We start from the raw sequence: 41,052 nt of genomic DNA, 5'->3' as shown, positions 1-41,052 counted from the left end.
CGACGATTAGCATCGCCTCGGACATTTCGCTGCTGAGATCTTAAATGTTCTGCATCACGTAGTTGCCGCTGGTGAAGATCGGTTCGAACACGAACGAATGACCGCTCTTGCCGTCATGCTCGTCCATCGGTTTGGTGTCGAACGTCTTGTTCATGTACGAGTGCTGCTGGGCCAGACCAAATTCCGAGGCCATGCCGGAACCGGTACCGCCGCCGGCACTGAAAATCGAGAAATACAGACGTGACTGGTTGGCCTTGATGCCGCAGCTGTCGATCAGGTACGAGTGGATCATTTTCCAGTCAGGGCTGGAGAAACGCTGGGTGTCCTTGTTGAGGATGATCTTCGCCAAGTATTGGCCGAGGATCGGCGCGTTACCGGCGCCACCGGCGTGGACTTCGGACAAGTCCATGATCTTCATTTTGCTGTAGTCGCGCAGGAAACCGCTTTTTTCGCCCTTGCGCGAGAAGCGAATGCGCCCGGCGATGTCCTTGTCGAGGTCGCCGAGCATTACCAGCGGCTCGACCAGAAACACCGGTTTGCTCGCTTTGCTGTTGCCGATGCGCAGGTTGTTCTTGATCCACTGCGCCGGGCTGTAGCCTTTTTCGGTGGCGCGTCGGTCATTCGACGGGCGATCTTCGTTGTTGAATTCGTTGAGGTAAAACTTGCGCGCGTTGTACACCAGCTCCGCCACGTCGAGGGCGATGTTCGAGCCGCAGCGACCGAGGCCGATCAGGCACACCGACGGGAATTCCTGATCGTTGTGCTGTTCGTTATCGCCTTCCAGGTGCGGCGGGCGCGGGAACACCATGTCGCGCAGGCCGTCGAGGTTGTCGAGGATGCGGTCGGTATTGGTTTCGGTGAAGTACAGGTATTGCTGGGTCGACAGCGGACGCGAGGGAACCAGCGGTTTGGGCGATGACGGGCTGTTGGCGGCGGGGCTCGGATTCAAATCGGAGACCGCGGTGGCGGTATTGTTTTTAGAAGTCATTGGGCGCCATTTACCTGGTACTGGGTTGGTTCGCAGACCAATGTCAGCGAACCTCACGGAATAAGAGCTCGCGTCTTGTTTGCGCGAATTTGGCCCGGGCGTCAGGGACTTGGCCTGACGGTCGCTCGGGGGAATCCTTTCCTGATCGCTGATGAATCGGCCATTATTCGGCGATCTTTAATCAAAAGGAGGCTAAATGATGTCAACGCTACCTTCGTTGGGGTTCGCCGGAATCGGTCTGATGGGCTTGCCGATGTGCCGCCGCTTGCTGGCCGCCGGTTACCCGCTGAGCGTGTGGAACCGCAACCCGGACAAGTGCGCGCCACTGGTTGAGGCCGGCGCCCGGCAAGTGGCGACCCCGGCTGAACTGTGCGCACACGCCGATGTGGTGATGCTGTGCCTGGCCGATACGGCGGTGGTGCGTGAGGTGGTTTTTGGCGCGGGCGGTGTCGCTGAGGGTGGCAAGAGCGGTCAGTTGCTGGTGGATTTTTCCAGCCTGGAACCGACCGCGACGCGCGAGATGGCCGCTGAATTGGCGCAGAAAACCGGCATGTCCTGGCTGGACTCACCGGTGTCAGGAGGCGTGGTCGGCGCCGAGGCAGGCAGCCTGGCAATCATGGTCGGTGGTGAGGCAGTGGATCTTCAGCGAGTGCGCCCGGTGCTACTAAACCTCGGTCAGCGCGTCACGCACATGGGCGGCGTGGGCGCCGGTCAGGTGACCAAGGCCTGCAATCAGATGATCGTCGCCTGCAACGCGCTGGTGATTGCCGAAGTGGTGGCGCTGGCGGAAAAAGCCGGGGTCGATGCCAGCCTGATCGCCGAGGCATTGGCCGGCGGTTTTGCCGATTCGAAACCGTTGCAGATCCTCGCCCCGCAAATGGCCGAAAGCCGTTTCGAGCCGATCAAATGGCACGTGCGCACGCTGCTCAAAGATCTCGACACCGCGGTTAAATTCTCTCGCGAGCAGGGCTCGGCCACGCCGATCAGCGGATTGGCCGCACAATTGATGCGCCTGCATGGGGCGCAGGGCTTTTTGGCGAAGGATCCAGCAACGCTGGTGCAAATGTACCGCGCGCCAGAATCAACGGATTGACCGCATGGGACTGTTTGCGCTGATTGATTTCTTCCAGCACCGGGCGTAATTCGTCGAGCGGCACCGGGCGGCTGAGCAGGTAACCCTGAATGAAATCGCAGCCCGAGCGTTCGAGAAATTCGTACTGCTCCAGGGTTTCCACGCCTTCGGTGACCACCTGCAAATGCAGGGTGTGCGCCATGACGATGATCGCCTGGACAATCTCCATGTCCGCGGTGGCATTGGGGATGTCGATGATGAACGAACGGTCGATCTTCAGCGTATTCAGCGGCAGACGCTTGAGATAGGCCAGCGACGAATAGCCGGTGCCGAAGTCATCGATCGACAGCGACACGCCGAGGGCGCGGATCTGTCGCAGCAGCACCAGGGTGTTGGCGATATTGCCCATCAGCGCATTCTCGGTGACTTCCAGCTCCAGCCGTTCCGGCGCGACACCGGCAGTGCGTAAGGCGTTTTCGATTTCGTCAGCCAGTTCTTCGCGGCCAAGGTTCAGCGGCGAGCAGTTCCAGGCGATTTTCAATTCGTCGCAGCCGTGGCGCGACAGTTCGCCCAAATCCTTGCAGGCCCGACGCAGCACCCAGTTGTCCAGTTCGGCGATCAGGCCATTGTTTTCGGCGATGCTGATGAAGCGATCCGGCGTCAGCAGACCGTTGACCGGGTGCTGCCAGCGGATCAGCGCTTCAAGCTTGGTGACCTTGCCGGTTTTCAGTTCGAAGATCGGCTGGTAATACAGCATCAAACCGTTTTCTTCGCGCAAGGCATGACGCAGTTCTTCTTCGAGCTGCAACTCCATAGTCGCGCGGTTTTTCAGGTTGGAATTGAAAAAGTGCAGGCCGTTGCGCCCGGCGCCCTTGGATTGATAAAGGGCCAGATCCGCGTGTTTGAGCAGTTCTTCGCAGGTGGTGCCGTCATCCGGAAACAGGCTGATACCGATGCTGGTGGTCATCACCATGCGCCGGCCGGCCAGCTCAATCGGCTCCTTCATTTTTTGCATGATGCGCTGGGCCATGCTGCGCGCTTCTTCGCGGTCATGCAGGCCGATGAGGATGCAGAACTCGTCGCCACCGAACCGCGCGACCACGTCTTCATGGCTGCGCACCGAGCCTTTGATGTGGTCAGCGATGACTTTCAACAGCGCGTCGCCGGCGTCATGGCCGAGGCTGTCGTTGATGCGTTTGAAGTGGTCGATGTCGAGAAACATCACCGCGAGCATGCCGCCCTCGATGGCTTTCTGATTGAGCTTCTCGGCGAAGATCTGGTTGAAGCCACGGCGGTTGATCAGGTTGGTCAATGCGTCGTAATTGGCCACTTGCTGCAGCGACATGCGCGCCTGGTCGAGTTGGCTGAGCAGGGCGTTGACCCGGCGCAGGTCATGCTCCTTGTGTTGCAGTTTTTTATCGGCGAGTGCGGCGCTGATCGCACTGCCGAGAATCAGCAAGGTGATCAGGGCCACGGTCAGGCCCAATTGCAAATGGCTGGTTTCGGCGGTCAGTGTCGGCGTGCTGGCCTCGGGCAAAATCAGCTTGAGGGCGGCCATCCCGGTGAAATGCATGCTGAAAATGCCGGCGCCGAGAATCAGCGCGGCGCTGTATTTGAGTACCTGATGAAGTAAACCGCTGCCTTCGCGCAGATAGCCTGCCACCCACAGAGCGGCGAAACTGGCGCCGATGGCGATCACCACTGACAGGGTGAACAGTCCAGGATCGTAGTACGCGGTGGCGGCCGATTGCATCGCCGCCATGCCGACGTAATGCATGCCGGCAATGCCCAGGCCGATGACGAGCGCGGTTTTCAGGTAGAGCACCAGACTGGGCTGGGATTCGCTCAGGGTGTGCATGGCCAGCCACGAGGCGAGCAGGGCGATCAGCAGGGAAAACAGGGTGATGGGCAGGTCGTACTGGATGTCGATCGGTGCCTGAAACGCAAGCATGCCGATGAAGTGCATGGCCCAGATGCCGCCGGCCAGGCAGGTCGCGCCGATCCAGCGCCATAGTCGCTGTGAGCGCGGGTCTTCCGCGTGACCGATGCGTTCGGCCATGTCGAGGGTGGCAAAACTTGCTGCGCACGCGACCAGATAGGCCACCAGCACCAGCAGCGGGTTATGGCTGCAATTAAGAATGACCTGCCCGCTCTCCGGCAGCTCGGTAACAAACTGCAAACCAAGCCACTCCATAGCATGCCCCGTCTCTGAGTCGTCCTTACTGCGCGGCTAGCGCAGGCGAATGACTGGAGTATAGAGGCGGTTTTCGCAGAGCAAGTGGTAGTGGCACATTGGCGCTAATGATTTCGGCATTAGCGTCATAGCGATTGGCGCTAAAGGCCTAAGCGATCTGTTCGAATGGGATTTGCGCCCAGTCCGGTTGCAGCGGCGGCAGGCCAAAACGTGCGCGGGCCTTGTCGCAATCGATGTTCTGCTCGCCATTTTCCCACGACGATTCGAACTCGCGGCAGGGGCTGGAGCGCAATTCATAAATCGAGCACTTCACTTCGCTACCGACTTCGCCTTCCAGCGCCGTGCAGCGTGGCGATTTGCAGTCGGTGCCGTTCATCGCCACCCGGCTCGGGCTAATCTGCGTGACCAGTTCATCGGGCACGGTGCCGCCGGAGGAAGCGCACTCACCCCAGAAAAAAGACACACGGAAATGGGAACAACAGGCACCGCAATTCAGACACGGACTGACTTCGGACATGGACGGGGGTATCAAAGGGATTGATCGGGAGATCCGGACGGATCCGGCGGCTATTCTAGGCTTCGCCACGGCGTTGGGAAGGGGGGCGTGAAACTATTTTTTTGTGGCAAGGTTTTGCCGCAAAAGCCCCGGTTTTCGGGGGATTCAAGCGTTATCAAGGGCTTACGTTTCGTTACAGTGCCATGGCCCGATATCAGGCAGACGAATGATCACAGACAGCCCCCCTCAGGCTGACTAGATTGCAGGTTCCGGGCTCGGATGCGTTGGCAGTGAAGCCCTATAACAATAAAGAGACGGACCCATGCAGAACTCGACCCAAGCGGCGAATGCCTGGCGCATTCTGTTCCTGCTGTTCCTTGCCAACCTGTTCAACTTCTTCGACCGCACCATTCCGGCGATCATCATCGAGCCAATCCGCATGGAATGGCACCTCAGCGACTTTCAACTGGGCATCGTCGGTACCGCTTTCACCCTTGTTTACGCGATTGCCGGCCTGCCGTTGGGGCGCATGGCCGACACCGGCTCACGGCGCAAACTGATGGGCTGGGGCCTGGCGACGTGGAGCGCGCTGACCGCAGTCAACGGGCTGGTCGGCAGCTTCTGGAGCTTTTTGATCGTGCGCATGGGCATCGGCATCGGTGAGGCCAGTTATGCACCGGCAGCCAACTCGCTGATCGGTGACCTGTTCCCGGCGCACCGTCGGGCGCGGGCGATGGGCATTTTCATGCTCGGTCTGCCGCTGGGTTTGTTGCTGGCGTTCTTCACCATCGGCGCGATGGTCAAGGCATTCGACAGCTGGCGCGCGCCGTTTTTTATCGCGGCGGTGCCGGGTCTGATCCTGGCGATCTTCATGTTCTTCATTAAAGAGCCGAAGCGCGGCGCGGCGGAAACCGTGCAGGTTTCGCAGGAACGCGTCGACAAGCCGATCCGGCGGATTCTGGCCGTGCCGACCTTTCTCTGGCTGGTGATGGCCGGGTTGTGCTTCAACTTCGCGACCTATGCCTGCAACTCGTTTCTGGTGCCGATGCTGCAGCGCTATTTCCTCATGCCGCTGCAGGAAGCGGCCGTGGCGACTGGCGTGATCGTCGGCGTGACCGGACTGATCGGTTTGACGCTGGGCGGCTGGATTGCGGACAAGATTCACCAGCGCGTGGCCAACGGGCGGCTGTTGTTCGCGGCGTTCAGTCTGATTATTTCGACCCTGTGCACGGCGTGGGCATTGCATTCCGGGCGCATCGAGATTGGTGTGTTTGTCGCGGTATTCAGTGTCGGCTGGCTGTTTGCCTACAACTTCTACACCTGCGTTTACACCGCGATTCAAGACGTGGTCGAACCGCGTCTGCGGGCGACGGCGATGGCGTTGTTCTTTGCCGGGTTGTATCTGCTGGGCGGTGGCTTGGGGCCGGTGGTGGTCGGTGGTTTGTCCGATTACTTTGCGCACACGGCGATGCTGGCGGCGGGGGCTGAGCAGATGAGCGAGGCGTTCAAGGCAGTCGGGCTGCATGACGCGATGTATTTGATTCCGGTGGCGCTGTTTCTGACGATGGTGTTTCTGTTTCTCGCGGCGCGGTGTTTTGTGCGCGATGCGCAGCGGATGAAGGAAGGTTTGGTTGCGGTGGTTGAGCCAGAGGTTGCAGTGGCGACGGCTTAAGATCAAAAGATCGCAGCCTTCGGCAGCTCCTACTTGGGAATGCGGTTCCTGTAGGAGCTGCCGAAGGCTGCGATCTTTGCTTGATCGTGCCCACGCGGAGCGTGGGAACGATCGGCCCGCATCGCTGCGGGCCTTGTTGTTTCAGCAGGGGAGCAGGGCGGTTAACCCGCCACCAACACCCGAATCGCTTCCAAACGCAACGCCGCTTTGTCCAGCATCGACAGACCTTGCTCGCGCTGTTCACGCAACGCCACCAGTTCGCTGTCACGTACGGTCGGGTTGACCGCTTGCAACGCGGTCAGGCGCGCCAGTTCTTCGTCGGTGTCGGCCGCCAGACGGCGACGGGCCTCGGCCACGCGCTCGGCGTGACGCGGGGTGATCTTGTCTTCACCGGCGTTGATCCGTGGCGTCAGCTGATCGCGCTGAGCCTGGATAAACTTGTTGGCGCTGGCGCGCGGCACGCTTTCCAGCTGATCGTTCAGGGTTTCAAACGAGACGCGAGCCGACAAGTCGTTGCCATTGGCATCGAGCAGGCAGCGCAGGGCGGCCGGCGGCAGGTAACGGCCCAATTGGAGTGCGCGCGGGGCCACCACTTCGCTGACATAGAGCAATTCCAGCAACACAGTGCCCGGCTTCAGCGCCTTGTTTTTGATCAGCGCGACGGCGGTGTTGCCCATCGAACCGGACAGCACCAGATCCATGCCGCCCTGCACCATCGGGTGTTCCCAGGTGATGAACTGCATGTCTTCGCGCGACAGCGCCTGGTTAGGGTCGTTAGTGATGGTCACGCCTTCGTCGTCGCCCAGCGGGAAGCTGGCGTCGAGCATCTTCTCGCTTGGCTTGAGGATCAGGGCGTTTTCCGAATGGTCTTCGCTGTCGATGCCGAACGCGTCGAACAGGGTTTCCATGTAGATCGGCAGGGCGAACTGATCGTCTTGCTCAAGGATGTCCTCGACCAGTGCTTCACCTTCGCCAGCGCCGCCGGAGTTGAGCTCCAGCAAACGGTCGCGACCGGTGTGCAGCTCGGCTTCGAGACGTTCGCGCTCGCTGCGCGCTTCGTCGATCAGCGCTTGCCACTCGCTGTCGTCGGCTTCTTCGAGCAGCGGCAGCAGGCGCGGGCCGAACTGATGCTGCAAGGCGTTGCCGGTCGGGCAGGTGTTGAGGAACGCGTTCAGCGCTTCGTGGTACAACTGGAACAGGCGCTCTTGCGGGCTGGTTTCCAGGTACGGCACGTGCAGTTCGATGATGTGCTTCTGGCCGATCCGGTCGAGACGACCGATACGCTGCTCAAGCAGATCCGGGTGCGACGGCAGATCGAACAGCACCAGGTGGTGAGCGAACTGGAAGTTGCGACCTTCACTGCCGATTTCCGAGCAGATCAGCACTTGCGCGCCGAACTCTTCATCGGCGAAGTACGCGGCGGCGCGGTCACGCTCAAGGATGTTCATGCCTTCGTGGAACACCGTGGCCGGGATGCCGGAACGCACGCGCAGGGCGTCTTCCAGATCCATCGCGGTTTCAGCGTGGGCGCAGATCACCAGCACTTTGGTGCGCTTGAGCATTTTCAGCTGATCGATCAGCCATTCGACGCGCGGGTCGAATTTCCACCAGCGCTCTTCTTCGCTGGCGTCCGGCTGCGACTGGAAGCTGACTTCCGGGTACAGCTCGGCGTGATCGCCCAACGGCAGTTCGAGGTATTCGTCCGGGCACGGCAGCGGGTACGGGTGCAGCTTGCGCTCCGGGAAACCCTGCACGGCGGCGCGGGTGTTACGAAACAGCACGCGGCCAGTGCCGTGGCGGTCAAGCAGTTCGCGCACGAGGCGGGCGCTGGCTTCGGTGTCGCCATCGTTGACCGCGGTCAGCAGGGCTTCGCCTTCGTTGCCGAGGAAACCCTGAATGGTTTTGTGCGCTTTGGCCGAGAGACGGCCCTTGTCGAGCAGTTCCTGAACGGCTTCAGCCACCGGGCGATAGTTGTCGCTCTCGGCACGGAACGCGGCCAGGTCGTGGAAACGGTTTGGATCGAGCAGGCGCAGACGGGCGAAGTGGCTGTCCTGACCAAGTTGTTCCGGAGTCGCGGTGAGCAGCAGCACGCCCGGGATGACTTCGGCGAGTTGCTCGACCAGCGAGTATTCGGCACTGGCCTTTTCTTCGTGCCAGACCAAGTGGTGCGCTTCGTCGACCACCAGCAAATCCCAACCGGCGGCGAACAGAGCGTCCTGCGCCTTCTCATCGTCGACCAGCCATTCCAGCGCGACCAGCGCCAGTTGGGTGTCTTCGAACGGGTTGGTGGCATCGCTTTCGATAAAGCGTTCTTCGTCGAACAGCGCAACCTGCAGGTTGAAGCGGCGGCGCATCTCCACCAGCCACTGGTGCTGGAGGTTTTCCGGGACGAGGATCAGCACGCGGTTGGCGCGGCCCGAGAGCAGTTGGCGATGAATCACCAGACCGGCTTCGATGGTTTTACCCAGACCTACTTCGTCCGCCAGCAATACGCGCGGCGCAATGCGGTCGGCGACTTCACGGGCGATGTGCAATTGGTGCGCGATCGGTTGCGCACGCACGCCACCCAGGCCCCAGAGCGAAGATTGCAGCTGGCGGCTAGTGTGTTCGAGGGTGTTGTAACGCAGCGAGAACCACGACAGCGGGTCGATCTGCCCAGCGAACAGACGGTCGCTGGCCAGACGGAACTGAATGAAGTTCGACAGCTGGGTTTCTGGCAGGGTAACGGCTTCGTTCTGCCCGTTGAGGCCGTGATAAACCATCAGCCCGTCGACATCGTCGACTTGCTGCACGGTCATCTTCCAGCCTTCGAAGTGGGTAATGGTGTCACCCGGCGAGAATCGCACGCGGGTGAGGGGCGCATTCCGTAGCGCGTACTGGCGGGTTTCGCCAGTGGCCGGATAGAGCACGGTCAACAAGCGGCCGTCCTGTGCCAGAACGGTGCCTAAACCCAGCTCGGCTTCGCTGTCACTGATCCAGCGTTGCCCCGGTTGATACTGCTGCGCCATGCTGCCTGACTCCCACCTTGAAAAAGCGGGCTATCTTAACGGAATGAGGGCTTCAGGGCCAAAGATTACTGGCGTAGGAGCTGTCGAAGGCTGCGATCTTTTGATCTTTGGAAACACTTGAGTTCTGCGCTGTCCGATGAAAGATCGCAGCCTGCGGCAGCTCCTACAGGTGCCAAGTGCGTCACAGAATTGCGACGGGTGGCTCAAGGCGTGTTTGTCTTAGCCGATAGCCTGCTGACAGGAGAACCCCTATATGTTGCCACCGATGCTCCCCTTGAGCGCTGTGCCGATCACTTCGCAGCAGGATCCGATCCGCCAGCGGCCGGATATTCCGCCGGTGGTGCCGGTGCAGGAAAGCTCCAACGAAAGTACGATCGATCTGCAAAAACGTGATCCGGAAGAGGATCGACTGCTGGCGCGCGAAGAACAGCGCCGTCAGCAGGAGCGTGATCGTCGCCGTCGCGAGGCCGATGAAGACCCGGAAGAGCATCTGGCCGTGCCGGGTACGGTGCTCAACGCCGACAATACCGTGCCGGTGGTGCCGCTGATTGAAGATCAACCGCGTCAGGGCTTGTGGGTCGATATCGAGATTTGAGCGGCTCTGGCTAGATGACTGGTTTGATCGTGTTTGGCTGGGTGGCTGGTCAGCGCTGACGGCAGGCGGCATTATTGGCGCAGTCCTGCCGGTGATGTGGCAGTTGTGATTCTTTGAAGCGATGTTCTGAACGCCATGAGCCAAGACGACAAACTGATCGACCTCAGCACTGAACGCGCCAAGCGGGTGCATGACATTAAAGAGAAGCGGCTGAACGAAGTGCGTCAGGCGTTTGAGCAGGCGATGCCGTTGGGCAAGCCGAAGAAAAAGTCGAAGAACAAGCCGAAAAAACGTTGATCTCCCCCTGCATCTGTTGATGCAGGTCAGTTATTTCCCCTCCTTTCTCTTCCTTCGTTGTGGTTATTGATCCCGGTCAATTTGTGCGCCTGTGTGTTTGGTAATTTAGTCCCATCGCAGCAAAGCAGGGGCCAGGAGGCCAGTCATGTTTTTCGATAACGTGGTGTTTGCCGGGGTTCTGACTGTAGGGCTGATGGTTCTGTTTTTTGCAGGGTTTGGATTTTTTATCTGGAAGGATGCGCATAAGCGTAAGAAGTGATTCTTCTGGATTGATGGGCACGCAAGGCATTTTGGGGCGACTTCGGTTGCCCCTTTTTTTTTGCCTTGGCGGCCTTGGCGGCCTTTGGGCCGACCAGGCTGGGGGGGGGGGTTGTGAATATCCGTTGCTGCGGTAACGGCTGCTTAGGGTTTCGCCCTTACGGCGAGTCACCTTTTCCAGACGCCGAAAAGGTAACCGAAAAGGCTTTGCCCTGACGTTCGGCCCGCTCGCTGGGGCTCGGGGTTCCTTCGCTCCGGGATTGATCCGGGGGGCAGCGCCTACGGTTTGCTTCGCTGCACCTCCTCTCGCTGTGTTTGGCTGCGCCAAACGGTCGCTGCGCTCCCACCCCCGCATCAATCCCTCCACTCAGCCTGCCGACGGGCTCTAAGATCAAAAGCAGGCGAGCTGACACTCGGCCTATTGAGTGGTGAAGAGCGGGGGGCGCACGGCTTTTTGATTTGCGTTGGATTCGCCCCTCACCCCAGCCCTCTCCCGAGGGAGAGGGAGCCGATGGTGGGCTTTTCAAAATATGCATTCGACTCGGCATCCCAAGCCGGCGTACCTCTCCCAAACACCCCGATCAGTCCCCTCTCCCTCCGGGAGAGGGCTAGGGTGAGGGGCTCTTGATCTTGATCTGGCTTTTGACGTGGCTTTTGATCTCAAGCCCCTTCGGCAGGCCGAGCGTAGGTGTCCATCCGGGGATCAGGCGCGTAGCGCCGTGCGGCGCAGCCGCATACATCGAGAGGAGGTGCAGCGAAGCAAACCGTAGGCGATGTCCCCGGATGGACACCGTAGCGAGGGAACACTGAGCCTCAGCGAAGTGCCGTACGCCGGGGCCAAGCCTTTTGGGTTACCTTTTCGGCGTTTGGAAAAGGTAACTCGCTGTAAGAGCGAAACCGCCAGCAGCCATCACCGCAGCAACGGATATGCCCCCAACCCCAACCCCCGAACCAAAAAAAAGGCGCGATCCCAAAGAATCGCGCCTTCTTCATATATCGCTATCTATCAACTACCCAAAGCCTTCGAAGCCAACCAGAACAACCCAGCCGACAACGCCACGGTAGCCGGCAAGGTCAACACCCAAGCCAACAGAATAGTGCGAACAGTCCCACCTTGCAGGCCGCTCTTATTCGCGACCATGGTCCCCGCCACACCCGAAGACAACACATGAGTCGTCGACACCGGCAAACTGAAGATGTTGGCCAAACCAATCAAACTCGCCGTCGTGATCTGCGCCGACATACCCTGCGAATAGGTCATGCCCTGCTTGCCGATCTTCTCGCCAATGGTCAGAACCACACGTTTCCAGCCAACCATGGTGCCCAGACCCAGCGCCAGTGCAACCGCCAGAATCACCCAGAACGGGGCGTATTCAGTGGTCGTGGTCAGGTCTTTGCGCAACTTGTCGAGGTCAGCCTTTTCACGGGCATCCAGAACCGGCAACTTGCTGACTTTCTTCGCGGTATCGTCCAGGCACAGCAAGTAGCGACGCACTTCGATGCGGCTATCCGACGACAACGAATGGTAGTCCGCTACACCTTTAAGCGTGTGCAACAGAGCGGTGATAGTCGGTTCGGTCTGCTGCGGGTTGCAGCGGAATTTCTCCGGCAGGTCGCCGTCTACGCTCTTGCCCAAGGCCAGGAATTCACCCAGCGAATCGGCGTTGCGCTGGTAGAACTGGCTCAGGTGCAGGGTCGCGTCGCGGGTGCGTTCGATCTGGTAAGTGGTGCTGTTCAGGTCGAGAACGAACTGCGCAGGCACGATACCGATCAACACCAGCATGATCAGGCCGATGCCTTTCTGGCCATCGTTGGAACCGTGCACGAAGCTCACGGCCATGGCCGAGATCACCAGAACCAGACGGTTCCAGAACGGCGGATGCTTTTTGTCGTCGAGTTTGCGGCGCTGTTCAGGCGTCTTGTGCATCTTCGACAGCGGGCGCCACCATTTCAGGCCGATCAGGATCAGCGCTGCAATCAGGAAGCCAGCCATCGGCGAGAACACCAGCGAAGCGCCGATGTCGATCGCTTTCTGCCAGTTAACGCCGTCGGCCAACGGGATGTCGTTGATCAACGCGTTGGCCAGGCCGACACCGAGGATCGAGCCGATCAGGGTGTGGGAACTGGACGCCGGGATACCGAAGTACCAGGTGCCGAGGTTCCAGGCGATTGCCGCTGCGAGCAACGAGAAAACCATCGCAAGGCCATGGCCGGTGTTCACATTGATCAGCAGCTCAACCGGCAGCAGGTGGACAATGGCATACGCCACGCCAACGCCACCCAGCAGCACGCCGAGGAAATTGAACACACCGGAAAAGAACACCGCCAGGTGCGGCGGCATGGCTTTGGTGTAGATAACAGTGGCTACCGCGTTAGCGGTGTCATGAAATCCATTGATGAACTCGAAGGCGAGGACAAACGTCAGGGCGAGCAAGAGGCTCACAAGCACCCAAGCATCCAGTCCGCTGAATAAATCGATCATGAAGGTTTTCTGACCCGGTCGTAAGGGGGCGCGATTATGCCAGAAAAGACTGGAAATCGATGCCCTCAGTGCTCATCGGTAACGCACTTCTTCGATTTAATTTGTTGCAGCACATGAAAACCAAGCGGCGTGCAGGGTTTTTCAAGCCTTTGATTTATCTATAAAAAGGCTTTTTGGAACAAGCGTTTTACCCGCGTTTGGAGGGCTCAAACGCTTGTCTGAAATATCTGTGAAACTTTCCGAAGCTGTCCTTTAGCCGGCTCTACGCAGAATCAGCCGCTGCCCGCGGGTAGCGGGCGCGCAAGGCATCGTCTCGGCACCGCGTGGGTAACCGGTGCGTACACGGATGCTCAAGGCCTTCAAAAACCGTGGCTCATGGCTCTTCGGCTTTGAGTTCCTTTTCGATCTTTTCGATTTCTTGCTTGAAGACCTGATCCTGAACGGTAGGGCGTTTGCGCCATGCCTTGCGTTCCGGTTCTGGTTGAGCGGCGTAGGTGGTGACTTCCCCGCCGTAAACATCCTTGTAACGTTGTTCCTGGCGCTCAAGTTCCGCGCGCAGTTCGTCTTTCGTCACAGTGCTACCTGTATGAGTTGAGATAAATGTCTGGTGAATCGCACTGCAACGAGTCGATTGAGCCGGCCCGTCGAGAACTCAACGCCAGAACAGGCATTGATGTCTTCGGCAGGGCGATCAAGACTTCCATGTTACAGGCGGCTACGACACCAGATTAAAACGGACGCAGCATCAGTTCCTGTTTCAGCGAGCGCTAGCGTTACATCAATCATGAGCGTCAGGCGCTTGCCGGGACTGGCAGCGATTGGCATCGCCTCAGCCGGTGACCACCTCGATGAATAACGGGTGCCACTGAGGTGCATTATAGCGGTCGATTCAGGATTGACTATCGTTGCCAAGTTAAAAACGGTTCGGGATGTGTGATTGTTTTGTTAATCGCAACTTTCTCGGGTAGTTGAAGTGCAAGCAAACGTTTACTTCGCCGCGATCTGTTTTTGGCGCCATTTAGTCGATCAACTAAATCTTGATTGAGTTCCCCGGCAAAGTTGCACAGGCGTCTCAAATAGCAAGCCACAGCAGAGGAGGGCGATTGCGATTATCGGTCGACGGTTCGATAATCGCCCAATGTTGATGGCTCGCCGCTTGTGCATCTGCCCGCGAGCCGTTTGTATAGCCATTGATCCGTGTCGGGTAAAAAGGACAATAAATGAACGATCAAATGCGCAACTCCTTCACTTCCGTGGCGCCGCCGATCGTCGCCTCGCCGGCCAAGCGCATTCAGGCGCTGACCGGTGATCCGGATTTCATGACGTCGCTGGCCCGTGGCCTGGCGGTGGTGCAGGCGTTTCAGGAGCGCAAACGTCATCTGACCATCGCGCAGATCAGCCACCGCACGGAAATTCCCCGCGCCGCGGTGCGCCGTTGCCTACACACTTTGATCAAACTTGGCTACGCCACCACCGACGGACGCACCTATTCTCTGCTGCCGAAAGTGCTGACCCTCGGCCACGCTTATCTATCATCGACGCCGCTGGCCGTGTCCGCGCAGCCGTACCTCGACCGCATGAGCGAGCAGCTGCACGAAGCCTGCAACATGGCCACGCTTGAGGGCGACGACATTCTTTACATCGCGCGGTCGGCGACCACGCAGCGGCTGATCTCGGTCGATCTGTCGGTGGGCGGGCGTCTGCCGGCGTATTGCACATCGATGGGCCGAATCCTGCTGGCAGCGCTGGACGACACGTCCTTGCGCGAATACCTCGACCACGCTGAACTGGTGGCTAAAACCAGCCGCACGATCCACACCCCCGACGCGTTGCTCGAATGTTTGCAGGAAGTGCGGCAGCAAGGTTGGTGCATCGTCGATCAGGAATTGGAACAAGGCCTGCGCTCGATTGCCGTACCGGTCTACGACGCTTCGGGCCAAGTGGTGGCGGCGCTCAACGTCAGCACCCACGCCGGTCGCGTCAGTCGCACCGAGCTTGAGCAGCGCTTTCTGCCGGGCCTGCTCAGCGCCAGCCGCGACCTTAGCGCGCAGTTGTTTGCCTGATGAAGCTGTTCGATAAACGCACAGTGTTGCGTTTATCGAATTGACGCTAAAACCCCCGGATCATTAATGTCGCGGCAGCGTCATCCGGCGCTGTTGTGAATGAGCCCGCCGGACTGTCGACTCCCATAATAATGACAAGAGGCAACTCACCATGCGCACGCTCCCCGACTGTCTCCGCTCCAACCGCTGTTGCCGGGTTCACCGCAACGCCTGATCCAGACCTTCTATTCTTGTGACCGTGCCGCTCTCTGGCCGGCCGCCGTTCGACTGCGTTTTTTGCGTGGATAAAAATAATGAACCAGCCTCAGTCCGCTGTGGGTCAGTGCCTCGACGTGCAGACCTTCATCAACGCCCAACCGATCTCGCGCTATCAATGGCGGGTGGTGATCTTGTGTTTCCTGATTGTATTTCTCGATGGCCTCGACACCGCCGCGATGGGCTTTATTGCCCCGGCGTTGTCGCAGGACTGGGGCATCGACCGCGCCAGCCTCGGCCCGGTGATGAGCGCCGCGTTGATCGGCATGGTCTTCGGCGCACTCGGTTCCGGCCCTTTGGCTGACCGCTTTGGGCGAAAAGTCGTACTCGTCGGCGCCGTGATTCTGTTCGGTGCCTTCAGCCTGGCGTCGGCCTACAGCACTAACGTTGAACAACTGCTGGTGCTGCGCTTCCTGACCGGTCTCGGTCTGGGTGCGGGGATGCCCAATGCCACCACGTTGCTGTCGGAGTACACCCCGGAACGCAAGAAGTCGCTGCTGGTGACCAGCATGTTCTGCGGTTTCAACCTCGGCATGGCCGGTGGCGGGTTTATTTCCGCCAAGCTGATTCCGGCGTTCGGCTGGCACAGTCTGCTGCTGATCGGCGGGATTTTGCCGCTGATCCTCGCGGTGGTGCTGCTGTTCTGGCTGCCGGAATCGGCGCGCTACCTTGTCGTCCGTAACCGTGGCACCGACAAAGTGCGCAAAACCCTGGCGCCGATCGATCCGGTCACCGTCGCCCAAGCCTCCAGTTTCAGCGTGCCGGAACAAAAAACCGTGAAGGCACGCAACGTGTTCGCGGTGATCTTCTCCGGCACCTACAGCACCGGCACCTTGCTGCTGTGGCTGACCTACTTCATGGGGCTGGTCATCGTTTATCTGTTGACCAGTTGGCTGCCGACGCTGATGCGTGACAGTGGCGCGAGCATGGAACAAGCCGCGTTCATCGGTGCGCTGTTCCAATTCGTCGGGGTATTGAGCGCGGTCGCTGTGGGATGGGCGATGGATCGCTTCAATCCGCACAAGGTCATCGGCATTTTCTACCTGCTGGCCGGGGTGTTTGCCTACGCGGTGGGGCAGAGCCTGGGCAACATTACGTTGTTGGCGACTTTGGTTTTAGTGGCGGGGATGTGCGTGAACGGCGCGCAATCGGCAATGCCGTCGCTGGCGGCGCGGTTTTATCCGACGCAGGGGCGGGCGACCGGCGTGTCGTGGATGCTGGGGATTGGCCGCTTTGGCGCGATTCTCGGGGCGTGGATGGGCGCGACGTTGTTGGGCTTGGGCTGGAATTTTGAGCAGGTGTTGACGGCGTTGGTGATTCCGGCGGCGGTGGCGACGGCTGCGGTGGTGATCAAGGGCATGGTCAGTCATGCGGATGCCACTTGAGTACTACTGTCAGAATCTCCTTTGAATGTTCTGGCCCCTTCGCGAGCAAGCTCGCTCCCACATTGGAATGCATTTCAAAATGTGGGAGCGAGCTTGCTCGCGAAGCCTTTGTTCTTGATTGTTAGGCAAACAACAATCTGTTCGATAAACGAACACTCAGTCGATTATCGGATTGTTTGGCACTTTTCCCAGGCTTAATCTGCAGTGACTCCGGCGCTGAACCTCGCGCCTTTTTATCACTGGCGATTCATTACAAAAACAGGAGCCCGCTCCATGGCTGAGATCCTTTCGCTGCACGACGCGGTGAAGCAATTCGTCAACGACGGCGACACCGTCGCACTCGAAGGCTTCACTCACTTGATCCCTACGGCCGCAGGTCATGAAATCATTCGTCAGGGCAAGAAAGATCTGACGCTGGTGCGGATGACGCCTGACCTGATTTACGACCAACTGATCGGCGCCGGTTGCGCACGCAAACTGATTTTCTCCTGGGGCGGCAACCCTGGCGTGGGTTCGCTGCACCGTCTGCGCGACGCGGTCGAGAAGCAATGGCCGCAGCCGCTGGAGATCGAAGAACACAGCCACGCCGACCTGGCGAATGCCTACGTCGCCGGCGCTTCCGGCCTACCGTTCGCGGTGCTGCGTGCCTACGCCGGTTCCGACCTGCCAAAAGTCAATCCACTGATCAAAACCGTCACCTGCCCGTTCACCGGTGAAGTGTTGGCGGCCGTGCCGTCGGTGCGCCCGGACGTGACCGTGATCCACGCGCAGAAAGCCGACCGCCAAGGCAACGTGCTGCTGTGGGGCATTCTCGGCGTGCAGAAAGAAGCCGCGCTGGCCGCCAAGCGCTGCATCGTTACCGTCGAAGAAATCGTCGACAACCTCAACGCGCCAATGAACTCCTGCGTGTTGCCGACCTGGGCCTTGAGCGCAGTCTGCCATGTACCCGGCGGTGCACATCCGTCCTACGCCCACGGTTACAACGAGCGCGACAATCGTTTCTATCAGGCGTGGGATCCGATCGCCCGCGACCGTGAGACGTTTACCGCGTGGATCAACGAATACATCCATGGCTGCGCTGACTTCAGCGAGTTCCAGGCCAAGTTGGCCGCTGCCTCGGAGGCCAAGTAATGACTTACACCACCCATGAAATGATGACCGTCGCTGCGGCCCGTCGCCTGAAGAACGGCTCGGTGTGCTTCGTCGGCATCGGTCTGCCGTCGAAAGCCGCCAACCTCGCGCGTCTGACCTCGTCGCCGGACGTGGTGCTGATCTACGAATCGGGCCCGATTGGTGCCAAGCCGAGCGTGCTGCCGCTGTCCATCGGTGACGGCGAACTGGCGGAAACCGCCGACACCGTCGTCCCGACCGGTGAGATTTTTCGCTATTGGTTGCAGGGCGGGCGCATCGACGTCGGTTTTCTCGGCGCCGCGCAGGTCGACCGTTTCGGCAACATCAACACCACCGTGGTCGGCGATTACTTCTCGCCGAAAGTACGCCTGCCGGGTGCCGGTGGCGCGCCGGAAATTGCCGGCTCGGCGAAAAGCGTGTTGATCATCCTTAAACAGTCGGCGCGTTCGTTTGTCGACAAGCTCGACTTCATCACCTCGGTCGGTCACGGCGAGGGCGGCGATTCGCGCAAACGTCTGGGCCTGCCGGGCGCCGGCCCGGTCGGGATCATCACCGACCTGTGCATCATGGAGCCGGAAGAGGGCACCCACGAATTCGTGGTCACCGCACTGCACCCGGGCGTGACCCGCGAGCAAGTGGTCGCGGCCACCGGTTGGGCGATTCGTTTTGCTGACAGCGTTGAAACCACCGCGGAGCCGACTGACGTCGAACTGACCGCGCTGCGCGATCTCGAAGCGCGCACCGCAGCCGCCCACGGTCAGGCACCGGGAGAAGCATGATGCGTGACGTTTATATCTGCGACGCGATTCGCACGCCGATCGGCCGTTTCGGCGGCGGACTGTCCGCCGTGCGCGCCGATGACCTGGCCGCCGTGCCGATCAAGGCCCTGATGGAACGCAATCCTTCAGTGGACTGGAACGCCATCGACGAAGTGTTCCTCGGCTGCGCCAACCAGGCTGGCGAAGACAACCGCAACGTTGCGCGCATGGCGCTGCTGTTGGCCGGCCTGCCGGAAACTGTGCCGGGCGTGACCCTCAATCGTCTGTGCGCTTCGGGCATGGACGCGATCGGTACGGCATTCCGCGCCATCGCCAGCGGCGAGATGGAGCTGGCGATTGCCGGCGGCGTCGAGTCGATGTCCCGCGCACCGTTCGTGATGGGCAAGGCTGATGCGGCGTTCTCGCGCAACATGAAACTGGAAGACACCACCATCGGCTGGCGTTTCATCAACCCGCTGATGAAGGCGCAATACGGCGTCGACGCGATGCCGCAGACCGCTGACAACGTGGCCGACGACTATAAAGTCTCGCGCGCCGATCAGGACGCTTTCGCCTTGCGCAGTCAGCAACGCACCGCCGCCGCGCAGGCTGCAGGATTTTTCGCTGAAGAAATCGTCGAAGTGCGGATTGCCCACAAGAAGGGTGAAACCGTGGTCAGCCAGGATGAACATCCGCGCGCCGACACCACGATTGAAGCGCTGACAAAATTGAAACCGGTCAACGGCCCGGACAAAACCGTCACCGCCGGCAATGCCTCCGGCGTCAACGACGGTGCCGCGGCGCTGATTCTGGCTTCTGCCGAAGCTGTGAAAAAACATGGCCTGACCGCCCGCGCCAAAGTGCTCGGCATGGCCAGCGCCGGCGTGGCGCCGCGCGTAATGGGCATCGGCCCGGTGCCAGCGGTGCGCAAATTGATCGAGCGCCTCGGCGTAGCGGTCAGTGATTTCGACGTGATCGAACTCAATGAAGCGTTTGCCAGCCAAGGCTTGGCGGTGCTGCGTGAATTGGGTCTGGCGGATGATGCCGCGCAGGTCAACCCGAACGGTGGGGCGATTGCTCTCGGTCACCCGTTGGGCATGAGCGGTGCGCGTCTGGTGTTGACCGCACTGCATCAGTTGGAAAAGACCGGTGGCAAGAAAGGTCTGGCGACCATGTGCGTCGGTGTCGGCCAAGGTCTGGCCCTGGCCATCGAACGCGTCTGACGCAAGCCGTGACGAAAAAGAACAGAGGAAAGCGACATGTCTGACAAGCCTGGTTACCGTCGTCCGCAGGAAGGCACTCAGCCTGAGTACCTGCACCCGACCTATCAATCCACCAACCTGCGCTCGCCGTCGAAGCCGTTGGTGTTTCTGCCGCATTCGCTGTCGGAAATCACCGGGCCGACCATCGGCGCCGAACGTGTAGGCGACACCGATAACGACCTGACCGCCCAGCATGCAGGCGAGCCACAAGGCGAACGCATCATCATTCACGGCCGCGTGCTCGACGAAAACGGTCTGCCGGTGCCGGGGATTCTCGTGGAAATCTGGCAGGCCAACGCTGCCGGCCGCTACAACCACAAGCGCGACGTGCACGACGCGCCGCTCGACCCGAACTTCACCGGCACCGGCCGCACCGTGACCGACGCCGACGGCTGGTATCAGTTCCAGACCATCAAACCCGGCGCCTATCCGTGGGGCAACCACCACAACGCCTGGCGCCCGGCGCACATTCACTTTTCGCTGTTCGGGCCGAGCATTCTTACGCGCCTGGTCACGCAGATGTACTTCCCGGGTGACCCGCTGCTGGCCTACGACCCGATCTACAACTGCGTGCCGGACACTTCGGCCAAGGAACGCTTGATCGCCAGTTTCGATCTGGAAAAAACCATTCCGTCCTACGCCCTCGGTTATCGCTGGGACATCGTGCTGCGCGGGCGTGAAGCCACGCCGATGGAGAAATAAGATGACGCTGACTGCGACCACGTCCCACACCGTCGGGCCGTATTACCACATCGGCCTGACCTGGCTGAACCGCGAAGACCTCACCGTCGAACAAACCCTCGGCGAGCGCGTGGCGATCACCGGGCAAGTGGTGGATGGCAACGGCGATGTCGTCAACGACGCCATGCTCGAAGTCTGGCAGGCGAATGCTGCCGGCAAGTACGACCACCCGGAAGATGAGCAGGACAAAGCGCTCGATCCGAACTTCGAAGGCTTTGGCCGCGTGCCGGTGGATGCTGAAGGGCGCTTTCGCTTTACCACGATCAAACCGGGCACGGTTGAAGGGCTGAAGGGCTCGACCCAGGCGCCGCATTTGGTGGTGTTGGTGTTTGCCCGTGGCTTGGTGAAGCACTTGCTGACGCGGATCTACTTTGAAGGCGAGCCGGCCAACGTTGATGATCCGTTGCTCGAATGTGTGCCGGCTGAACGCCGCGCGACCTTGCTGGCGAAGAAGGATGCCTCGGGTGTTTATCAGTGGAATGTGATTCTGCAGGGCACTGATGCCGAGACGGTGTTCTTCGATTATTAAGATCAAAAGATCGCAGCCTGCGGCAGCTCCTGCATGATCGTTCCCACGCTCTGCGTGGGAACGCCGCCATGGACGCTCCGCGTCCACCGTGACGCGGAGCGTCACCGGATGCGTTACCACGCAGAGCGTGGGAACGATCAACAGGGGAATGCAGACCCATGTAGGAGCTGCCGAAGGCTGCGATCTTTTGATGTTTCGCCTTGTGGAACGGGACTGTTGCAAAGTATGTCTAGACTCTCACTGTCCCTATCGAGTGAAAAACAATGACAACGACCACCTCCCATTACACCGGCGAAGAGCGCAGCAAGCGCATCTTTGCCATTGTCGGCGCCTCGTCCGGCAACCTTGTCGAATGGTTCGACTTCTACGTCTACGCCTTTTGCGCGATCTATTTCGCTCCGGCGTTTTTCCCCTCCGATAACCCGACGGTGCAACTGGTCAACACGGCTGGCGTGTTCGCTGCCGGCTTCCTGATGCGTCCGATCGGTGGCTGGATTTTCGGCCGGATCGCTGACAAACACGGCCGCAAGAAATCCATGCTCATCTCGATTCTGATGATGTGCTTTGGCTCGCTGCTGATCGCTTGCCTGCCCACTTACAACAGCATTGGCGTCTGGGCGCCGATCCTGTTGCTGTTCGCGCGTCTGCTGCAAGGCCTGTCGGTCGGCGGGGAATACGGCGCCACCGCGACCTACATGAGCGAAGTCGCGCTCAAGGGCCAGCGCGGATTTTTCGCCTCGTTCCAGTACGTGACCTTGATCGGCGGGCAACTGCTGGCGGTGTCGCTGGTGGTGATCCTGCAACAGTTCCTCACCGAGGAAGATCTGCGTGCTTACGGCTGGCGGATTCCGTTTGTTGTGGGTGCAATTGCGGCGGTGATTTCGCTGTTCCTGCGTCGCTCGCTGAAAGAAACCACCAACAAGGAAACCCGCGAACACAAAGACGCCGGCAGCATCCGCGCGCTGTTCCGCGATCACAAAGCCGCGTTCATCACCGTGCTCGGTTACACCGCCGGTGGCTCGCTGATTTTCTACACCTTCACCACGTACATGCAGAAATATCTGGTGAACACCGCCGGCATGCACGCCAAGACCGCCAGCTACATCATGACCGGCGCGCTGTTCTTGTATATGTGCATGCAGCCGCTGTTCGGCATGCTCGCTGACAAGATCGGTCGACGTAATTCGATGCTCTGGTTCGGCGCGCTCGGCACGCTGTTCACCGTGCCGATTCTGTTGAGCCTGAAGAGCGTCAGCAGTCCGTTTCTGGCGTTTGTGTTGATCACCGTTGCGCTGGCGATCGTCAGTTTCTACACCTCGATCAGCGGTCTGGTGAAAGCCGAAATGTTCCCGCCGGAAGTCCGCGCCCTCGGCGTTGGTCTGGCGTACGCGGTGGCGAATGCGATCTTCGGCGGTTCGGCGGAATTCGTCGCCCTGAGCCTGAAGAACATCGGCATGGAAAACTCCTTCTACTGGTACGTGACGGCGATGATGGCGATCGCGTTCCTGTTCAGTCTGCGCTTGCCAAAACAAGCGGCGTATTTGCACCACGATCTCTAACCTGATGCGCGCGGGCCGTGATGGCCCGCGCCGGCAAGGATTTTTATGACTCAGCGACCGGGCAATCAATTGTTCGATGCCTACTTCACTGCCCGCGATATGCGTGAGGTGTTCTGCGATCAGGGCCGCGTGCAGGCGATGCTCGACTTCGAAGCGGCGCTGGCCCGGGCCGAGGCGCGGGTCGGCTTGATTCCGTCCACTGCGGTGGCGCCGATTGCGGCGGCTTGCAGCGCCGGTCTGTATGACTTCGCGGCACTGGGCGAGGCGATTGCCACGGCGGGTAATTCGGCGATTCCGCTGGTCAAGGCGTTGGGCAAACAGATTGCCGCGACCGATGCAGAAGCCGAGCGTTATGTGCATTTGGGCGCGACCAGTCAGGACGTGATGGATTCCGGGCTGGTGCTGCAATTGCGTCAGGCGCTGGAATTGATTGAAAGTGATCTGGCGCAATTGGCCGATTCGCTCGCCAGTCAGGCGCAACGTCATGCTGCGACGCCGCTGGCCGGACGCACCTGGCTGCAACATGCGACGCCGGTTACCCTCGGCATGAAAATCGCCGGATGGCTGGGCGCCGTGACTCGCAGCCGTCAGCGTCTGCGCGAACTCAAACCGCGTCTGCTGGTGCTGCAATTTGGCGGCGCCTCGGGGACGCTCGCGGCGTTGGGTGAGCAGGCGATGCCGATTGCCGAGGCGCTGGCCGAAGAACTGCAACTGACCTTGCCGGAACAACCGTGGCATACCCAGCGCGATCGCGTGGTGGAGTTCGGCGCGGTGCTCGGTTTGATCGCCGGCAGCCTCGGCAAATTCGGCCGCGACATCAGCCTGTTGATGCAGACCGAAGCCGCTGAGGTGTTCGAGCCTTCAGCGCCGGGCAAGGGCGGTTCGTCGACCATGCCGCACAAACGCAATCCGGTTGGCGCAGCGGTGTTGATCGGTGCGGCGACGCGTGTGCCGGGTCTGGTCTCGACGCTGTTCAGCGCGATGCCGCAGGAGCACGAACGCAGCCTCGGTTTGTGGCATGCCGAATGGGAAACCTTGCCGGAAATCTGCTGCCTGGTTTCCGGTTCGCTGCAACAGGCGAAATTGCTCGCTGAGGGTCTGGAAGTCGACGCTGAGCGCATGGCGCGCAACCTCGAACTGACCCAAGGGCTGGTGCTCGCCGAAGCGGTGAGCATCGTCCTCGCGCAACGGGTTGGCCGCGACACCGCGCATCATCTGCTCGAACAATGCTGCAAACGCGCGGTGGCCGAGCAGCGTCATTTGCGCGCCGTACTCGGTGACGAACCGCAAGTCACCGCCGAATTGAGCAGCGCTGAACTCGATCATCTTCTGAACCCCGCCCATTACCTCGGCCAGGCAAATACCTGGGTCGAGCGTGCGGTGGCCGAACACAACGCGTTGTCTGTCTGAAAGGAGAGGGCTGTGGCTTTCGTTCAACTCGCCGATGGCGAACTGCACTATCAAATAGAAGGCCCGGTCGATGCGCCGGTGCTGGTGCTGTCCAACTCGCTGGGCACCGATCTGCACATGTGGGACGTGCAGATGCCGGCGTTCACCGAGCATTTCCGCGTGCTGCGTTTCGACACCCGTGGTCACGGCAAATCACTGGTGACGCCGGGGCCGTACAGCATCGAGCAACTGGGTCACGACGTACTTGGTCTGCTGGATGCGCTGCACATCGATCGCGCGCATTTCTGCGGACTGTCGATGGGCGGCCTGATCGGCCAGTGGCTGGGGATCAATGCCGGGCATCGTCTGCACAAGCTGATCGTCTGCAACACGGCAGCCAAAATCGGTGATCCATCGGTGTGGAATCCGCGCATCGAAACCGTGCTGCGTGATGGCGCGGCGGCGATGGTTGCTCTGCGCGATGCATCCATTGCTCGCTGGTTTACCCCGGATTTTTCCGCTGCACATCCGGCCGCAGCCAAGCAGATTACCGACATGCTCGCGGCCACCTCGCCTGAGGGTTACGCGGCCAACTGCGCGGCGGTGCGTGATGCCGATTTCCGCGAGCAACTGGCTTCGATCAATGTGCCGTTGCTGGTGATTGCCGGCACCGAAGATGCGGTGACGCCGCCGGCCGGTGGGCACTTCATTCAGGAGCACGTGCGCGGTGCCGAGTACGCCGAGTTCTATGCGGCGCACCTGTCGAACGTGCAGGCCGGTGCTGATTTCAGTGATCGCGTATTGGCGTTTCTAAACGCCTGACAAGGGGATTTTCGTGGACGAGAAACAACGTTACGACGACGGCATGCAAGTGCGCCGCGCGGTGTTGGGCGATGCGCATGTCGATCGCAGCCTGACCACGCTGACCGAGTTCAACTCGGAATTTCAGGAGATGATCACCCGGCATGCCTGGGGCGATATCTGGACGCGTCCGGGCTTGCCTCGGCACACGCGCAGTTTGATTACCATCGCCATGCTGATCGGCATGAACCGCGAAGGCGAGCTGAAACTGCATTTGCGCGCGGCGGCGAATAATGGCGTGAGCCGCGGCGAGATCAAGGAAGTGATCATGCAGAGCGCGATTTACTGCGGGATTCCGGCGGCGAATGCGACGTTTCATTTGGCGGAATCGGTGTGGGATGAGTTAGGGGTTGAATCCCGCGAGTGACGGCTGAAACCGAAAAAGATCGCAGCCTTCGGCAGCTCCTACATTTGGAATGCGTTCCCCTGTAGGAGCTGCCGAAGGCTGCGATCTTTTGCTCTTCAAACCCTGGCGACAATAAATATCCGCTTGAACGCAAACAACGTATGCCCATCCGCCTCCTGCGGATACTGCGCATGCACCCGCATCAGATAGTGATAAATAAACCGCGCCTGCTCCGCTGAATCCAGCGCCTGCATCACCGGCCGCAGCGCCGAGACCTTCACCCAGTCATACACCGGCGATTTGCCGTCGACCACCTGCAACTGCTCGGTCTCCCAGATATCCAGCGATGTGGTCAACGGCGCCAGCAAACGGTAGTAATCCTCCAGCGCCAACAACGGCCGCGCCGCCATACGCTGGCGCAGTTCCGCCGTGCCCAATGGCGTGCCGCCGACACCGCCGTCTTCGAGGGTTTCCAGCATCAGCCGATACCACAACGCATCGCGCCAGTCCGGCATATGCGCGGCCAGGCAACCGCCGGCGTTGAGCTGGCCGAGCAGGCGCGGCAGCAGCGTTTCATGACCATCAATAAAGTGCAGCACGGCGGCGGCAAACAGCAGATCCGCCGGTTGTTCAGGCTGCCAGTCGAGCAGGTCGCACTGTTGCCATGAGGCGTTGATCGGCAAGCGGCGGGCCTCGTCGAGCATTTGCGCTGAACTGTCGATGCCCAGCAAGTGCGCCTGCGGCCAGCGCTCAGCCAACAAGCGGGTGGCGATGCCGGTGCCGCAACCGAGGTCAACCATACGTTTGGGATGGTGCAGGTCGACACGGTCGAGCAATTCATTGACCGGGCGTTGCCTGAGGCGGGAAAACTGCTGGTACGCCTTGGCGTTCCAGTCAGGTGCTGCTTCTTTGAGTCGGGTGATCATGAGGTCGTCCTCTGGTGATCAACAGTGTCTTCCGATGACAGCCTGGCTCAAGTCTTTAGGGGACCAACATCAACAGATAACGGAAGTGGGAAGGGGCGTACACCTGAGTCCTTCAGGTTTTTTAACTTTACCTGCCGGCCGGCAAATCACCACTCATCCAGACCAATGGCACAAATCCCTGTAGGAGCTGCCGCAGGCTGCGATCTTTTGATCTTGATCTTAAAAACAACATCAAAAGATCGCAGCCTTCGGCAGCTCCTACAGAGGCCGCAGGGATCAGATCCAACGCCATCAGGGTTGGATCGGTGTCTAGAGGAGGCTGATCGGGTAACTGACGATCAAACGATTCTCATCGAATTCGTTATTGCTGAAATCCCGGCGCATGGTCGAGTTGCGCCATCTGACGTTGAGATCCTTGAGCGTGCCGCTCTGCACGGTGTAGCCCAGTTCCGATTCGCGGCCCCATTCCTTGCCGTCAGTGATGGTGCCGGTGTGTACGTTGTCGCCGCTGATGTAGCGGTTCATCAGGGTCAGGCCGGGCACGCCCAACGCGGCGAAGTTGTAGTCGTGGCGCAGCTGCCACGAGCGTTCCTGCGCGTTGTCATAACTGGCGTTGTAACTGTCGTTGGCCAGCGTGCCGCCGCTGGTGCCGTTGACCCGCATCCACGCGCTGTCGCCGGTGAGTTTTTGCAGGCCGACGTAGAAGGTGTTGCCGCCGTATCGGGCCGAGAACATCCCCGACCAGGTCTTGTTGTCGAGATCGCCGGCGCGCGCGCTGCCGTCGTCCTTGCCGTAGAAGAAACCGAGGTTGGCGCCCAGCGTCCAGTCGCCCAGCGGTTGGCTGTGCGTCAGGTTGACGTATTGCTGGCTGTAGATGTCCTTGAGTTCAGCGTTCCATAAGCCGATCTGGGTGCGCTTGTCATTGAACACATATTCGCCGCCCTGAAAGTTGAATCGATCCGAGGTGAACGCCGCTTTGCCGGTCATCGACATGTCGCTCATGCTGCTGTCGTCGCGCGGGCTGTTGGCGCGGAACTGGCCGCCGTAGAGGGTCAGGCCGTCGATTTCTTTCGAGGTGATCTGGCCGCCACGAAAGGTTTGCGGCAGCGAGCGACCGTCGTCCGAACGCAGGATCGGCAGCACTGGCATCCATTCGCCGACCTTCACTTCGGTCTGGGAAAATTTGGCCTTGAACGCGACGTTGGTGCGCCCGAAGTTATCCGCCGGGCGCCCGTCGTGATCCAGCGGCAACAACTGCGTTCCGCCCGTGCCTTTGCCGCCATCGAGTTTCAACGAATACAAACCCAGCACGTCCATGCCGAAGCCGACGGTGCCTTGGGTGAAGCCGGATTTGGCGTCGAGGATGAAGTTCTGCGTCCACTCTTCAGCCTTGCCCTGCGCCTTGGTCGGGTTGGTGAAGTTGCGGTTGATGTAGAAGTTGCGCAGGTTGAGGTTGACCTTGGCCCCTTCAATAAACCCCGCTTCTTCAGCCGCGACGGGGAGGGCGGCACCCGCCAGGGCCAGGGCGATCAGGCCGGGAAATGCGTAGGGCGCAGGGGAGGTGGTCATAGCTGGGTCTCTCTTGTTTTTTTGAGGCAAACGGAATGCGCTGCGGCCGTTTTTGTGGCGCAGAAATGCGATGAGTTCAGGGGGCGGAGCGGCGGCGATCAGCCGGACGGAGCAGGGCGTGGGAGCATGTGGCGAACCTGTTGTTATTGGTTTTGTGGCTCGAATGGTGCGGGGGGCGGATGTTTTGATTCAATTGGTAAAAGCGGGTTTTGGGCGATTATCGAACAGCATTGAAGATCAAATGATCGCAGCCTTCGGCAGCTCCTACAGGGGATCGCATTTCAAATGCAGGAGCTGCCGAAGGCTGCGATCTTTTGATCTTCAGGCAACAAAAAGCCCACCAATCGGTGGGCTTCTTGTGTTCAGCAGATGATCAGAACAATCTCATCTTCGGCGCTTCTTCTTTCACCGGCTCGTTCTTCGCGGTTTGCGAATTCCAGCCGCCACCCAAAGCCTTGTACAGGTTGACCGCACTGGTCAGCTGCGCGAGGCGGTCGGTGATCAGCGCTTGTTGCGCGCTGAACAACTGACGCTGGGCATCGAGGAAGGTCAGGTTGCTGTCGACACCGATGCGGTAACGACGCTCGGCCAGGCGGTAGTAATCCTGGTTGGCCTGAACGAAGTCACGCTGCGCTTGCAGCTGCTCGGTGTAGGTCTGGCGGGCGGCCAGGCCGTCGGCGACTTCCTGGAAGGCGGTTTGAATCGACTTCTCGTAGTTCGCCACGCCAATGTCCTTCTGGATCTTGGCGTAGTCGAGGCTGGCGCGCAGGCTGCCGGCGTTGAAGATCGGCAGGTTGATCTGCGGCGAGAACAGCCACGTGCCCGAACCACCCTTGAACAGACCGGACAGATCCGGGCTCAGGGTGCCCGCGTTGGCGGTCAGGCTGATGCTCGGGAAGAACGCTGCACGGGCCGCGCCGATGTTGGCGTTGGCCGCTTTCAGGTTGTGCTCGGCTTGCAGAATGTCCGGACGACGTTGCAGCAGATCCGATGGCAGACCCGGCGGTACGTCGCTGAGCAGATCATCCGACAGCGGTTTGGCCGCTTGCAGGTTGGCCGGGATACCGGTGCCGAGCAGCAGGGTCAGGCTGTTTTCATCCTGAGCGACCTGGCGGGTGTAGCGCGCCAGTTGCGCACGGGCGTTTTCCACCGAGGTACGCGACTGCGCCAGATCCAGTGCCGAAGCGACACCGACTTCGTTGCTGCGGCTGGTCAGCTTGTAGCTTTCTTCAAAGGCACCGAGGGTGTCTTGGGTCAGCTTGAGCAGTTCCTTGTCCGCTTGCCAGGTCAGATAAGCATTGGCGACGCTGGCGACCAGACTGATCTGGGTGCTGCGACGCGCTTCTTCCGTGGCGAAGTATTGTTGCAGCGCTTGCTCGCTCAGGCTGCGAACGCGACCGAACAGGTCGAGTTCGTAGGCGCTGATGCCAACGGTGGCCGAGTACGAGCTGCTGATCATCGACTCGCCGGTCTGCGAAGCGCGCTCCGGAAGACGTTGACGGCTGCCGGAGCCATTGGCCGAAATCGCCGGGTACAAGTCAGCACGCTGAATACGGTATTGAGCCGCGTAAGCGTCGATGTTCAGTGCCGCGACACGCAGGTCGCGGTTGTTTTCCAGCGACACCTGGATCAGCTGTTGCAGGGCAGGGTCGTGGAAAAACTGCTTCCAGCCCTGCTCGGCAGCGGCTTGCGCCGGTGCCTGGGCCGGCGAGTACGCCGGCCCTTGCGGGTACTGGCCTGCGACCGGAGCCTCAGGCTGCTGATAATCAGGTATCAGCGAGCAACCGCTCAGCACGAAGGCGGCGACTGCGATGGAGAGTAGCGACTTGCTCATTGGCCAGCCTCTTTAGGAGTTTCTTTAGCTTCGTCATCTGGATCGGCGATTTTACGCTGGCCGATGGACGAAACCGTAACGAAGAACAGTGGAACCCAGAAGACCGCCAGGATCGTGGCTGTGAGCATACCGCCAATTACGCCGGTACCGATCGCGTGTTGGCTGCCCGAACCGGCACCGGTAGAGATCGCCAACGGTACAACACCGAGGACGAAGGCCAGCGACGTCATGATGATCGGTCGCAGACGCATGCGGCAGGCTTCGATCGCCGCATCACGCAGGCTACGCCCTTGTTCATGCAGTTCCTTGGCAAACTCGACGATCAGAATGGCGTTTTTAGCCGCCAGACCAATCGTCGTCAACAGACCCACCTGGAAGTACACGTCGTTGGACAGACCGCGCAGGCTGGTGGCCAGCAGCGCACCGATGATCCCCAGCGGCACCACGAGCATAACGGCGATCGGAATCGACCAGCTCTCGTACAGCGCCGCCAGACACAGGAACACCATCAGCAGCGACAGGGCGTACAGCGCTGGCGCTTGCGAACCGGACAGACGTTCTTCATACGACAGACCGGTCCAGGAGATACCGACACCCGCCGGCAGCTTCTTGGCGATCGCTTCGACTTCGGCCATCGCATCACCGGTGGAGTAACCCGGCGCCGGAGAACCGAGGATCTCCATCGCTTCTACACCGTTGTAACGCGCCAGCTTCGGCGAACCGTAGATCCACTCGCCCTTGGCGAATGCGGAGAACGGCACCATGGTCCCGGCGCTGTTGCGCACGTACCATTTCTTCATGTCTTCGGGGCTCATGCGAGCACCAGCCTGACCTTGCACGTACACCTTCTTCACCCGACCACGGTCGATGAAGTCGTTGACGTAGCTACTACCGAAGGAAATCGACAGGGTGCTGTTGATGTCGGAAATGCTCACACCCAGGGCGCGGGCTTTCTCGTCATCAATTTCCAGGTGGTATTGCGGCTCGTCGTTCAGGCCGTTCGGACGTACCTGGTAGAGCACCTTGCTCTGCGCGGCCAGACCGAGGAACTGGTTACGCGCTTCCATCAACTTGTCGTGACCGATACCGGCACGGTCTTGCAGGAACACGTCGAAACCGGTGGCGTTACCCAACTCCAGTACCGCTGGCGGGGCGAAAGCAAACACCATCGCGTCGCGGAAGGTGAAGAAGTGCTGCTGCGCACGCTGGGCGAGGGCAAACACGCTGTTGCTGGCGTCACGCTCGTCCCACGGTTTAAGCATGATGAACGCCAGACCCGAGCTCTGCCCACGACCGGCGAAGTTGAAGCCGTTCACGGTGAACACCGAGGCCACCGCACCGGACTCTTTCTCCAGCAGGTAGGAACGCATTTCGTCGATGACGACTTGGGTACGTTCAGCACTGGAACCGGCCGGGGTTTGCACCTGGGCGAACAGTACGCCCTGGTCTTCTTCCGGCAGGAACGCGGTCGGAATGCGCGTGAACAGCCAGATCATGCCAACCACGATCAGCAGGTACGCCAGCAGGTACGGGGCTTTGCGCGACAGCATGTTGCCAACGCCGCGCTCGTAGCTGCGAACGCCACGATCGAAGTTACGGTTGAACCAGCCAAAGAAGCCTTTTTTCGGTGTGCCGTGCTCGCCTTTCGGAATCGCCTTGAGCATGGTGGCGCAGAGCGCCGGGGTGAAGATCAGCGCAACCAATACCGACAGGGCCATGGCCGAGACGATGGTGATCGAGAACTGCTTGTAGATCACACCGGTGGAGCCGCTGAAGAACGCCATCGGCAGCAGTACCGCCGACAGCACCAGCGCAATACCGACCAGTGCGCCCTGGATCTGGCCCATGGACTTTTTGGTCGCTTCCTTCGGTGACAAGCCTTCTTCGCTCATCACCCGCTCGACGTTTTCCACCACAACGATGGCATCGTCCACCAGCAAGCCGATGGCCAACACCATACCGAACATGGTCAGGGTGTTGATGCTGAAACCGAACGCCGCGAGGATGCCGAAAGTACCGAGCAATACTACCGGCACGGTCATCGTGGTGATGACGGTGGCGCGGAAGTTTTGCAGGAACAGGAACATCACCAGGAATACCAGCACGATCGCTTCGACCAGGGTTTCAACCACACCCTTGATCGACTCGGTCACCACCGGGGTGGTGTCGTACGGGAACACCACTTCCATGCCTTCCGGGAAGAACGGCTTGAGCTCGTCAATCGTCTTGCGCAGGGCTTTGGCGGTGTCGAGGGCGTTGGCGCCGTTGGCCAGTTTCACCGCCAGACCGGACGACGGCTTGCCGTTGAACTGAGCCGAAATGGTCGAGTTTTCGCCACCCAGACCGACATCGGCGACGTCACCAATGCGAACTTGCGAACCGTCCTGATTGACCTTCAGCAGAATCGCCTTGAACTGCTCGGCAGTCTGCAGACGGGTCTTGCCGATGATCGTGGCGTTCAGTTGCTGGCCAGGCAGCGCCGGCAAACCGCCGAGCTGACCGGAGGAGACCTGGACGTTCTGCGCGGAAATCGCCGTGCTGACATCGCCCGGGGTCAGGTTGTACTTGTTCAACTTGGCCGGGTCGAGCCAGATGCGCATCGCGTACTGGGCACCGAAGACCTGGAAGTCACCGACACCGGCGGTACGCGAGATCGGATCCTGCATGTTCGACACGATGTAGTTGGACAAGTCGTCCTTGGTCATGCTGCCGTCACGCGATACCACGCCGATCACCAAGAGGAAGTTTTTCACTGCCTTGGTCACACGGATACCTTGTTGCTGCACTTCCTGCGGCAACAGCGGGGTGGCCAGGTTCAGCTTGTTCTGAACCTGAACCTGCGCGGTGTCGGAGTTGGTGCCTTGCTCGAAGGTCGCGGTGATGGTCATGCTGCCGTCGGAGTTACTTTCCGACGACACATAACGCAGGTTGTCGATACCGTTGAGCTGCTGCTCGATCACCTGAACCACGGTGTCCTGCACGGTTTGCGCCGAAGCGCCCGGGTAGGTCACGGAGATCGCAATGGCCGGTGGCGCAATGCTCGGGTACTGGTTGATCGGCAATTTCAGGATCGAAAGTGCCCCGACCAGCATGATCACCAGGGCAATTACCCAGGCGAAAATCGGACGGTCGATGAAGAATTTTGACATGAGTTACTCCCCTTTGCCGCCAGCGGCTTTGTCAGCAGGCTGAGCGGGGGCCGGGTTCTTTTTCGCTACGTTGGTGGCTTCGGTCGGGTTCACTTGCACGCCCGGACGAACGTATTGCAGGCCTTCGGTGATCAGACGATCGCCGGCTTTCAGGCCGTCTTCGATCAGCCACTGGCTACCGACGGTGCGGCTGGCCTTGAGCTGACGCAGCTCGACCTTGTTGTCGGCGCCAACCACCAGTGCGGTCGGGGTGCCTTTGAGGTCGCGGGTCACGCCTTGTTGCGGTGCCAGAATCGCTGCAGCGTTAACACCGGCCTGCAATTGAGCACGGACGAACATGCCCGGTAGCAGGGTGTGATCCGGGTTCGGGAACACGGCGCGCAGGGTCACGGAACCGGTAGTCGGGTCGACCGAGACTTCGGAGAATTCCAGCTTACCGTCGAGCTTGTACTGGCTGCCGTCTTCCAGGGTCAGTTTGACCGCTGCCGAGTTCTCGCCGGATTTTTGCAGACGACCGCTTTCCAGCTCGCGGCGCAGTTCCAGCAATTCAACCGAGGACTGGGTCACGTCGACGTAAATCGGATCCAGCTGCTGGATCGTTGCCATCGCATCGGTCTGGCCATTGTTGACCAGTGCACCTTCGGTGACCGAAGAGCGACCGATACGGCCGGAGATCGGCGCGTACACCTTGGTGTAACGCACGTTGATCTGCGCGCTCTGCAGCGACGCTTCCGATTCCATGCGGTTGGACACGGCGGTGTCGTATTCCTGACGGCTGACGGCTTGTTCATCGACCAGCTGCTTGTAGCGATCGGAGATCGACTTGGTCGAACGCAGGTTGGCTTCGGCGCTTTTCAGGGTCGCTTCGTACACGGCGGGATCGATCTGATACAGCTGCTGGCCGGCTTTGACGTCGCCACCTTCCTTGAACAGACGCTTGAGAATGATGCCGTTGACCTGTGGTCGAACTTCGGCAACGCGGAACGCGCTGGTGCGGCCCGGCAGTTCCGAGGTGAGGGTAAAGGCTTGTGGTTGCAGGGTAACGACGCCGACCTGAGGGGGCGGAGCGGCCGGTGCCGCTTCTTCCTTTTTACATCCGCTGAGCAGCGATGCCAGGGCGACGGCAGTGACCAGAGCGGTAACAGCTGGCTTGAATTGCATGAAAATCCTCGGGTCAGGCGCGCAAAAAGCGCACAAGAAGTGTGGAAGGGTAAAAAAAGGGTACCGGGTGGATAAGTAGCTTGCTAAGGAATATACTTACGTTCATGGTTGTTTGTAAACACCTTGGCGTCGTACCCACCCTGTTACAAAAGTCGTCGCAAGGTAAGAAATTGTAGGCCGGGGAGCCGATCCGCGAGAGATCACCCCCTCTTTATTCAGCGGATATTCAGCCATCCCTGAAACATCCTGTTTGAGGTTTTACTGCCATGGTCCGTCGTACCAAAGAGGAAGCTCAGGAAACCCGCAGCCAGATTCTGGAAGCGGCGGAGAAAGCCTTTTATGAAAGGGGCGTCGCTCGTACGACGCTGGCGGACATCGCGACCCTTGCCGGCGTCACGCGTGGCGCTATTTATTGGCATTTCAGCAATAAAGCCGACCTGCTTCAGGCCATGCTCGACACCCTGCACGAAACGCTGGATGAACTGGCCAAGGCCAGTGAAAGCGAGGACGAACTCGACCCGCTGGGCTGCATGCGCAAGCTGTTGATTCATTTGTTTCATCAAATTGCACTGGACCCGAAAACCCGGCGTATCAACGAAATTCTGTTTCATAAGTGCGAATTCACCGATGAAATGTGCGATTTGCGCCAGCAGCGCCGGACGGCCAGCCTCGAATGCAACGATCGCATCGGGCTGACCCTGCGTAATGCGGTGAATCGCGGTCAGTTGCCGGAAGATCTCGACACTGCCCGCGCGGCCATCAGCATTCATGCCTATATTGATGGCCTCCTGTACGGATGGCTTCTGGCACCGGACAGCTTTGAGCTGCATGCCGAGGCCGAGCGTTGGGTCGATACAGGGTTGGATATGCTGCGCCTGAGCCCTAGCCTGCGCAAATGAAACAAAATGCGTAATTAGCACAGCTTATGTCAATTGGCGCGGGCGAAAACGCCGTTTTTCACCCGCGCGGTGCAAAACAGGCTGCTTTTATATACGTATAGGCTTTCCGATGACAGCCAGCGGGCTACGTATTTTGTAGGGAATTTGTTTCGATCACGTTAATCACGGGTGCGCTTTACCTGGTCGGGTGGTTATCGGGCCGGATTTCTGGAAAGCGGCATTTGGCCGGATTGAACTGAAACACTATGGCCGCTTTAACTGATGCTGATGATCACACTGTAGCTGTAAGGTTTTTCGGATTGCTGTCGCGATATCCTGGATGTTACTTTGATTGGACTGGTATTTAGCACGACAGCGCTGTGACGTCGATCAGGTACTTCCTGTGGGTTGAAACTAAACGGGTCGTACGGCTTGTTGATTTTTAAAGATGTCGAGAACTCAAAAGTTTCATGTTCGCTTGCAAAAGTAAAATCATGATCTACTTTTGTCGAACGCGTCGATTTTCCGCCTATGCGTTTAGGTATTTCACTGCGAAGTATGAACGAAGAGTATTGGAAGGGTTCGATTGTATAATCTTCCAGATCATGTTCGCTGGTGTCCCAGCTGGAACCGGTGAGCTTGAATGTGCGGTAGGCACCGTTATAGATGTATACGATGACACTGGTGTGGGATTTGATTCGGCTTACTGCATTCCAGTCTTCCAGCTCCTGCCGTTGGGTTTCTTTGACGAGCTCCTTGAAACGGTTTCTTGTTTTCTGTTCGGTCTCGAAGATGGCCGATAGGTTGTTGGATAATTCTTCAAAGCTTGAAGATAAGGAAAGAGACTGGAAGAAGTGGTTGATGCTTTGAATCAATTCTTCAGAAGAGTTTAATTTGTCCAGTGTTGATTGTTCCGAAGTCTCTGTCGGGCTGTTGTTTTCCATGATGCAAACACCTTTGGTTGATTTGAGTGATAGAAAATATCAGGCATTTTTCAAACTTTCCTGTTAGCTGTGTAATGGTTGATTTCGTAATGTAAGACGTTAATTCAATAAAAAGCCCCGGCTCTTTCGAGTCGGGGCTTTTGGGCTTTGACGATATTACTTACAACGTCGGATAGTCGATGTAACCGACCGGCCCCTTAGCGTAGAACAACTCCGGACGCGCTTCATTCAACGGCGCATCAGCCTGCAAACGCGCCGGCAGATCCGGGTTGGCAATAAACGGCACGCCAAACGCCACAGCGTCAGCCTTGCCACTCGCCAGCCACGCGTTGGCGCTGTCCTTGGTGAAGCGTTCGTTGGCGATGTACGGGCCACCGAAAGCTTCTTTCAGTTGCGGGCCGAGACTGTCGGCGCCTTCTTTCTCACGGGAGCAGATGAACGCGATACCGCGCTTGCCCAGCTCACGCGCGACGTAGGTGAAGGTTTCGGCGAGGTTGTCGTCGCCCATGTCATGGGAGTCGGCGCGTGGTGCCAGGTGCACACCGACGCGGCCAGCGCCCCAGACTTCGATCGCAGCGTCAGTCACTTCCAGCAACAGGCGCGCACGGTTTTCCAGGGAGCCGCCGTAGTTATCGGTGCGCTGGTTGGTGCTGCTTTGCAGGAACTGGTCGAGCAGGTAACCGTTGGCGCCGTGGATTTCCACGCCGTCAAAACCGGCGGCTTTGGCGTTCTCGGCACCGGTGCGGTAGGCGTCGACGATGTCGGCGATTTCAGCGGTTTCCAGTGCGCGCGGAGTCGGGTAGTCGGCCATTGGACGAACCAGGCTGACGTGACCTTTTGGCTGGATGGCGCTCGGGGCGACCGGCGCTTCACCGTTGAGGTACGACGGATGGGAGACGCGGCCGACGTGCCACAGTTGCAGGAAGATCTTGCCGCCAGCGCCGTGAATGGCTTTGGTCACATTGGACCAGCCGCGCACTTGGTCGTTGGACCAGATGCCCGGGGTGTCCGGATAGCCCACGCCCATTGGCGTTACCGAAGTGGCTTCGCTGAGGATCAGGCCGGCGGAAGCGCGCTGTACATAATATTCAGCCATCAGCGCGTTCGGTACGCGGCCTTCATCGGCGCGGCAGCGGGTCAGCGGGGCCATGATGATGCGGTTGGCCAGTTCGACGTCGCCGAGTTTGATGGGATCAAAAATAGTTGCCATGTCTACAACCCTCGTAAAAGTGAAAGTTAATCAGTGAGTCGCGGGGGCCAGATCGGCATTGCCGTTCTGGCGGAAAGTAATCAGGGTCACCAACAGCGCCAGTACCGCGAGGGCACCGCCGGCGAGCGGCACGCTGGTCAGGCCGTAACCGTGGGCGATGACGCTGCCGCCGACCCAGGCGCCGAGGGCGTTGCCGACGTTGAAAGCGCCGATGTTCAGGGTCGACACCAGGTTCGGTGCGGCTTTGCCGAAGGTCACCACGTTGACTTGCAGGGCCGGCACGGCGGCGAAGCAGGCGACAGCCCAAAGGAACAGGGTGATTTCAGACGGAATCAGCGCGACGCTGGTCCAGGTCAGCACGGTGGAGATCACCGCCATGGCGATGAACACGCCGATCAACGTGGCGGCCATGCCTTTGTCGGCGAGTTTGCCGCCGATGATGTTGCCGACAGTCAGACCGAGGCCGATCAACATCAGCGTCCAGGTCACGCCACGCGGCGAGACGCCGGTGACTTCGCCAAGCAGCGGAGCCACATAAGTGAACACGGTGAAGACGGACGCGGCGAACAGCGCGGTCATGCTCAGCGACAGCCAGATGCCCGCACCTTTGAGGGCGGCGAGTTCGGCGCGCATGTCGAGTTTTTCTTCGTCGCGCTTGGCCGGCAGGAAGCGGATCAGGCCGATCAGCGCGATCACGCCAATCACGGTCACCGCCCAGAAAGTCGAGCGCCAGCCGTATTGCTGACCCAGCGCAGTGCCCAGTGGAACGCCAAGCACGTTGGCCAGCGTCAGACCTGTGAACATCAATGCGACGGCGGAAGCGCGTTTGTTGGCCGGCACCAGATTGGCGGCAACGACCGAACCGATACCGAAGAAAGCGCCGTGGCAGAGGGCCGTGACTACACGGGCGAACATCAACACGTTGTAGTCACTGGCGATGGCGCAGAGCAGGTTGCCGACAATAAAGATGCCCATCAATGCGACCAGTGCCGCCTTGCGCGGCAGTTTGGCGGTGGCCAGTGCCATGAACGGCGCACCGATGGCCACGCCCAAGGCGTAACCAGTCACCAGCCAGCCGGCGCCGGGGATCGACACACCGAGGTCGGCCGCCACATCGGGCAACAGGCCCATGATGACGAATTCGGTGGTGCCGATGGCAAAGGCGCTCAAGGCGAGGATGAGTAGCGAGAGGGGCATGCGGGTTTCCTTGTCGGCTGGCTGACGTTAAGGGTCAGAGCTCTTTACTGAGGGTGCTGAGGAACGCCTGGATCACGTCCTCGTTACGTTTGAAAAAGTGCCACTGCCCGGCCTTCTGGCTGCTGATCAGCCCAGCGCGTTGCAACGTCGCGAGGTGGGCAGAAACGGTCGACTGCGACAGGCCACAGCGCTGATCGATCTGCCCGGCGCAAATGCCGTACTCGTGGTTGTGCAACTGTTCCGGGAATTCGCCTTTCGGGTCTTTCAGCCAGTTGAGGATGTCTCGCCGTACTGGGTGCGCCAGGGCTTTTATTATTTCGTCGAGGTCAAGGTTCATGGCAGGGGCTCGGTTGTGTACAACGCAATATCGCGATGAGGCGAACTTTAAATTGGTATTTCGCGATATACCAATATGATTTCGGTCTGATGACCTCTTAAATCGGTATATCGGGTTATAACGATATGGTGAGGTGTCGATTGCAGGGCGCGGTGCTAAGCTGCGCTCATGAACTATCTCGCACATTTGCACCTCGGTGGCCAGCGCCCCGGGCAATTACTCGGCAGCCTGTATGGCGACTTCGTCAAAGGGCGGCTGCAAGGGCAGTTTGCGCCGGAGGTGGAAGCGGCGATTCAGCTGCATCGACGGATTGACGTGTTTACCGATCGCCATCCCTTGGTGGATGTCGCGTTGGGGCGGTTTACCGAAACGCGGCGGCGTTATGCCGGGATCGTGCTTGATGTGTTTTTTGATCATTGTCTGGCGCGGGATTGGACGTTGTATGCCGATCAGCCGCTGGAGGTTTTCACGGCTGATGTGTATCGGGTGCTGACTCACGAGCGGGAATTGCCCGAGCGACTGGCGAAGATTGCGCCGCACATGGTCGCCAATGACTGGTTGGGTTCGTATCAGGAATTTGAAGTGCTGGAACAGGTGTTGCGCGGGATCTCGCGGCGGTTGAGCCGGCCCGAGGAACTGGCGGGGGCGATGCAGGAGTTGCGGCGGTTGTATGAGCCGTTGAGTGAAGACTTCAGATTGTTCTACCCACATCTCCAGGACTTCGCCCAAAACCCCCAGACACCGAATATCTAATGTAGGAGTGAGCCTGCTCGCGATAGCGGTGGGTCAGTCACGTTGATGTTGCCTGATGTACCGCTATCGCGAGCAGGCTCACTCCTACAGGGGATTTGTGTTTCAGGCAGTTCTCCAGGATTTTGCTGGGTTGCGGGATTAAGCAAGATCAAAAGATCGCAGCCTTCGGCAGCTCCTACAAGGATCGGTGTAGGAGCTGCCGAAGGCTGCGATCTTTTGCTTTTCAAGCGGCGATCAGGTCGCCGGTGCGACGCGGTTCGGCAGGTTTCGCCACCTCACCAAACAACACCTTCTGCACCGCCTGCTGCGCTTCAAACGCCAGCGCCGCACGCTCGCGCCCCTGACAGGCAATCGGCTTGAGCAGGTGCACTTCAACGTCGCCGCAATCATTGCTGAACAAACGCATCAAGTGCGACAGCAAATCATCGTCACCAATAAACGGCGCCAGCGCATCGATTTCGCCGTCGCGCAGATAACGAATCGCCACCGGTTGCAGCATCACCTCCGAATCAATCGCCGCCGACAGCAAGCGACCGTGAAAGGTGCGCAGCGAGCGGCCATCCGTGGTGGTGCCTTCCGGGAACATCAGCAACGGATGCGCGGTTTGCAGGTGACGGGTCATTTGCTTGCGAATCAACTGGCTGTCGCCCGAACCGCGACGGATAAACAGACTGCCAGCCTTCGCCGCGAGCCAACCGGCGACCGGCCAGGTGCGCACTTCAGCCTTGGACAGAAACGACAGCGGCGTGAGCATGCCGAGCAGCGGAATATCCGTCCACGACACATGATTGCTCACCCACAACATCGGCTGCTTCGGCAGCTCGCCGTGCACGGTCACGCGAAAGGGCAGGGCATTGCCCAAGCGCGCCATGAAAAAGCGCGACCAACGCTGGCGACGTTCCATCGAATGCGCCAGACCAATCCGTTCAAAAATGCCGAAGACACCGGCCATGGTCAGCCCCAGTGTCACCACGATCAGCACTCGCGCAATCCGCGCGTACACCCGCAACCGGCTCATCACACGGCCGCCTTGAAGTGCTTGGCGTAGCGCGGGCAGAGTTCGTCGCGCTTGAGCAGGATGAACACGTCGGCGACCTGGAAATCTTCGTCCCAGCATGGCTCGCCGCAGATCTTCGCGCCCAGACGCATGTAGGCCTTGAGCAGCGGCGGCATTTCCGCGATCACGTTCGATGGAATATCCAGCGTCGGCAGCGGTTTTTTCGGCTCGGCGCGCAGGTGTTCGGTGCACAGATAACGTTCGCGCAGACGCTGCATGATCGCGTGCGCCTGCACGCCGCCGTCCTGCATCGGGATGCTCGCGCAGCCCATCAGATAGCTGTAGCCGCCCTGATTCAACACCTCGGCCAACTCGCCCCACAACACGGCGATGGTGCCGCCATTGCGGTACGCCGGGTCGACGCAGGTGCGGCCGATTTCGAGGATCGGGCCTTGCAGATGCGCGAGGCCGTGCAGTCTGAATTCTTCTTCGCTGTAGAACTTGCCGAGGCTGCTGGCGGCGGTGTGATCGAGTAAACGCGTGGTCGCCACCAAACGGCCGGTGTTCAAATCGCGCACGCCGATGTGGCTGCAGTGAACATCATAATCATCCATGTCCAGACCCAGTTCCGCGCCTTTCAGCTTGGCGTTGAATTCGCCGCTGAACACGTTGAATCGCAGGGCCTGGGCTTGCTGCAAGGCCTCGGCGCCGATCAGGCGTTCGGCTTGCAGGCGGCGTTCATTGCCGGTGTCGCTC

At 59.7% G+C, this 41,052-nt stretch carries 34 protein-coding genes and 1 pseudogene; 18 read left to right on the top strand and 17 right to left on the bottom strand.

Going from position 1 to position 41,052, the window contains the following annotated elements:
* Positions 1-43: 43 nt before the first annotated feature.
* Positions 44-988, bottom strand: a pseudogene (locus ACIP66_RS07680) (hypothetical protein); the annotation flags it as partial.
* A gap of 196 nt (positions 989-1,184) precedes the next feature.
* On the opposite strand from ACIP66_RS07680, the gene ACIP66_RS07675 reads away from it, so the two are divergent.
* Complete coding sequence (locus ACIP66_RS07675; RefSeq protein ID WP_400646778.1) at positions 1,185-2,081, top strand: NAD(P)-dependent oxidoreductase; 897 nt, start codon at positions 1,185-1,187, stop codon at positions 2,079-2,081.
* On the opposite strand, the gene ACIP66_RS07670 is transcribed toward ACIP66_RS07675, so the two are convergent.
* Together ACIP66_RS07670 and ACIP66_RS07665 are read right to left on the bottom strand one after the other, a co-directional pair.
* The gene (locus ACIP66_RS07670; protein ID WP_400646776.1) at positions 1,972-4,254 is read right to left on the bottom strand and encodes a putative bifunctional diguanylate cyclase/phosphodiesterase; all 2,283 of its coding nucleotides are present in this window, start codon (positions 4,252-4,254) and stop codon (positions 1,972-1,974) included. The genes ACIP66_RS07675 and ACIP66_RS07670 overlap by 110 nt on opposite strands.
* A 148-nt stretch (positions 4,255-4,402) precedes the next feature.
* On the bottom strand, positions 4,403-4,771 hold the full coding sequence (locus ACIP66_RS07665; protein WP_400646774.1) for a YkgJ family cysteine cluster protein: 369 nt from the start codon (positions 4,769-4,771) through the stop codon (positions 4,403-4,405).
* Between the two features lie 301 nt (positions 4,772-5,072).
* On the opposite strand from ACIP66_RS07665, the gene ACIP66_RS07660 reads away from it, so the two are divergent.
* Positions 5,073-6,422, top strand: coding sequence for a spinster family MFS transporter (locus tag ACIP66_RS07660; RefSeq protein ID WP_400646772.1), 1,350 nt, complete (start codon positions 5,073-5,075; stop codon positions 6,420-6,422).
* 161 nt (positions 6,423-6,583) lie between these two features.
* On the opposite strand, the gene rapA is transcribed toward ACIP66_RS07660, so the two are convergent.
* Entirely contained in the window at positions 6,584-9,430 is a 2,847-nt protein-coding gene (gene rapA, locus ACIP66_RS07655; protein ID WP_400646770.1) for an RNA polymerase-associated protein RapA, read from the bottom strand.
* A 253-nt stretch (positions 9,431-9,683) separates the two neighbouring features.
* On the opposite strand from rapA, the gene ACIP66_RS07650 reads away from it, so the two are divergent.
* The 3 genes from ACIP66_RS07650 to ccoM all read left to right on the top strand — a co-directional run bounded on the left by ACIP66_RS07650 (position 9,684) and on the right by ccoM (position 10,581).
* Positions 9,684-10,025: a hypothetical protein gene (locus ACIP66_RS07650; RefSeq protein WP_053117854.1), complete on the top strand. Its 342-nt coding sequence runs from the start codon at positions 9,684-9,686 to the stop codon at positions 10,023-10,025.
* A gap of 135 nt (positions 10,026-10,160) precedes the next feature.
* Positions 10,161-10,322: a hypothetical protein gene (locus ACIP66_RS07645; protein WP_172680076.1), complete on the top strand. Its 162-nt coding sequence runs from the start codon at positions 10,161-10,163 to the stop codon at positions 10,320-10,322.
* Between the two features lie 145 nt (positions 10,323-10,467).
* Positions 10,468-10,581 (top strand): cytochrome c oxidase subunit CcoM, encoded by a 114-nt coding sequence (gene ccoM / locus ACIP66_RS07640; protein ID WP_041070550.1) that lies wholly within the window; start codon positions 10,468-10,470, stop codon positions 10,579-10,581.
* Positions 10,582-11,586: 1,005 nt separating this feature from the next.
* Here the strand turns inward: ccoM and ACIP66_RS07635 are convergent.
* Together ACIP66_RS07635 and ACIP66_RS07630 are read right to left on the bottom strand one after the other, a co-directional pair.
* Positions 11,587-13,062: an inorganic phosphate transporter gene (locus ACIP66_RS07635; RefSeq protein WP_212550611.1), complete on the bottom strand. Its 1,476-nt coding sequence runs from the start codon at positions 13,060-13,062 to the stop codon at positions 11,587-11,589.
* Positions 13,063-13,435: 373 nt separating this feature from the next.
* Positions 13,436-13,636, bottom strand: a complete 201-nt coding sequence (locus tag ACIP66_RS07630) for a hypothetical protein (RefSeq protein ID WP_053117858.1) — start codon at positions 13,634-13,636, stop codon at positions 13,436-13,438.
* 646 nt (positions 13,637-14,282) lie between these two features.
* Here ACIP66_RS07630 and pcaR point away from each other — a divergent pair.
* The 11 genes from pcaR (at position 14,283) to pcaC (ending at position 25,362) form a co-directional block, all read left to right on the top strand.
* A complete protein-coding gene (pcaR, locus tag ACIP66_RS07625) occupies positions 14,283-15,125 on the top strand; it encodes a pca regulon transcriptional regulator PcaR (RefSeq protein ID WP_007917109.1) in 843 nt (280 codons plus the stop codon).
* A gap of 293 nt (positions 15,126-15,418) precedes the next feature.
* Positions 15,419-16,765, top strand: coding sequence for an MFS transporter (locus tag ACIP66_RS07620; RefSeq protein ID WP_400646765.1), 1,347 nt, complete (start codon positions 15,419-15,421; stop codon positions 16,763-16,765).
* Positions 16,766-17,038: 273 nt separating this feature from the next.
* A complete protein-coding gene (locus tag ACIP66_RS07615) occupies positions 17,039-17,896 on the top strand; it encodes a CoA transferase subunit A (protein WP_053117863.1) in 858 nt (285 codons plus the stop codon).
* Positions 17,896-18,675, top strand: coding sequence for a CoA-transferase subunit beta (locus ACIP66_RS07610; RefSeq protein WP_400646763.1), 780 nt, complete (start codon positions 17,896-17,898; stop codon positions 18,673-18,675). The genes ACIP66_RS07615 and ACIP66_RS07610 overlap by 1 nt, the downstream gene beginning before the upstream one ends.
* Positions 18,672-19,877: a 3-oxoadipyl-CoA thiolase gene (gene pcaF / locus ACIP66_RS07605; RefSeq protein ID WP_178124221.1), complete on the top strand. Its 1,206-nt coding sequence runs from the start codon at positions 18,672-18,674 to the stop codon at positions 19,875-19,877. Before ACIP66_RS07610 ends, pcaF begins: the two co-directional genes overlap by 4 nt.
* A gap of 36 nt (positions 19,878-19,913) precedes the next feature.
* A complete protein-coding gene (gene pcaH / locus ACIP66_RS07600) occupies positions 19,914-20,618 on the top strand; it encodes a protocatechuate 3,4-dioxygenase subunit beta (protein WP_053117867.1) in 705 nt (234 codons plus the stop codon).
* Between the two features lies 1 nt (position 20,619).
* Positions 20,620-21,186, top strand: coding sequence for a protocatechuate 3,4-dioxygenase subunit alpha (gene pcaG / locus ACIP66_RS07595; RefSeq protein WP_400646759.1), 567 nt, complete (start codon positions 20,620-20,622; stop codon positions 21,184-21,186).
* A gap of 263 nt (positions 21,187-21,449) precedes the next feature.
* Complete coding sequence (locus tag ACIP66_RS07590; RefSeq protein ID WP_053117871.1) at positions 21,450-22,745, top strand: MFS family transporter; 1,296 nt, start codon at positions 21,450-21,452, stop codon at positions 22,743-22,745.
* Positions 22,746-22,790: 45 nt separating this feature from the next.
* Positions 22,791-24,155, top strand: coding sequence for a 3-carboxy-cis,cis-muconate cycloisomerase (locus ACIP66_RS07585; RefSeq protein WP_400646756.1), 1,365 nt, complete (start codon positions 22,791-22,793; stop codon positions 24,153-24,155).
* Between the two features lie 12 nt (positions 24,156-24,167).
* Positions 24,168-24,956: a 3-oxoadipate enol-lactonase gene (gene pcaD, locus ACIP66_RS07580; protein WP_400646753.1), complete on the top strand. Its 789-nt coding sequence runs from the start codon at positions 24,168-24,170 to the stop codon at positions 24,954-24,956.
* 13 nt (positions 24,957-24,969) lie between these two features.
* Entirely contained in the window at positions 24,970-25,362 is a 393-nt protein-coding gene (gene pcaC, locus ACIP66_RS07575; protein ID WP_025110738.1) for a 4-carboxymuconolactone decarboxylase, read from the top strand.
* A 95-nt stretch (positions 25,363-25,457) separates the two neighbouring features.
* Here the strand turns inward: pcaC and ACIP66_RS07570 are convergent, their stop codons facing one another.
* The 5 genes from ACIP66_RS07570 to ACIP66_RS07550 form a co-directional block, all read right to left on the bottom strand.
* On the bottom strand, positions 25,458-26,267 hold the full coding sequence (locus ACIP66_RS07570) for a methyltransferase domain-containing protein (RefSeq protein WP_400646750.1): 810 nt from the start codon (positions 26,265-26,267) through the stop codon (positions 25,458-25,460).
* 309 nt (positions 26,268-26,576) lie between these two features.
* The gene (locus ACIP66_RS07565) at positions 26,577-27,836 is read right to left on the bottom strand and encodes an OprD family porin (protein WP_400646748.1); all 1,260 of its coding nucleotides are present in this window, start codon (positions 27,834-27,836) and stop codon (positions 26,577-26,579) included.
* A gap of 373 nt (positions 27,837-28,209) precedes the next feature.
* Positions 28,210-29,670: an efflux RND transporter outer membrane subunit EmhC gene (gene emhC, locus ACIP66_RS07560; protein ID WP_053117884.1), complete on the bottom strand. Its 1,461-nt coding sequence runs from the start codon at positions 29,668-29,670 to the stop codon at positions 28,210-28,212.
* Positions 29,667-32,819, bottom strand: a complete 3,153-nt coding sequence (gene emhB / locus ACIP66_RS07555; RefSeq protein WP_400646744.1) for an efflux RND transporter permease subunit EmhB — start codon at positions 32,817-32,819, stop codon at positions 29,667-29,669. The genes emhC and emhB overlap by 4 nt, the downstream gene beginning before the upstream one ends.
* Before the next feature lie 3 nt (positions 32,820-32,822).
* Positions 32,823-33,980 carry an efflux RND transporter periplasmic adaptor subunit gene (locus ACIP66_RS07550; protein WP_053117889.1) on the bottom strand — a complete coding sequence of 386 codons (1,158 nt, stop codon included), beginning with the start codon at positions 33,978-33,980 and terminating at the stop codon, positions 32,823-32,825.
* Between the two features lie 266 nt (positions 33,981-34,246).
* On the opposite strand from ACIP66_RS07550, the gene emhR reads away from it, so the two are divergent.
* The gene (gene emhR, locus ACIP66_RS07545) at positions 34,247-34,879 is read left to right on the top strand and encodes an efflux system transcriptional repressor EmhR (protein WP_053117891.1); all 633 of its coding nucleotides are present in this window, start codon (positions 34,247-34,249) and stop codon (positions 34,877-34,879) included.
* Positions 34,880-35,133: 254 nt separating this feature from the next.
* Here the strand turns inward: emhR and ACIP66_RS07540 are convergent, their stop codons facing one another.
* The 4 genes from ACIP66_RS07540 to ACIP66_RS07525 all read right to left on the bottom strand — a co-directional run bounded on the left by ACIP66_RS07540 (position 35,134) and on the right by ACIP66_RS07525 (position 38,546).
* A complete protein-coding gene (locus tag ACIP66_RS07540) occupies positions 35,134-35,802 on the bottom strand; it encodes a hypothetical protein (protein WP_400646742.1) in 669 nt (222 codons plus the stop codon).
* A 160-nt stretch (positions 35,803-35,962) separates the two neighbouring features.
* On the bottom strand, positions 35,963-37,012 hold the full coding sequence (locus tag ACIP66_RS07535) for an alkene reductase (RefSeq protein ID WP_053117895.1): 1,050 nt from the start codon (positions 37,010-37,012) through the stop codon (positions 35,963-35,965).
* Positions 37,013-37,042: 30 nt separating this feature from the next.
* A complete protein-coding gene (locus ACIP66_RS07530; RefSeq protein ID WP_400646739.1) occupies positions 37,043-38,209 on the bottom strand; it encodes an MFS transporter in 1,167 nt (388 codons plus the stop codon).
* A gap of 34 nt (positions 38,210-38,243) precedes the next feature.
* The gene (locus ACIP66_RS07525) at positions 38,244-38,546 is read right to left on the bottom strand and encodes a helix-turn-helix transcriptional regulator (RefSeq protein WP_016771327.1); all 303 of its coding nucleotides are present in this window, start codon (positions 38,544-38,546) and stop codon (positions 38,244-38,246) included.
* A 168-nt stretch (positions 38,547-38,714) separates the two neighbouring features.
* Between ACIP66_RS07525 and ACIP66_RS07520 the strand changes: the two genes are divergently transcribed.
* Complete coding sequence (locus ACIP66_RS07520) at positions 38,715-39,299, top strand: ACP phosphodiesterase (protein ID WP_400646736.1); 585 nt, start codon at positions 38,715-38,717, stop codon at positions 39,297-39,299.
* 223 nt (positions 39,300-39,522) lie between these two features.
* Here the strand turns inward: ACIP66_RS07520 and ACIP66_RS07515 are convergent, their stop codons facing one another.
* Together ACIP66_RS07515 and olsB are read right to left on the bottom strand one after the other, a co-directional pair.
* On the bottom strand, positions 39,523-40,317 hold the full coding sequence (locus ACIP66_RS07515) for a lysophospholipid acyltransferase family protein (RefSeq protein WP_400646733.1): 795 nt from the start codon (positions 40,315-40,317) through the stop codon (positions 39,523-39,525).
* Entirely contained in the window at positions 40,317-41,027 is a 711-nt protein-coding gene (olsB, locus tag ACIP66_RS07510; protein ID WP_400646790.1) for an L-ornithine N(alpha)-acyltransferase, read from the bottom strand. The genes ACIP66_RS07515 and olsB overlap by 1 nt, the downstream gene beginning before the upstream one ends.
* Positions 41,028-41,052 lie beyond the last annotated feature (25 nt).

Source organism: Pseudomonas sp. NPDC088429 (assembly GCF_044753305.1).
GTDB lineage: Bacteria > Pseudomonadota > Gammaproteobacteria > Pseudomonadales > Pseudomonadaceae > Aquipseudomonas > Aquipseudomonas rustica.
This window is presented reverse-complemented; position numbering and strand designations above follow the sequence as displayed.

Bases quoted from the DNA above. Each gene is read 5' to 3' on its own strand.
- ACIP66_RS07675 (WP_400646778.1), top strand. From the start codon at position 1,185: ATGATGTCAACGCTACCTTCGTTGGGGTTCGCCGGAATCGGTCTGATG.
- ACIP66_RS07670 (WP_400646776.1), bottom strand. From the start codon at position 4,254: ATGGAGTGGCTTGGTTTGCAGTTTGTTACCGAGCTGCCGGAGAGCGGG.
- ACIP66_RS07665 (WP_400646774.1), bottom strand. From the start codon at position 4,771: ATGTCCGAAGTCAGTCCGTGTCTGAATTGCGGTGCCTGTTGTTCCCAT.
- ACIP66_RS07660 (WP_400646772.1), top strand. From the start codon at position 5,073: ATGCAGAACTCGACCCAAGCGGCGAATGCCTGGCGCATTCTGTTCCTG.
- rapA (WP_400646770.1), bottom strand. From the start codon at position 9,430: ATGGCGCAGCAGTATCAACCGGGGCAACGCTGGATCAGTGACAGCGAA.
- ACIP66_RS07650 (WP_053117854.1), top strand. From the start codon at position 9,684: ATGTTGCCACCGATGCTCCCCTTGAGCGCTGTGCCGATCACTTCGCAG.
- ACIP66_RS07645 (WP_172680076.1), top strand. From the start codon at position 10,161: ATGAGCCAAGACGACAAACTGATCGACCTCAGCACTGAACGCGCCAAG.
- ccoM (WP_041070550.1), top strand. From the start codon at position 10,468: ATGTTTTTCGATAACGTGGTGTTTGCCGGGGTTCTGACTGTAGGGCTG.
- ACIP66_RS07635 (WP_212550611.1), bottom strand. From the start codon at position 13,062: ATGATCGATTTATTCAGCGGACTGGATGCTTGGGTGCTTGTGAGCCTC.
- pcaR (WP_007917109.1), top strand. From the start codon at position 14,283: ATGAACGATCAAATGCGCAACTCCTTCACTTCCGTGGCGCCGCCGATC.
- ACIP66_RS07620 (WP_400646765.1), top strand. From the start codon at position 15,419: ATGAACCAGCCTCAGTCCGCTGTGGGTCAGTGCCTCGACGTGCAGACC.
- ACIP66_RS07615 (WP_053117863.1), top strand. From the start codon at position 17,039: ATGGCTGAGATCCTTTCGCTGCACGACGCGGTGAAGCAATTCGTCAAC.
- ACIP66_RS07610 (WP_400646763.1), top strand. From the start codon at position 17,896: ATGACTTACACCACCCATGAAATGATGACCGTCGCTGCGGCCCGTCGC.
- pcaF (WP_178124221.1), top strand. From the start codon at position 18,672: ATGATGCGTGACGTTTATATCTGCGACGCGATTCGCACGCCGATCGGC.
- pcaH (WP_053117867.1), top strand. From the start codon at position 19,914: ATGTCTGACAAGCCTGGTTACCGTCGTCCGCAGGAAGGCACTCAGCCT.
- pcaG (WP_400646759.1), top strand. From the start codon at position 20,620: ATGACGCTGACTGCGACCACGTCCCACACCGTCGGGCCGTATTACCAC.
- ACIP66_RS07590 (WP_053117871.1), top strand. From the start codon at position 21,450: ATGACAACGACCACCTCCCATTACACCGGCGAAGAGCGCAGCAAGCGC.
- ACIP66_RS07585 (WP_400646756.1), top strand. From the start codon at position 22,791: ATGACTCAGCGACCGGGCAATCAATTGTTCGATGCCTACTTCACTGCC.
- ACIP66_RS07570 (WP_400646750.1), bottom strand. From the start codon at position 26,267: ATGATCACCCGACTCAAAGAAGCAGCACCTGACTGGAACGCCAAGGCG.
- ACIP66_RS07565 (WP_400646748.1), bottom strand. From the start codon at position 27,836: ATGACCACCTCCCCTGCGCCCTACGCATTTCCCGGCCTGATCGCCCTG.
- emhC (WP_053117884.1), bottom strand. From the start codon at position 29,670: ATGAGCAAGTCGCTACTCTCCATCGCAGTCGCCGCCTTCGTGCTGAGC.
- emhB (WP_400646744.1), bottom strand. From the start codon at position 32,819: ATGTCAAAATTCTTCATCGACCGTCCGATTTTCGCCTGGGTAATTGCC.
- ACIP66_RS07550 (WP_053117889.1), bottom strand. From the start codon at position 33,980: ATGCAATTCAAGCCAGCTGTTACCGCTCTGGTCACTGCCGTCGCCCTG.
- emhR (WP_053117891.1), top strand. From the start codon at position 34,247: ATGGTCCGTCGTACCAAAGAGGAAGCTCAGGAAACCCGCAGCCAGATT.
- ACIP66_RS07540 (WP_400646742.1), bottom strand. From the start codon at position 35,802: ATGGAAAACAACAGCCCGACAGAGACTTCGGAACAATCAACACTGGAC.
- ACIP66_RS07535 (WP_053117895.1), bottom strand. From the start codon at position 37,012: ATGGCAACTATTTTTGATCCCATCAAACTCGGCGACGTCGAACTGGCC.
- ACIP66_RS07530 (WP_400646739.1), bottom strand. From the start codon at position 38,209: ATGCCCCTCTCGCTACTCATCCTCGCCTTGAGCGCCTTTGCCATCGGC.
- ACIP66_RS07525 (WP_016771327.1), bottom strand. From the start codon at position 38,546: ATGAACCTTGACCTCGACGAAATAATAAAAGCCCTGGCGCACCCAGTA.
- ACIP66_RS07520 (WP_400646736.1), top strand. From the start codon at position 38,715: ATGAACTATCTCGCACATTTGCACCTCGGTGGCCAGCGCCCCGGGCAA.
- ACIP66_RS07515 (WP_400646733.1), bottom strand. From the start codon at position 40,317: ATGAGCCGGTTGCGGGTGTACGCGCGGATTGCGCGAGTGCTGATCGTG.